42 protein-coding genes (1 of these 42 running past the window's edge) are annotated in these 49,420 nt (G+C 66.9%); 19 read left to right on the plus strand and 23 right to left on the minus strand.

Features of this window, described 5'->3' with window-relative positions; all coding sequences use genetic code 11:
- The 3 genes in view from NX782_RS19580 to mltG are tightly spaced (each overlapping or abutting the next) and all read right to left on the minus strand, a layout consistent with a single transcriptional unit that may run on beyond the window.
- Window positions 1-47 carry the beginning of a DNA polymerase III subunit delta' gene (locus NX782_RS19580; RefSeq protein WP_258847163.1) on the minus strand. It extends 997 nt beyond the left edge of the window, so the window shows 47 of its 1,044 coding nt (coding positions 1-47); the start codon lies at window positions 45-47; the stop codon falls past the left edge of the window.
- Window positions 44-670, minus strand: a complete 627-nt coding sequence (gene tmk, locus NX782_RS19585) for a dTMP kinase (protein ID WP_258847164.1) — start codon at window positions 668-670, stop codon at window positions 44-46. Before tmk ends, NX782_RS19580 begins: the two co-directional genes overlap by 4 nt.
- On the minus strand, window positions 667-1,680 hold the full coding sequence (gene mltG / locus NX782_RS19590; RefSeq protein ID WP_258847165.1) for an endolytic transglycosylase MltG: 1,014 nt from the start codon (window positions 1,678-1,680) through the stop codon (window positions 667-669). Before mltG ends, tmk begins: the two co-directional genes overlap by 4 nt.
- A gap of 97 nt (window positions 1,681-1,777) precedes the next feature.
- On the opposite strand from mltG, the gene ygfZ reads away from it, so the two are divergent.
- Genes ygfZ through NX782_RS19605 form a run of 3 tightly spaced genes read left to right on the plus strand, consistent with a single transcriptional unit; the run spans window position 1,778 to window position 3,915 of the window.
- Complete coding sequence (gene ygfZ / locus NX782_RS19595) at window positions 1,778-2,836, plus strand: CAF17-like 4Fe-4S cluster assembly/insertion protein YgfZ (protein ID WP_258847166.1); 1,059 nt, start codon at window positions 1,778-1,780, stop codon at window positions 2,834-2,836.
- Between the two features lie 12 nt (window positions 2,837-2,848).
- On the plus strand, window positions 2,849-3,163 hold the full coding sequence (locus NX782_RS19600) for a DUF4936 family protein (protein ID WP_258847167.1): 315 nt from the start codon (window positions 2,849-2,851) through the stop codon (window positions 3,161-3,163).
- Window positions 3,154-3,915 (plus strand): NRDE family protein, encoded by a 762-nt coding sequence (locus tag NX782_RS19605; RefSeq protein WP_258847168.1) that lies wholly within the window; start codon window positions 3,154-3,156, stop codon window positions 3,913-3,915. Before NX782_RS19600 ends, NX782_RS19605 begins: the two co-directional genes overlap by 10 nt.
- A gap of 1 nt (window position 3,916) precedes the next feature.
- Here the strand turns inward: NX782_RS19605 and NX782_RS19610 are convergent, their stop codons facing one another.
- The 7 genes from NX782_RS19610 to NX782_RS19640 all read right to left on the minus strand — a co-directional run bounded on the left by NX782_RS19610 (window position 3,917) and on the right by NX782_RS19640 (window position 8,325).
- A complete protein-coding gene (locus NX782_RS19610; RefSeq protein ID WP_258847169.1) occupies window positions 3,917-4,114 on the minus strand; it encodes a hypothetical protein in 198 nt (65 codons plus the stop codon).
- A gap of 34 nt (window positions 4,115-4,148) precedes the next feature.
- Window positions 4,149-4,862, minus strand: coding sequence for an SDR family oxidoreductase (locus NX782_RS19615; RefSeq protein WP_258847170.1), 714 nt, complete (start codon window positions 4,860-4,862; stop codon window positions 4,149-4,151).
- Window positions 4,863-4,940: 78 nt separating this feature from the next.
- Window positions 4,941-5,537, minus strand: coding sequence for a TetR/AcrR family transcriptional regulator (locus NX782_RS19620; RefSeq protein ID WP_258847171.1), 597 nt, complete (start codon window positions 5,535-5,537; stop codon window positions 4,941-4,943).
- A gap of 110 nt (window positions 5,538-5,647) precedes the next feature.
- Complete coding sequence (locus tag NX782_RS19625) at window positions 5,648-6,181, minus strand: hypothetical protein (protein ID WP_258847172.1); 534 nt, start codon at window positions 6,179-6,181, stop codon at window positions 5,648-5,650.
- A 101-nt stretch (window positions 6,182-6,282) separates the two neighbouring features.
- On the minus strand, window positions 6,283-7,185 hold the full coding sequence (locus NX782_RS19630; protein ID WP_258847173.1) for an SDR family oxidoreductase: 903 nt from the start codon (window positions 7,183-7,185) through the stop codon (window positions 6,283-6,285).
- A gap of 43 nt (window positions 7,186-7,228) precedes the next feature.
- The gene (locus tag NX782_RS19635; protein ID WP_258847174.1) at window positions 7,229-8,011 is read right to left on the minus strand and encodes an SDR family oxidoreductase; all 783 of its coding nucleotides are present in this window, start codon (window positions 8,009-8,011) and stop codon (window positions 7,229-7,231) included.
- On the minus strand, window positions 8,008-8,325 hold the full coding sequence (locus tag NX782_RS19640; protein ID WP_258847175.1) for a Dabb family protein: 318 nt from the start codon (window positions 8,323-8,325) through the stop codon (window positions 8,008-8,010). The genes NX782_RS19635 and NX782_RS19640 overlap by 4 nt, the downstream gene beginning before the upstream one ends.
- Window positions 8,326-8,548: 223 nt before the next feature.
- On the opposite strand from NX782_RS19640, the gene NX782_RS19645 reads away from it, so the two are divergent.
- Both NX782_RS19645 and NX782_RS19650 read left to right on the plus strand, forming a co-directional pair.
- Window positions 8,549-9,562: a tyrosine-type recombinase/integrase gene (locus NX782_RS19645; RefSeq protein ID WP_258847176.1), complete on the plus strand. Its 1,014-nt coding sequence runs from the start codon at window positions 8,549-8,551 to the stop codon at window positions 9,560-9,562.
- A gap of 160 nt (window positions 9,563-9,722) precedes the next feature.
- A complete protein-coding gene (locus NX782_RS19650) occupies window positions 9,723-11,426 on the plus strand; it encodes an MFS transporter (RefSeq protein ID WP_258847177.1) in 1,704 nt (567 codons plus the stop codon).
- A 69-nt stretch (window positions 11,427-11,495) separates the two neighbouring features.
- On the opposite strand, the gene NX782_RS19655 is transcribed toward NX782_RS19650, so the two are convergent.
- From NX782_RS19655 to NX782_RS19675, 5 genes are all read right to left on the minus strand, one after another.
- Window positions 11,496-12,707: an MFS transporter gene (locus NX782_RS19655; RefSeq protein ID WP_258847178.1), complete on the minus strand. Its 1,212-nt coding sequence runs from the start codon at window positions 12,705-12,707 to the stop codon at window positions 11,496-11,498.
- A 100-nt stretch (window positions 12,708-12,807) separates the two neighbouring features.
- Window positions 12,808-14,892 (minus strand): 3-hydroxyacyl-CoA dehydrogenase NAD-binding domain-containing protein, encoded by a 2,085-nt coding sequence (locus NX782_RS19660; RefSeq protein WP_258847179.1) that lies wholly within the window; start codon window positions 14,890-14,892, stop codon window positions 12,808-12,810.
- Window positions 14,893-14,966: 74 nt separating this feature from the next.
- A complete protein-coding gene (locus NX782_RS19665; protein WP_258847180.1) occupies window positions 14,967-16,325 on the minus strand; it encodes a GNAT family N-acetyltransferase in 1,359 nt (452 codons plus the stop codon).
- A 24-nt stretch (window positions 16,326-16,349) separates the two neighbouring features.
- Window positions 16,350-17,192 (minus strand): DUF817 domain-containing protein, encoded by an 843-nt coding sequence (locus tag NX782_RS19670; protein WP_258847181.1) that lies wholly within the window; start codon window positions 17,190-17,192, stop codon window positions 16,350-16,352.
- A gap of 25 nt (window positions 17,193-17,217) precedes the next feature.
- On the minus strand, window positions 17,218-18,030 hold the full coding sequence (locus NX782_RS19675; protein WP_258847182.1) for a helix-turn-helix domain-containing protein: 813 nt from the start codon (window positions 18,028-18,030) through the stop codon (window positions 17,218-17,220).
- Between the two features lie 106 nt (window positions 18,031-18,136).
- Between NX782_RS19675 and NX782_RS19680 the strand changes: the two genes are divergently transcribed.
- Entirely contained in the window at window positions 18,137-18,763 is a 627-nt protein-coding gene (locus NX782_RS19680; RefSeq protein WP_258847183.1) for a glutathione S-transferase family protein, read from the plus strand.
- Between the two features lie 52 nt (window positions 18,764-18,815).
- On the opposite strand, the gene NX782_RS19685 is transcribed toward NX782_RS19680, so the two are convergent.
- The 3 genes from NX782_RS19685 to NX782_RS19695 are packed head-to-tail and all read right to left on the minus strand — an operon-like array spanning window position 18,816 to window position 22,012.
- The gene (locus NX782_RS19685) at window positions 18,816-20,666 is read right to left on the minus strand and encodes a hypothetical protein (protein WP_258847184.1); all 1,851 of its coding nucleotides are present in this window, start codon (window positions 20,664-20,666) and stop codon (window positions 18,816-18,818) included.
- Between the two features lie 9 nt (window positions 20,667-20,675).
- On the minus strand, window positions 20,676-21,605 hold the full coding sequence (locus NX782_RS19690; RefSeq protein WP_258847185.1) for an ABC transporter ATP-binding protein: 930 nt from the start codon (window positions 21,603-21,605) through the stop codon (window positions 20,676-20,678).
- The gene (locus tag NX782_RS19695) at window positions 21,602-22,012 is read right to left on the minus strand and encodes a GntR family transcriptional regulator (RefSeq protein ID WP_258847186.1); all 411 of its coding nucleotides are present in this window, start codon (window positions 22,010-22,012) and stop codon (window positions 21,602-21,604) included. Before NX782_RS19695 ends, NX782_RS19690 begins: the two co-directional genes overlap by 4 nt.
- A 139-nt stretch (window positions 22,013-22,151) precedes the next feature.
- Here NX782_RS19695 and NX782_RS19700 point away from each other — a divergent pair, with 139 nt between their 5' ends.
- Genes NX782_RS19700 through NX782_RS19710 form a run of 3 tightly spaced genes read left to right on the plus strand, consistent with a single transcriptional unit; the run spans window position 22,152 to window position 25,183 of the window.
- Window positions 22,152-22,970 (plus strand): quinoprotein dehydrogenase-associated SoxYZ-like carrier, encoded by an 819-nt coding sequence (locus NX782_RS19700; protein ID WP_258847187.1) that lies wholly within the window; start codon window positions 22,152-22,154, stop codon window positions 22,968-22,970.
- Window positions 22,971-23,924: a quinoprotein relay system zinc metallohydrolase 2 gene (locus NX782_RS19705; protein ID WP_258847188.1), complete on the plus strand. Its 954-nt coding sequence runs from the start codon at window positions 22,971-22,973 to the stop codon at window positions 23,922-23,924.
- 2 nt (window positions 23,925-23,926) lie between these two features.
- Window positions 23,927-25,183, plus strand: a complete 1,257-nt coding sequence (locus NX782_RS19710) for an FCSD flavin-binding domain-containing protein (RefSeq protein ID WP_258847204.1) — start codon at window positions 23,927-23,929, stop codon at window positions 25,181-25,183.
- Here NX782_RS19710 and NX782_RS19715 read toward each other — a convergent pair whose 3' ends face one another.
- Window positions 25,184-26,845, minus strand: a complete 1,662-nt coding sequence (locus NX782_RS19715; RefSeq protein ID WP_258847189.1) for a 3-(methylthio)propionyl-CoA ligase — start codon at window positions 26,843-26,845, stop codon at window positions 25,184-25,186.
- A gap of 193 nt (window positions 26,846-27,038) precedes the next feature.
- Here NX782_RS19715 and NX782_RS19720 point away from each other — a divergent pair, with 193 nt between their 5' ends.
- The 7 genes from NX782_RS19720 to NX782_RS19750 all read left to right on the plus strand — a co-directional run bounded on the left by NX782_RS19720 (window position 27,039) and on the right by NX782_RS19750 (window position 33,961).
- Window positions 27,039-28,532, plus strand: a complete 1,494-nt coding sequence (locus tag NX782_RS19720) for a protein adenylyltransferase SelO (RefSeq protein WP_441295308.1) — start codon at window positions 27,039-27,041, stop codon at window positions 28,530-28,532.
- A gap of 22 nt (window positions 28,533-28,554) precedes the next feature.
- Window positions 28,555-28,950 (plus strand): peptide-methionine (R)-S-oxide reductase MsrB, encoded by a 396-nt coding sequence (gene msrB / locus NX782_RS19725; protein ID WP_258847190.1) that lies wholly within the window; start codon window positions 28,555-28,557, stop codon window positions 28,948-28,950.
- 40 nt (window positions 28,951-28,990) lie between these two features.
- Entirely contained in the window at window positions 28,991-29,632 is a 642-nt protein-coding gene (locus NX782_RS19730; RefSeq protein WP_258847191.1) for a septation protein A, read from the plus strand.
- Entirely contained in the window at window positions 29,629-29,904 is a 276-nt protein-coding gene (locus NX782_RS19735; RefSeq protein WP_258847192.1) for a BolA family protein, read from the plus strand. Before NX782_RS19730 ends, NX782_RS19735 begins: the two co-directional genes overlap by 4 nt.
- 103 nt (window positions 29,905-30,007) lie before the next feature.
- Window positions 30,008-30,799: a peptidylprolyl isomerase gene (locus tag NX782_RS19740; RefSeq protein ID WP_258847193.1), complete on the plus strand. Its 792-nt coding sequence runs from the start codon at window positions 30,008-30,010 to the stop codon at window positions 30,797-30,799.
- 78 nt (window positions 30,800-30,877) lie between these two features.
- Complete coding sequence (locus tag NX782_RS19745; protein ID WP_258847194.1) at window positions 30,878-31,657, plus strand: peptidylprolyl isomerase; 780 nt, start codon at window positions 30,878-30,880, stop codon at window positions 31,655-31,657.
- Between the two features lie 84 nt (window positions 31,658-31,741).
- Complete coding sequence (locus tag NX782_RS19750) at window positions 31,742-33,961, plus strand: hybrid sensor histidine kinase/response regulator (RefSeq protein ID WP_258847195.1); 2,220 nt, start codon at window positions 31,742-31,744, stop codon at window positions 33,959-33,961.
- On the opposite strand, the gene lpxD is transcribed toward NX782_RS19750, so the two are convergent.
- The gene (gene lpxD, locus NX782_RS19755) at window positions 33,915-34,979 is read right to left on the minus strand and encodes a UDP-3-O-(3-hydroxymyristoyl)glucosamine N-acyltransferase (protein ID WP_258847196.1); all 1,065 of its coding nucleotides are present in this window, start codon (window positions 34,977-34,979) and stop codon (window positions 33,915-33,917) included. The two genes, NX782_RS19750 and lpxD, sit on opposite strands and share 47 nt — an antisense overlap.
- Window positions 34,980-35,149: 170 nt before the next feature.
- Complete coding sequence (locus NX782_RS19760) at window positions 35,150-36,928, minus strand: glycoside hydrolase family 16 protein (RefSeq protein WP_258847197.1); 1,779 nt, start codon at window positions 36,926-36,928, stop codon at window positions 35,150-35,152.
- Between the two features lie 271 nt (window positions 36,929-37,199).
- Between NX782_RS19760 and NX782_RS19765 the strand changes: the two genes are divergently transcribed.
- The gene (locus NX782_RS19765; protein WP_258847198.1) at window positions 37,200-38,216 is read left to right on the plus strand and encodes a DUF2515 family protein; all 1,017 of its coding nucleotides are present in this window, start codon (window positions 37,200-37,202) and stop codon (window positions 38,214-38,216) included.
- Between the two features lie 63 nt (window positions 38,217-38,279).
- Here NX782_RS19765 and purL read toward each other — a convergent pair whose 3' ends face one another.
- Complete coding sequence (purL, locus tag NX782_RS19770; protein WP_258847199.1) at window positions 38,280-42,293, minus strand: phosphoribosylformylglycinamidine synthase; 4,014 nt, start codon at window positions 42,291-42,293, stop codon at window positions 38,280-38,282.
- A gap of 163 nt (window positions 42,294-42,456) precedes the next feature.
- On the opposite strand from purL, the gene NX782_RS19775 reads away from it, so the two are divergent.
- On the plus strand, window positions 42,457-44,100 hold the full coding sequence (locus NX782_RS19775; protein WP_258847200.1) for a tetratricopeptide repeat-containing response regulator: 1,644 nt from the start codon (window positions 42,457-42,459) through the stop codon (window positions 44,098-44,100).
- 70 nt (window positions 44,101-44,170) lie between these two features.
- Here NX782_RS19775 and NX782_RS19780 read toward each other — a convergent pair whose 3' ends face one another.
- Window positions 44,171-47,782, minus strand: coding sequence for a hydantoinase B/oxoprolinase family protein (locus NX782_RS19780; protein WP_258847201.1), 3,612 nt, complete (start codon window positions 47,780-47,782; stop codon window positions 44,171-44,173).
- 128 nt (window positions 47,783-47,910) lie between these two features.
- On the opposite strand from NX782_RS19780, the gene NX782_RS19785 reads away from it, so the two are divergent.
- On the plus strand, window positions 47,911-49,420 hold a 1,510-nt coding region (locus tag NX782_RS19785), incomplete at its 3' end, for an NAD(P)H-hydrate dehydratase (protein WP_258847202.1).

Consider the following 49,420-nt stretch of genomic DNA (forward strand, 5'->3'; position numbering starts at 1 on the left):
GTCCAGGCCTGCTCCTGCCATGGGTAGATGGCGGTACTGCTTGTCACAAGAATTTCTCCAGTGCTGCTTTCAATTGCGCGCGCACTTCCTCGATCGAGCGGGTCGAATCGACCACCACGATGCGCCCGCCGCTCTCCTGCGCGCGGCGCAGGTACTCGTTACGGCAGCGCTCGAAGAAGGCCGCCTCTTCGGATTCGAACTTGTCCAGGGTGCGGGTGGCGTCCAGGCGTTCGCGCGCCACTTCGAGCGGCACGTCGAACAGCAGGGTCAGGTCCGGCTGCAGGCCCGGGTGCACCCATTGCTCGAGCGCTTCGAGCTTGGGCAGCGGCAGGCCGCGGCCGCCGCCCTGGTAGGCGAAGCTGGCGTCGGTGAAGCGGTCCGACAGCACCCAGTCGCCGCGTCCCAGCGCCGGGCCGATGACCTGGGCCAGGTGTTCGCGGCGGCTGGCGAAGGCCAGCAAAGCCTCGGTGCCGACGTCCATCTTCTCGTGCAGCAGCAGCGTGCGCAGCTTTTCGCCCAGCGGCGTGCCGCCCGGCTCGCGGGTCGAGACCACGTTCTTGCCGGCGTCCTGCAGCAGGCCGGTCACGAAACCGATATGGGTCGACTTGCCGGCGCCGTCGATGCCTTCGAAGGTGATGAAACGGCCGCGGGTCGGCATCGGCGCGCTCATTTCGAGCCTCCGCGCTGGTACTGGTTGACCGCCTTATTATGCTCGTTCAGGTTGACCGAGAAGTGGCTGGTGCCGTCGCCGCGCGAGACGAAATACAGGGCGTCGGTCTGGGCCGGGCTCAGGGCCGCGGCCAGCGATTGCACGCCCGGCAGCGCGATCGGGGTCGGCGGCAGGCCGGCGCGCGTGTAGGTGTTGTACGGGGTGTCGGTCTCGAGATCCTTTTTGCGGATCTTGCCGTCGTACTTGTCGCCCATGCCGTAGATGACGGTGGGGTCGGTCTGCAGCAGCATGCCGGTCTTCAGTCGGTTGACGAACACGCCGGCGATCATCGCGCGTTCGCTCTTCTGGCCGGTCTCTTTCTCGACCAGCGAAGCCATGATCAGCGCCTGGTAAGGCTCGGTGTAAGGCAGGTTGGGCTCGCGCTTTTCCCAGGCCGCCTTCAGGCGCTTCATCATCATCTCGTGCGCCTGCTTGTAGATCTGCAGGTCGCTGGAGTTTTTCGCGAACAGGTAAGTATCGGGGAAGAACAGCCCTTCCGGCGTCGCGTATTTGGCGGCGCCCTCCGGCACGACCTTGGCCAGCAGTTCCTTGTCCGACAGCTTGGCCGTCTCGTGCTTCAGGTTCGGCGCGGCGTCGACCGCCTGGCGCATCTGGCGGAAGGTCCAGCCTTCGATGATGGTCAGCGATTCCTGCGCGAACTCGCCGCGCACCAGTTGGGTGAGCAGGCGGCGCGGGGTGGTCTCGGGTTTGAGTTCATAGCTGCCGGCCTTGATCTGGCCGGCCTTGCCGGTCACACGGGCCAGGACGCCGAACAGGAAGCCGTTGACGGGAATGCCGGCGGTGGCCATCTGCTGGGCCGCGCCGGCCACGCCGCTGCCCTGGGCAATGGCGAAGGGAATGACGGGGCTGTCCTTGCCGGTGATCGGTTGACCCGACCACCACTGGAAGCCTCCAACGGCCGCGACTGACACGATCACGCCGGTAACGATGAGTTTTTTTATAAGTGCCATGTGTGCTGGTTTTTACGCCGGTCCCGGCGCGATTTTGACGACAACTCTATAATGAGGCCGTAATGATAAAGCCTAAACGGGAAATAATTCGTATTTTATGAATAACTGGATCGAACACCTCGCCACGCTGGGCGCCCGCTTCCATCAAGACGAAGCCACGCAGATCGAAGACTTCGGCAAGACCTTGTCCGCCGCCGACCTCGCCGAGGGCATGGTGGCCCCGCTCACCGACCTTGGCCTGATCGCCGTGGCCGGCGATGACGCCGCCAGTTTCCTGCACAATCAGCTGACCAACGACGTCGAACACCTCGGCACCAGTGAGGCGCGCCTGGCCGGCTACTGCACGCCGAAAGGCCGCCTGCAGGCCACCTTCCTGATGTGGCGCACCGGCCAGGACATCTTCCTGCAGCTGCCGCGCGCCATCCAGCCGCCGCTGCAGAAGCGCCTGACCATGTTCGTGCTGCGCGCCAAAGCCAAGCTGCGCGACGCCACCGACGAAGCGCCAACGGCAGCCGTGCTCGGCCTGGCCGGTGCGAAAGCCGGCGAGGCGCTGGCGCGCCAGGTTGGCACCCTGCCCGCCGCCCCCTACGCCAAGCTCGACGGCGCGTTCGGCACCGTGATCCGCCTGGCCGATGCGCTGGGCGCTCCGCGCTATCTGTGGATCACGTCGGCGGAAACCGCCACCACGGCCCTGGCGCAGCTGCGCGAGACCCTCGCCCTGGGCGGCAACGCGGCCTGGCACCTGGCCGAGATCCACGCCGGCGTGCCCCAGGTGACCCAGCCGACCCAGGAACAGTTCGTGCCGCAGATGGTCAACTTCGAGCTGATCGGCGGCGTGAATTTCAAGAAGGGCTGCTATCCGGGCCAGGAGATCGTCGCCCGCAGCCAGTACCTGGGCAAGCTGAAACGGCGCATGACACTGGCGACGCTGCCCAATGCGGCCGCCCGCGCCGGCGACGAAGTCTTCTCCAGCGACGATCCCGACCAGCCGTCCGGCATGATCGTCAACGCCGCGCCGAATGGCCAGGGCGGTGCCGATGCGCTGGTCGAAATCAAGCTGGCCGCACTCGAGCACGAGGTGCGCCACGGCTCGGCCGGCGGCACGCAGCTGGCCTTCCTGCCGCTGCCGTACGCCATCGACACGCCCGCGGCGTGATTTGAAACGCACATGATCGACCTGTACGTCTATTACAAGGTGCGCACGCTGGACGCCGCCGCGCTGGCGCCGCGCGTGCGCGCCATGCAGGCGGCACTGGCGGCGAGCCAGCGCGTGTCCGTGCAGCTGAAGTGCCGTCCGGAGACCAGGGACGGCCTGCAGACCTGGATGGAAGTCTACCCGGGCGTGCCCAAGGCCTTTGCCGGCTTGTTGGAGGGGGCTGTCGCGGCGGCCGGCCTCGATGCGCTGGTCCAGGGCCCGCGCCGCGCCGAAGTATTCGTCGACCTGATGCCAGACCCGAGCCCGGAGCAGACCCCATGTGCCTGATCGTCTTTGCCTGGCGCGTCATTCCCGGCGTGCCCGTGATTGCCTGTGCCAACCGCGACGAATTCTACGACCGCCCCGCCACACCGGCCGGGCCCTGGCCGGAAAACCCGGACATCATCGCCGGCCGCGATCTGCAGGGCGGCGGCAGCTGGATGGGCGTGACCCGAACCGGTCCGAACGGTCCGAAGTTCGCGGCGCTGACGAACATCCGTGCGCCCAACGAACGCCGCGGCGATGCGCCGACCCGCGGCGCGCTGGTCGCCGACTTCCTCAAGGGCGAGCTGGATGCGCCGGCTTACCTGGACCGCATCGTCGGGCGCGCCGCCGACTACAACGGCTTCAACCTGATCCTGGGCGACCGTGAAGGCCTGTACTGGTTCTCGAACCGGGCCGGCGGCGACCCGCGCAACGGCAAGCCGCTCGAGCCCGGCATCTACGGCGTGTCGAATGGTTTGCTGGATGCGCCGTGGCCGAAGGTGGTGCGCACCAAGGCCAGCTTTGCCAGCCTGCTGCTGCAGGGCGCACCGGAAGACGCCTATTTCGAGATGCTGGCCGATACCACGCGCGCGCCTGACCTGCGCCTGCCGGATACCGGCATGCCGATCGAAGTCGAGCGCGAACTGTCGCCGGTCTGCATCGAGCTGTCCGGTTACGGCACCCGCACCTCCACCGTGCTCAGGCTGTACCAGGACGCCGAGCCGGAGCTGTGCGAGCGCATCCTGCGCCCCGAAGGGGTGGCCGCCGGGCGCTGATTCAGGCTTCCCGCTTCATGAAGGGCGAGTCGAACTGCTGACGCCGCTCCACCGGGCGGGTCAGCACCCGTATCGCCACCGCCAGCGGCACGCCGATCTCGGCGAGACGGCGTGCCGCGCCGGCGCGGCCGATGGTATCGAGTTCGTGGATCACGGCCTCGATCAGGAGGGCTTGCTTGTAGTCGGTGCGTCTTTCCATCGGACGATGCTAGCACACGCTGCGCACGAATCGTTCAAGCCGGGCGCTGCACCAGGTCCAGGTAGACACCCGGGTCCTGCGACAGGCTGCGCTTGACGTTCTGCGACAGCTCGTCGATCAGCACTTCGCTCTTGCCTGCTTCGAGCGCAGCGTAGGCCCGCGCCACCACCTCGGCCGGGGCCAGCTTCGGCAAATCGATCCCACGCGTCAGGTCGGTATCGACGAAGCCCACGTGCAGGCCCAGCACCTGCGTGCCCTGTTCCTTCAGTGCGATGCGCAGGCCGTTGTTCACGCTCCAGGCCGCCGACTTGGTCGCGGCATACGCGGCCAGGCCAGGCGTGCTGATCCAGCTTGCCACCGACAACACGTTCAGGAAAGCGCCGCCGCCATTCGCCGCCAGCCTGGGCGCGAAGGCCTGGCTGACGCGCAGCATGCCGTACACATTGGTCTCCATCATGCGCTGCATGGCGGCGATGCTGTCCTGGTCGAGCAGGCTGCCATCGCTGGCGATACCGGCATTGTTGATCACCAGCGTGACGTCGGCACAGGCTGCGGCTGCCTCGGCCGCCTGGGCCTGGTCGTTGACATCCAGCCGCACCGGCACGACGCCGGGCAGCGCGATCTTGCCCGGGTCGCGCGCGGCGGCGTAGACCTTGCGCGCACCATGGGCCAGGGCCTGGCGCGCGAATTCCTGGCCGAGACCGCGGTTGGCCCCGGTAACGAGGACGATGGCGTTGTCGAGTTTCATGGCAATCCCTTTATATATGATGACCGTCATATTGCGGTCCAAAAAAATGCCGTGCCCGTGGGCGCGGCATCCTGCGCCTCAGGTTTGCAGCCCTGGGCGTTCGTACTGCGCAAGCAAGGCCTCGCGGCATGCCTGCAAGACTTCCCTGCCGCCGCTATCCGCGCCGAGCACCCGGGCCATCTGGATGGCACCGACCAGGCTCGCGGCGATGGCCCAGGCGCTGCCGGACGCTGCGTCAGGCGGGAGCGTGTCCTCGACCAGCCTGGCCAGCCCGCGCACGCGGCTCTTCGCGACCTCGCGCAAGCCTTCGCCGGTGCGCTGCATGTCGGAACTGACCGCCGCGACCGGACAGCCCAGTTCGAGCGCGTCCATATGCGTCTCCGACAAATACTCGCTGACCAGCGCACGCAGCGGGCTTTCGCCGGCATCCAGACGCGTACGCATGCGTTCGCGCACCCGGGCGTTGCTCTGGTCGGCGGCGTGTTCCAGCGCATCGGCCAGCAGCGCATCGCGTGACGCGAAATGGGCATAAAAGCCGCCGTGCGTCAGGCCGGCTTCCTTCATGACATCGGCAACCCCGACCCCGGCGATGCCGGACCGGCGCACGGCGCGGGCGGCGGCATCCAGGATGCGTTCGTGCGACTGCTGGTGGCGGGCGGTACGGGGAGCGGACATGGCGCTTGCCTTAAATATGATAACGATCATATTAAGCCACAAACGAAAGCAGGTCAAGCCTGGCAAACCGGGCGCGCAAACGCCCGGCACCAGCCCTGCCTGCGGGTGGCTTAGCGGTCCGGATCGTTGCCGGTCGTGCCCGCCGCGGAAGCGCCGTTCGAACCGCCCAGCCTGCCCTCGTCCGGGGTGCCGGCTGCGGAGTGGCCGCCGGTGCTGCGGTCGCTGTTGTCGCCCTGGCGCGAACCGGCCGGGAACACATTCGCTTCGGGCGAGCTGTGCACGAAGCCGCTCTGGCGGCTTTCGCTGGCGCCGGCCCCGCCCGTGTATTGGCCGGAACCCGATTGCGAGCCCTGGCCGCCGCTCTGGCTGTTCTGCTTGTTCTGGCCGCCGCCCTGTGCGCTGCCGCCGTCCTCGGCCGTGAAGCCGACGCCGCTCTGGTCCGGCACGTCTTCGCGCCAGGCCTTGCCGTTCGATGCGCCGGCGCTCTGGCCGGGATCCGCACTCTGTCGGTTGGCTTCGCCTGCCGATTGCCCCTGCAGCGAGGTGCCGGCTGCGTCATCGTTGGTGAAACCGACGCCGCCCTGGTCGAGCACGTCCTGTTTGCCGTGCCGGGTCTTGTCCTTTTTGTCCATGTTATCGGCCATGATGATCTCCCTTGCGATTTCGATAGCTCGATGCTAACGATTTCGGGAAATTCACAAATAGGAAGGCAAGCTGAATGCGTGTAGGAGTTGCGGCAGTCTGGCTAGCCTTTCGCCCCTGCCTTCAGCGCCTGCGTCAGCTGAGGCATCGCCGCGTACGCATCGGCCGGTGCCTTGCCGTGCACGATCGCCTCCATCCGCTCGGCCACGCTGCCCAGCAATTGCGGATGCGAATAGATGTAAAAGCGGCCCTCGCGCACGGCGTCGAAGGTGATGCGCGCGACGTCCGCGGCGCTGAGCTTGCCCGCTTCAACGGCTTTGCTCACAAGCATCTGCGCTGCCTGCTGGCTGGGCGTCGGCGGCGCGTCGTTCTCCAGCTCCTGCGGACGGTGCGCGTCGGAGCCGACAATGCCGGTCGGTACGAAATACGGGCACAGGACCGAGGCGTCGATCGGCGCCTCGACCAGACGCAGGTCGTGGTACAGGGTTTCGCTCAGCGACACCACCGCGTGCTTGCTGACGTTGTAGACGCCCATTGCCGGAGGATTCAGCAGCCCCGCCATCGAAGCCGTGTTGACGATGTGGCCTTCGTAATGGGGATCGCGACGCGCGCATTCCAGCATGATGGGCGTGAACACGCGCACGCCATGGACCACGCCCCACAGGTTCACCCCCAGCACCCATTCCCAGTCGGCCTCGCTGTTTTCCCAGATCAGGCCGCCCGCGGCGACGCCGGCGTTATTGAACACCAGATGCACGCCGTGGAAGCGGATCATCGCCGCATCCGCCAGTTCCTCGATGTGCTCGCGCTTGCTGACATCGACCACCATCGCCAGCACTTCCGCGCCTTGCGCTTGCAACGCCTCGGTCGCGTGTTCCAGCGCCTTGGCATCGACGTCGGCCAGCACCAGCTTCATGCCCAGGCCGGCCGCCGTGTCGGCGAAGGCGCGGCCCAGCCCGCTGGCGGCGCCGGTGATGACGGCGACCCGTCCTTCGAACTGCTTCATGTTTCCTCCCCCATGCCGTACGTCGGGACGCCAGGATGCCGCTTTATACCGCGGAAACGCCGCCGTCCACCGCCAGCACCTGTCCCGTGATGTGTTTGCCCGCGTCGGACGCGAACAGCAGGACCGCGCCCTTCAGGTCGTCTTCGTCGCCGAGACGCCCTAGCGGCGCCTGCTGCGCCAGCGTGTCGGCACCGACAGCCGCCAGTATGCCCTTCGTCATCTTCGAGGGGAAGAAACCCGGCGCGATCGCATTCACCGTGATGCCGTAGCGGCCCCATTCGCCGGCCAGGGTGCGCGTGAAATTGATCAGCGCCGCCTTCGAGGTGTTGTAGGCGATGGTCTGCATCGTGCCTGGCGGGTTGCCGGCGAGGCCGGCGATCGAGGCGATATTGACGATGCGGCCGCGGCCGCGCGGAATCATCGAACGCTTGCCCAGCACCTGGCTCAGCAGGAAGATGCTGCGCACGTTCAGGTTCATCACCTTGTCCCAGGCTTCGAGCGGGAAGTCTTCGGCCGGCGCGCCCCAGGTGGCGCCGGCATTGTTCACCAGGATGTCGACCTGGCCCAGCTGCGCGAGCGCGGCATCGGCGAAGGCCTGCACACCGCTCTCCGTCGACAGGTCGGCCGCGATGCCGGTCGCGTCGATGCCGCGTGCCGCCAGATGGGCGCAGGCTTCGTCGAGCTCGCCTTGCTTGCGCGAGGCCAGCACCACGCGCGCGCCCTGCTCGCCCAGCGCTTCGGCCATCTGCAGGCCCAGTCCGCGCGAACCGCCGGTGACGACGGCGGTCTGGCCGGCCAGCGAAAACAGCTCCGCGACCGTCCTCATTGCTGCCCCGCCGGCACTTCGTAATCCATGCACTGGCGCGCTTCGCGGATCGCGCCGATGAAAGGCACCAGCGCCTGGTGGGTCGGATGCTTGGCGTAGGCTTCGAGCGCGGCCTTGTTCTCGAATTCCGAGTACAGCACCACGTCATAGGTGGCTTCGAGCCCCGGCTGGGCCAGCGTGACCTCGAACTTGAGAATGCCCGGCACGATGTGCGCGCACTCGTCGAGGCGGCGTTTCATCTCGCGGGCATTGGCGGCGCGGTCCGCGCCTTCCGCGTGTTCCTTCAGTTTCCACATGACGATGTGCTTGAGCATGGTTCTCTTTTCCTTCACCGATAAACGAACAGATAACAATGAGCATAACGTTTTGGTGGCGGGATGGCGAGTGTGTTGGTTTGGCCGGGTCCATGGGGCTGGTGGCTGGGTTTTGTCGGGTTTCGGGCATCTGTCGGTTAGTTGCATATCATTCGTGCCGTGACCGACGTGCCAGCGCACCGCAGCCATTTGCATTGGCGCTCGGTTAGTTGCAGAATGTGGCATGAGCAAACTCGCCGCCTGGGACAGCAATCCCCTCAAATGCTTCGCCGACTTCATCGCCGGCCCCGACTTCGCCCTGACCTCGAGCCGGCAGCGCGACCTGGCCCCCAAGCCGCTGTCGCCGGAATCCGCCGCCATCTACCGCTTCATGTTCGGCAAATTCGCTGCCTGGATGCTGGAAGAGCGACTGAAGATGTCGACGGTCACGGGGCGCGACCTGCAGCGCTTCGTCGCGCTGGCGCACGATGGTCAACGCGACCTGAACAGCAAGATCGCCTACCGCTACCTGCGTCTGCTGGAACGCTGCTACGACTACCTCGAGCGGGCGCCGAATCCGGCACGCGATGCCATCGTCGGCATCGACCGCGCCCAGATCGCCCGCGATGCGCCGATGACCGCGCTGAACGCCGACGAACTGCAGCGCTTCATGGCCGCCCTGCCCGGCCAACGCGCGGACGACGACAACAAGGCGTCCGGCTGGAAGCGCCGCCGCGACCGCGCGATGCAGGTAACGATGGCGCTGGCCGGCCTGCGCGTCGCCGAAGCGATCGGGCTGCTGGTCGACGAGGTCGGGCGCCAACCCGACATCGAGGGCGCCCTGGTCCTGAACATCACCCCGGAGCAGAAACACCGCACAAGTTACGAGCACACGACCACGCTGCCGAAGGAAGGCGTGGCCGAGCTGACGGCATGGCTGAGCGAACGCGCAGAACTCAATATTCCCGGCGCGCTGGTGTTCCCGGCCAACCTGGAGGGCGAACCCCTGCACAAGGCCACCGTCTACCGCCAGGTCAAGGCGACCTTCGGACGCGCCGGCCTGGCCGTGTCGCGTGCCGGCGGGCGCACCCTGCGCAATACCTTCGCCTCGCAGCAACTGCGCCAGGGAACGCCGCAAAGCGAGCTGACGACGGTGCTGGGCCTGGCGCTGGAGCGTTCCGCCGAGGCCTATAAGTACGCCAAAGTAAATGAGGAAACCTCCGCGCCGGAAGCCGGTCCAACAGCCAAGGACGCCTGAGCTCACCCCCTGCGCATGAGTCCGTGCCAGGACGGCTTTTCCGTAAGTTTCGTGTAAGTTTGGAGCAAGCATCGCGTAAGCTTGGCGGCGCAGAGTCGCTGCCGTACCTGGCGTAAATATCGGCTATCCATTGACATTACAACTCACAACGGAGACTACAATGGCTATCACACCCGGCATGGCAGCCGGCGGCAAGGCAACACCTTCCGCGGGCGCAATGACGAAGGAAGAACGTAAGGTCATCTTCGCTTCTTCCCTCGGCACCGTCTTTGAATGGTACGACTTCTACCTCTACGGTTCTCTCGCTTCGGTCATCGCGACCCAGTTCTTCGCCGGCGTCGGCGACCCCACCACCGCATTCATCTTCGCCCTGCTGGCCTTCGCCGCCGGCTTCATCGTGCGTCCCTTCGGCGCGCTGGTATTCGGTCGCCTGGGCGACATGATCGGCAGGAAGTACACCTTCCTGGTCACCATCCTGATCATGGGTGGCTCGACCTTCGTGGTCGGCCTGCTGCCCGGCTATGCTTCGATCGGTATCGCCGCGCCGATCATCCTGGTCACGCTGCGCATCCTGCAAGGCCTGGCCCTGGGCGGCGAATACGGCGGTGCCGCCACCTATGTGGCCGAGCATGCGCCGGAAGGCCGCCGCGGCGCCTACACCGCCTGGATCCAGACCACCGCCACGCTGGGCCTGTTCCTGTCGCTGCTGGTGATCCTGGGCGCGCGTACCGCGATGGACCCCGAGGCCTTCGCCGCCTGGGGCTGGCGCATTCCCTTCCTGGTGTCCGTCCTGCTGCTGGGCATCTCGGTGTGGATCCGCCTGTCGATGAACGAATCGCCGGCCTTCGCCAAGATGAAGGCGGAAGGCAAGACCTCGAAAGCACCGCTGTCCGAAGCCTTCCTGAAATGGAACAACGCCAAGTACGCGCTGCTGGCGCTGGGCATCGTGATCGGCCAGGCCGTGGTCTGGTACACCGGCCAGTTCTATGCGCTGTTCTTCCTCACCCAGACCCTGAAGATCGACCTTGCCGTCGCCAACATCATGCTGGCGATCGCGCTGGCCCTGGCGACGCCCTTCTTCATCGTGTTCGGTACGCTGTCGGACCGCATCGGCCGCAAGCCGATCATCCTGGCCGGCTGCCTGATCGCCGCGCTGACCTACTTCCCGATATTCAAGGGCCTGACCACCTACGGCAACCCGGCGCTGGCCAACGCACTGGCGAACTCGCCGGTGGTGGTGGTGGCCGATCCGGCTTCCTGCCACTTCCAGGTCAAGCTGACCGGCACCGAGAAATTCCCCTCGTCCTGCGACATCGCCACCGCCCAGCTGACGGCGGCCTCGGTCAACTACACGATCCAGCCGGCGCCGGCAGGCACCATCGCCAGCGTCCACATCGGCGACAAGGTCTACCCCTCGTTTAACGCCACCATGACGGCCGACGGCCGCGACTTCGACAAGGCCAGCAAGGCCCGCGAAGCGGCGCTGAAGAAAGACCTCGGCGCCGGCGTCAAGGATGCCGGCTACCCGGCCAAGGCCGACACGGCGGCAATCAACAAGCCGATGGTGGTGGCGCTGCTGTTCGTGCTGGTGCTGTACGTGACCATGGTCTACGGCCCGATCGCGGCCATGCTGGTCGAGATGTTCCCGACCCGCATCCGCTACACCTCGATGTCCCTGCCCTACCACATCGGTAACGGCTGGTTCGGCGGCCTGCTGCCGACCATCTCGTTCGCGCTGGTGGCGGCGAATGGCGACATCTATTATGGGTTGTGGTATCCGATCGTGTTCGCGGTGTTCACGCTGGTGATCGGTGTCCTGTTCCTGCGCGAGACCAAGAATAACAACATCTACGCAGCCGACTAGCTTGGCTGCGCCGTGGGCCCGGAGAGCCCACCCTACGATCGGTAGGGTGGGCACCCCGTGCCCACGTTGTCATTGCCCCGCCAATTGCGGCGCCCGGCTCCAGCTGCGCATCCTGAACGCCGCCCAGGCCGTCAGCAGCGCCCCCACCACCAGCACCAGCCGCGTATCGAACAGCGTCAGCACCGCGCCGGCCGCTGCCATCAGGATGTTCGCCAGACAGAAAGTCGTCGACAGCAGGCCCATCACCGCGCCCTGGCCATGGCCGCCGAAGCGGTCGGCCGCCCACACCTGGATCACCGCGTTGTAGCAGGCATGCGGCAGGCCGAACAGCATGATCCCGACCAGCCCGATCCACAGCTGGCCCGTGCCCAGCGAGGCGATGGTCAGCGCCACCGCCAGCGCCAGGAAAGCGGCGCGGCGCAGCGGATCGTCACGATTTTGCCGCCCGGCAAAAAGAGCCGTAAAGCTCATCAGCCCGCACATGCCGACATTCACCAGCGAGATCGCGCGCGTGTCGTAGCGGCCGACCTCGACCAGCCACAGCGGATAGAACTCGTAGAAGGCGGTCACGCCGCAGGTATAGGCAAGCTGCACCACGAACAGGGTGCGCAAGCCCTCATGGCGCAGCAGGTTGAAGGCATGCCGCTCGCGCGCCACCGTCCACCATCCCGGGCCGTGGGTCGGCGCCTCGCGCCGCAGCGTGATCGCCACCAGCACCGTCCCCAGCAGCAGTGCGGCGGCGGCAATATAGAAGGGTACGGTGATGCCGAAACCGATGGTCAGTCCGGCCAGCAGCGGCCCGAACAGCCAGCCCAACGTGAAGCAGCCGTTCAGCCAGGACATCGCATGGTTGCGCATCGGCCCTTCCAGGCGGTCGGCCAGCATCGCGCGCACGATGGCGCCCTGGCCTTCCAGCAGGCCGGTGACGAAGCGCGCTGCCAGGAACAGCAGATAGGAGCCGCGCGCCATCGCCCACGCCGTCAACACATGACCGATGGCGGCGCCGGCCGCGGTCCACAGCAGCAGCGGACGGCGGCCGAAGCGGTCCGACAGCGAACCCAGGACCGAGGTACCGATGAGGAGTCCGACCGGATTGACCATCAGCGCCACGGCGAACAGGAGCTTGGGCGGCAGCCCGAGGAAGTGGGTCAGGCCGGCCGCCGCGCCCGCGCTGTCCGCGTTCGCGAACAGCGGCGGCAGGATCGGATAAGGCAGCGAAGCGCCGGTCGTCGACAGCAGGCCGAGCAGGCAGGCGGTCGCGATCAGGAGAGCGTTTTTCACGTCGGGCTCGGAGTCGATGGAGACATCGAGCCTAACACGAGCCGGTCCATACGCGCATCAGGGATATTCCGCCTGCGCGGGACCGACGTGGAACGACGTCTTAACTATTGAAGCCCTTCCCCTCCGCCGCCAGACGCTGCAGCAGCGCCGCCGGCGCCCAGGCTTCGCCGTGATAGCCGCGCGCATACTTCGCCATCGCTTCCAGCACCTTCGGCAGGCCCACGGTATCGGCATAGAACATCGGGCCGCCGCGGTAGAGCGGGAAGCCGTAGCCGGTCAGGTAGACCATGTCGATGTCGGAGGCGCGCAGCGCGATGCCCTCTTCCAGAATCTTCGCGCCCTCGTTGACCAGGGCGTAGACCAGGCGTTCGACGATTTCTTCGTCCGGGATCGTACGGCGCTCGATGCCCAGATCCTTCGAATGCTGGACGATCATGTCGTGGACCAGCTGCGACGGATGCGGGGTGCGGTCGCCCGCCTGGTAGTCGTACCAGCCGGCGCCGGTCTTCTGGCCGAAGCGGCCCTGCTCGCACAGCAGGTCGGCGGTCTTCGAATAGGCCACCTCCGGCATCTCGACGTAGCGGCGCTTGCGGATGTACCAGCCGATATCGTTGCCGGCCAGGTCGCCCATGCGGAACGGACCCATGGCGAAGCCGAATTTCTCGATGGCCTGGTCGACCTGCTGCGGCAGCGCGCCTTCGTCCAGCAGGAAGCCGGCCTGGCGGATGTACTGTTCGACCATGCGGTTGCCGATGAAGCCGTCGCACACGCCCGACACCACGCCCGTCTTCTTGAGCTTCTTCGACAGCGCCAGCGCGGTGGCCAGCACGTGGATGCCGGTCTCGTGGCCGCGCACGATCTCCAGCAGCTTCATCACGTTGGCCGGGCTGAAGAAATGCAGGCCGATCACGTCGTGCGGACGGCTGGTGAAGGCCGCGATTTTATTCAGGTCGAGCGTCGAGGTGTTCGAGGCCAGGATCGCGCCCGGGCGCATGACTTCGTCGAGCTTGCGGAACACGGTCTCCTTGACACCCATGTCCTCGAACACGGCCTCGATTACGATGTCGGCCTGGGCGATGTCCTGGTAGTCCAAGGTGCCTTTCACCAGGGCGATGCGCTGTTCGGCCTTTTCCGGCGTCAGCTTGCCCTTCTTGACCGTGTTCTCGTAGTTCTTGCGGATCGTCGCCAGGCCCTTGTCCAGTGCTTCCTGCTTGGTCTCCAGGATGGTGACCGGGATGCCGGCGTTCGCGAAGTTCATCGCGATGCCGCCGCCCATGGTGCCGGCGCCGACTACCGCGGCGGTCTTGATCTCGCGGGTGGCGGTATCGGCCGGAACGTCGGGGATCTTGCTCGCGGCGCGCTCGGCAAAGAAAGCGTGGCGCAGCGCCTTCGATTCCACGGTCTGGGTCAGGTGGATGAAGCGCTCGCGCTCGAACTTGCAGCCTTCGTCGAACGGCAGGTTGACGGCGGCGGCGATGGTCTCGATGCACTCGAGCGGCGCCGGGAAGCCGGCGGAAACCGCCCTCACCTTCGCACGGGCCGCATCCAGCACAGCCGCCGCATTCGCGTGTTCGACCTTGCGCTCGCGGACCTTGGGCAGCGGACACACATCGGCAATCCTGTTGGCGAAATCGACGCTTGCCGCCACCAGGTCGGTCCCGGCCGGGAACACTTCGTCGAACAGCGTACCCGCAAATTTTTCCGACGGCACCGGACTGCCCGAGACGATCATCTCGAGCGCGGCTTCCAGGCCGATCACGCGCGGCAGACGCTGGGTGCCGCCGGCGCCCGGCAGCAGGCCGAGCTTCACTTCCGGCAGTGCAATCTGCGCGCCCGGCACCGCAACGCGGTAGGCGCAGCCCAGCGCCAGCTCCAGGCCGCCGCCCATGCACACGCTGTGGATCGCGGCGACCACCGGCTTGGACAGGCCTTCGGCGGTGCGGATCAGGGTGTGCAGGGTCGGTTCGGTCAGCGCTTTCGGCGAATTGAATTCGCGGATGTCGGCGCCGCCCGAAAAGGCCTTGCCGGCGCCGGTGATGACGACCGCCTTCACCGCGGGATCAGCTTCGGCGCGCTGCAGCGCCTCGACGGCCGCGGTGCGCGTGGCCAGGCCGAGGCCGTTGACCGGCGGGTTGTTCAGCGTAATGACGGCGACATGGTTCTGGACCTGGTAATCGGCGCTCATGGGTCTCCTTTAGGAATGAATATAGGTATGTTGAAACGTCGACATACACTATAAGCCATAAAAGTACGGTCGTGTTATTTCACGCCTGGCGTCGCGTACAACAGGAAGCACACGCCGTCTTCATCCGGCGCCAGCAGGCGCTCGAAGCGCAGGCCGATCTTTTCCAGGACGCGGCCGGATGCCGGATTGTCCGGGTGGACGGTACCGACGACGCGCCGGATGCCGTGTGCACGCCGCCCATCGCGCATCAGCGCTGTTGCGCTCTCGGTGGCGTAAGCCTTGCCCCAGCAGTCCGGCAGGAAGCGGTAACCGATGTCGACTTCGCCCAACTCGACGACATGCTTGAAGCCGCAGAAGCCGACCAGGCGCCCGCTCGCCTTTTCGATGACGGCCAGGCGTCCGAAACCGTAGTGCTCGTAGTCCTGGAGCGGACGGGTGCGCAGCAGTTCGCGCGCCTCTTCAATCGAGCCGGCCGGGGTGTCGCCGGTGTAGCGGATGATCTCCGGCAGCGAAATCAACGGCAGCCAGGCCTCGGCATCGTCGATCGTGAAGGGGCGCAGGACCAGCCGCTCGGTCTCGATCGATTTCGGCAACGGCAGCTTCGCCTCCCATTCAGGATGCGCGGCCCGATCCTGCTCGATCTGGCGCTCGCTGCTGGCGCGAAGAATCACGCCGGGCCACCTCAAATCCCGGCGCACCCAGTCGCGCAGCTCCTCGTTCGCCAGGCCGGCCAGCGCGGCGTCGACCAACGCATCGGCCTCCGCGCCCCGCCCCAGGCCACGCAGGATAGCGGCGCGCAGGCGCACGTCCTTCGCGAAGTTCGCCAGCTCGGCAGCCAGGCGGACGGCGCTACGCGGCGGCGGGAACAGCGGCGAGCTTTGCGCCAACTCGTTCAGATGCGCAAGCATGCCCATCGGATCCGGCAGGTAGCGCTCGCCCAGCGTGAAATCGCCCGCCTCCACCACGGCCGGCAAGGCCAGGAAGGCATCGCGCCGCGCCTGCTCGGGGAACAGGGCATCGAGCCGGGCGAACACCGCGCTGGTCGAATGCGGGTCTTTCAGCGTCTCGTTCATGTCGGCGATCAGCGAAAAGCGCGACGGCGGGCCGAACCAGCTCGAACGCGGCTGCCCGTAGGTCAGCTCGCCGGCCAGCAGGCGGTGCACCTGCACATCCCGCGCCTCAAGCAGCGCCGCCCGCGCCGGCGCATATTCCTCGGCCAGGAAGCGCCATTCCAGCATCGGCAGAAAAACGCCGATATGCCGCGCCGGGTCGCTGGACACCACGCGCGCGAAGGCGGCCAGCAGATGGCGCAGCGCATCGTCGTAACGCCCTTCCTCCCTGGCGCGGATCGCCTGCTCGACGACCGCCTCCCCGAGGCTCCAGGTCTCCTGCGCCGTGCTGGCGTCGCCGGCGCCGGCCCGAATGCCGCTCACGTTTTCGTTATCCGTCACAATAAATCAATCCTGTGCAATGTGGATCTTCGCCTTTACATGCTTCAGGCTGGCCACGATGGTGAAGGTCATGATCACCAGCAGCGACCACGAACTCCATTTACTGATGTGTACGACCGACCACGCACCCAATTGGTTCGGGTAGCGCCACACACCCCAGAAGGTGCCGATGTTCTCGGCCATCCAGATGAAGAAGCCGGTCAGCACGAAGCCCAGCATCAGCGGCATGCGGCGGTCGCGGTCCAGCGGCCGGAACACCACCGTGGTGCGCGAGTACAGGCCGAGCGCGCAGGCGGCCAGGTACCAGCGGTAGTCGCCAATGTAGTGGTGGGTAAAGAAGTTCACGTAGATCAGCACCGCGATCGTGGTCGCCATCCAGTACGGCGGATGGTGGCGCACGCGCAGGTCGAGCAGGCGCCAGGCCTGCACGATGTAGCTGCCGATGGCCGCGTACATGAAGCCGGAGAACAGCGGCACGCCGAATACCTTGGTGTAGCCGAAGTCCGGGTAGCTCCAGGACTGGATGTTCCCCGACACCTTGAAGGCTTCGAGCGCGAAGCCGACCGCGTGGAACAGGCAGACCGCCTTCAGCTCGTCCCAGGTTTCGAGCTTCACGCGCACCATCCACAGCTGGATCGCCACCGCCACCACCAGCAGCAGGTCGTAGCGCGGGATGCCGGCGATACCGGCGCGCGGCATCAGGAAGATCGCGGCGAAGAACAGGCCGACGAACAGGCAGGCCCGTGCCTCCTTGATGCCGAACCAGAGGAATTCGACCACGCCGCGGCGCAGGCCGGCCAGCGCGCGCGGGCGGTCGTTCATCAGGAAGCTGTCGATTGCGGAGAGCATGGGACTCGGCCTCGATCGTGGAAGCTCAGGCGCGTGCGCGCTTGCGGTAGCGGGACGGCGTTTCGCCCACCAGTTTGCGGAAGTCGGCGCTGAAATGGGCCTGGTCGAAGTAGCCCAGCGCCTGGGCCAGCGCGGCCAGGTCCGATTCCTCGCCGTTCGCCAGGCGGTCGGCCGCTTCGTGCAGGCGGAAGCGCCGGATCGTCCACTTCGGGCTGACGCCGACGTACTCGCCGAACAGCTGCTGCAGGCTGCGCACGCCCATCCCCGCGTCCTGAGCCAACTGCTCGACCTGGGTCAGGCCCGGCGTCGTCTCGGCCATGCGCAGGATCGCGGCGATGCGCTCGACCTGCGGATCGGGCGCCGGCAGCAGAGGCTCGAGCAGGCGGCCGGCAGCCAGCATCATCGCCGTATCGTCGGGCGTATCCAGCACCGCGCGCTGGGCTGCTCCCTCATCCCATGGGAAGACTTCGGACAGCGCCAGCACCTGGTCGGAAATCGACTGCAGCGGCCGGCCGAGGATGGCGCGGAAGGCGCCGGGCCGGAAGCGCAGCCCGCACACCTTGCCGCGCCCTTTGAGTTCATAGTCGAAGGCGCCGGTCGGCACGCCCCAGATGCCGCTGCGCGCGCTGTCGAACACCAGGTGCACGCAGGGATACGGGAGCGTGCGCTGGACGTAAGGCGGCTGGCTGCCGAGGTCCCATTCCACGATCCAGAAGTGGTCGAGAAAGGCCGCCAGCCTGCCTGCCGGCAGGTAGCGCTCCATGCGGAACATCTTGCGCGCGTGCGCGGGCGCGACCACGCCCTTGGGGCGGTCCTGGACGGTGGCGGGTGTGCTCATCGGCTGGCTTTCGAATTGTTCTGCACGATTCTAGCATTCGCTTTTTTACAAGACGACAATATTCGGCGTCCGTATGCTGGGCGTCCCAACTGCCAACGAGGACGCCATGCACTCCGCCATCACCCTGTTCCACGCTCCCCAGTCCCGCTCGGGCGCGACCCGCATCCTGCTCGAGGAGCTGGGTGTGCCCTACACGCTGGAAGCCGTCAACCTGAAGGCCGGCGAGACGCGCACGCCGCGCTACCTGGCCACCAACCCGATGGGCAAGGTGCCTGCCATCTTGCACGGCGACGCCATGGTCACCGAGCAGGCCGCGATCATGATCTACCTGGCCGACCTGTTCCCGCAAGCCGGCCTGGCGCCCGCCCTCGACGACCCGCTGCGCGGCCCCTACCTGCGATGGATGGCCTTCTACGGCGCCTGCTTCGAACCGGCGCTGATCGACCAGGCGCTCAAGCGCGAGCCGGCGCCGCCCTCGATGTCCCCGTACGGCGACTACGACACCATGCTGTCCACCCTCGCCGCCCAGTTGCGCGCCGGCCCCTGGATGCTGGGCGAACGCTTCACGGCGCTCGACGTCCTGTGGGGCTATGCGCTGGGCTGGACCACCGCCTTCAAGCTGGTGCCCGAGCTGCCCGAGATCGCCGGTCTGATTGCGCGCCTGAACGCGCGCCCGGCCGCGCAGCGGGTCGCGGCCATGGATGCGGCGCTTGCGGCGGCGCAGGCGTCTTGAGACTCAGCTTGAGACTCAGCTTGAGACTCAGCTTGAGACTCAGGCATGCGGCTCACAGCGGCGCGCCGGTCGGCTGCCCGGCCTCGCCCGCGGCCAGGGGTTCGCGCTCGGCGCGCGGCTGCAGCACCATCAGCGACAGCAGCGCCGGGAGGCCCAGCAGCAGGCTGGCCAGGCACCAGGCCAGGCGCGCGCGCGGGGCAAGCCGGGCGCGGTGCGTCCACCATGACGCCAGCAGGCAGGAGACCAGCGCCAGCACGATCGTCGCCGTCCACACCGACGCTGGGCGCGGCAGCAGCAGCGGCGCGAAGCGGCTGGCGCCGTGGTCGGGCACCAGGCCCTTCTCGATCAGCATCTCGGGCAGGCTGACCACCGCGTACAGCAGCGGCGACACCCACCAGTCGCGGTGTTCGAACAGCGCCGGGAAATCGTGGGCCAGTTCGCGCCGCCCGACTTCGGTCACCCGCCCCGCCGCATCGACCAGATAACTGACCTGGGGCGCCGCGGCGACGCCCTCGTTGCGGCGGTAGCCGGCAATGAAACTGAGCAGGGTGCCGTCCGCCACCTCGGCCGCTTCGACCCGTTCGAGGTCGCCGAAAGGCACCGGCAGGTTCACGGTGGCGAGCGGCGCCGGCTGGCCGCCGCTGTCCTGCAGCAGCACCACGCGGCGGTTGGTCAGCAGCGCGGTGCGCCCACCCAGCATGGCGATGCCGCCGCCCAGCTGCTCCGCACCGTCGACGTGCAACAGGTGGCGCAGGTGCAGGTCACGTTGACCGATCTGGTAGATGTCGTGCGCGTTGACCAGGTAGCCGTTGCGGCGGTTATCGCCCACCGGCGTCGGCTGCGAATCGAAGGGCGTGGCGTCGCCGGGGCCGCCGGCGCCCATCCAGCCGGTGGCCGTGGCCAGGCGCAGGTGCCGGCCGCGGTACAGCATGCGGTCGTGGCTGAAGCTCCAGGCGCGCTGCTGGTCGTCGTAGAACATGCTGCCGGCGCGCGAGGACACGGGATTGCGGACCGCGTACTGGCGCACGCGCGGGCCGAGCGAGGCGACGCTGCGCGGTTCGAGGCCGGCGCGCCAGTCGGCAGCACGCGGGTCGGCGCTGCCGGCCAGGCCGGCCAGCACGGCTTCGCGCCCATCGAAGCGGCGGGCTTCCACCAGCCCGCCCGGCACCGCATGGCTGGCCGACAGCAGATGCACGCCCAGCATCATCTGCCCGATCTGGAACACCATCGACCCAGCCCACAGCAGCGCAATATAAAAGCTCAGCTGCAGCGGCACGGCCGAGGCGACGGTGGCCACCGCGTCGTCGGCGGTATAGCGGTTCGGCCGGAACACCGTATACACCAGGAACAGCAGCACTGCATTGCAGGCCAGCGCCAGCGCCAGCACGGCGCCCCAGCTGGCCAGGTGCATGGTCGTCAGGATCGGCAGCACCAGGATCACGAAGGCCCAGCGGCTGCGGTGCAGCATGATGTAGGCGCCGGCCAGCCAGCTCGACGCCACCGACAGCGCCAGGTAGGCGACGCCGGCATAATGGCGCGCGTCGACCACGCGCTGCGTGAAATGGCCCTGCAGACCGAGGACGATCAGCGGCGGCAGCGCCATCGCCAGTGCGATCAGCACGATCGATGCGAGGGCGATGCCGGCCAGGATCTGCGCGCGGTGCAGCGGCCGGTGCTGCAGCCAGATCCAGCGGCTCGGCTGGCGGTAGCTGCCGAACTGGTACAGCCCGAAGCCCAGCCCGGACAGCGAATACAGCAGCAGCAGCGCGATATGCAGCTCCATGCGCTCGTTGGCGATATCGACCATCTGGTTCGCCACCGTGACCAGCACCAGGCTGGCGGCGAAATAGATGGCGGCGGCGTTGCGGAAGCGGCGCAGCTCGGAAAGGAATAATTCGATCATCGTCGGTCCTCAGGCCGCGCGCCGGGCGCCGGCATGTCCATGGGAGAGAAAAGCGTTGACGGCGCGGTCCAGGCCCAGCGGCATGGATTGCACGCGGCGCGCACCCAGCAGCTTGAGGCGCGCCTCGAAGCCGGCGCCGTCCTGCTGGTCGAAGGTCACGACATGGGTCAGGCCATCGAGCTGCTGCACCTGCAGCACGCCGGGCAGGTCGCGCAGCTCGGGCGCCTTGAACGGGAACTCCACCACCCACAGCTGCACCCGGCCGCAGAAGTCGTCCGGCCCGCTCATATAGCGCAGCTGGCCGCGCTCCAGGATCACCAGGTTGTCGGCGACCCGCTCGATCTCGTCCATCTGGTGCGAGCAGTAGACGATGGTCGAGCCGTCGTCGATACTGGCCTGCAGCATCGCCTCCAGGAAGGCGCGCTTGGCGACCACGTCCAGGCCCAGGGTCGGTTCGTCCAGGATCAGCAGTTCCGGCCCCTGGGCCAGCGCCAGCGCCAGGTTCAGGCCGGCCCGTTCGCCGCGCGAGAGCTGGACTACGCGCTGGTCCGGCAGCACGTTGAAGTGCGACAGCACCTCCTCGTAGCGCGCATCGTTCCAGAGCCCGCCGCCGGCCTGCGTGTAATGGCGCTGCTGCATGCGCATCAGCTCGCGCACCCGCATCCAGCCGGGCAGCGTGTGCTCTTCGTTGACGAAGCCGATGCGTCCGCGCAGCGCCGGCGTGAGCCGGCGGCAGTCGTGGCCCAGCACCCGCGCCGATCCTGCGCTGGGCGGCTCGAAGCCGAGCAGCACCCGGAACAGCGAGGATTTGCCGGCCCCGTTGGCGCCGACGAAGGCGTGGATGCCGCCGCGCGGCAGGCGCAGGCTCAGGCGGTCGAGCGCCAGCTTGCCCTTGTAACGCAGGCACAGGCCGTCGGTGTCGATGACGTAGTCGCTCATGCGGTTTTCTTGCTTGAATAGTGGGACAACTCGCCCGCGACGCGGTCGAGAATGGTGTCGCTGGGGTAGTCGAGGCCGATGACGTCGCCGACGAAGCGGTCGACGGCATCCGTGAGGCGCCGCTCGCGCTCGGCATCCGACAGGCGCTGGCGCTGCTCGGCCACGAACAGGCCCAGCCCGGCGCGCGACAGCAGCCAGCCCTCCGCCGTCAGTTCGGCATACGCCTTGGCCACCGTGTTCGGATTGACCGACAGCTGTTGCGCCAGGCCGCGCACGCTGGGCAGCGCATCGCCGGGCTGGAGTTCGCCGCCGGCCACCAGGCGCTTGATGCCGTCGCCGATCTGGCGGATGATGGGCCGCGGATCGCCGGTGACGATCTGCAGCATCAGGGGAGCACGTCGATGCATGAGAACCTCGCTGTACTAGAACAGATAGTACAGTAGCATCCCAAAACCGAGTGGTCAATCAGTTAATTGCTTGCTATAGTAATCAGGACGGCGACTCCCTCAATCAGATCGTGCATCCCGCCACGGAAGGCTTGATTCGATGAATACGCGTCCCACTCCTTCAGCGCGCCTGCGCCTGTTGTTCGGCCTGGCGGCATTGGCAATGCTGGCCGGCCCGGAGCCGGCATCGGCCCAGGCACCGGAGGCGTCCTGGCCGGCACTGCAGCAAGCCTGGTTCTCCGGCAAGACAATGGAACCGGCACCCTTCATTCACCTGTCCGCACCCACCCGCGCCCCCAGCGGCGACCAGGTGCCGTTCGCCTTCAGCATCGACCACCCGATGACGGCGGCGCGCTACATCAAGACGGTCAGCGTGTTCGTCGACGGCAATCCGGTGCCGCTGACCGCGGCCTTCCACTTCACACCGCAGAGCGGCAAGGCCGAAATCGCCACCCGCATTCGGCTCGAATCGGACTCACCGGTGCATGTGGTCGCGGAATCGAATGACGGCAGGCTGTACGTGAACAGCGTGATCGTGAAGGCCTCGGGCGGCTGCAGCGGCCCGGCGGTCGGCGAGGATGCGGCGGCGCGCGCGGCCGCGGGCCGCATGAAGCTGGCGCTCGACGGCCCCTTCAAGCGGGGCGAGCTGAATCGCGCGACGCTGCTGGTCAGGCACCCGATGAATACCGGCATGCAGCGCGACCCGGCCACCCACGGCTTCCGGCCGGCCTATTTCATCGACAAGGTCAGCGTCACCTACAACGGCAAGCCGGTGCTGAGCGCGGACACCGCGATCGGCGTCAGCGAGAACCCGTCGATCCGCTTCGGCTTCGTCGCCGACCAGCCCGGCGCCCTGCAGGTGCTGGTGCACGACAACGAGGGCGGCAGCTTCCGGCAGGCCATGGACGTCGGAGGCTAGGTGCGGCGCCTGCTCGGCAGTCTCCTCCTGCTGGCCGCCGCCCATCTTGGCGCGGCGCCGCGCCAGGAGCCGCCTCAGGTGCGTCTACAGTTGCGCCAGGTGGCGCCGGGTGTCTATGTACACCTTGGCCAGCACAAGGATTTCGAGGACGGCTACGACGGCGATATCGCCAATATCGGCTTCGTGGTCGGAAGGGATGCGGTCGCGGTTGTCGACACCGGCGGCGCGTACGCGGTCGGCGCGGCCCTGAAGGCGGCGCTGCGCGCCGTTACCTCCCTCCCGGTGCGCTACGTGATCGACACCCATGGCCATCCCGACCACGTGTTCGGCAATGCCGCCTTCGCCGATGCGAATGACGCCGGGGCCGGCCCGCCGCCGCAGTTCATCGGCCACGCCGGCCTGCCCGCGATGCTTGCGGCACGTGGCGACAGCTACCTGCGCCAGCTGAAGCAGCAGCTGGGCGCCGCCGCCGAGCGCAGCGCCCTGATCGCGCCGACCCGCACCGTGCAGGACCGCCTGACGCTCGACCTGGGCGGACGCAAGCTGGAACTGCGGGCCTGGCCGAAAGCCCATACGAACAGCGACCTGACGGTGTTCGACCCCGAAACGCGTACGCTGTGGAGCGGCGACCTGCTCTTCATCGAGCGCACGCCTTCGCTCGACGGCGATGCCGAAGGCTGGCTCGCCGCCATGGATGCACTCGACCGGCTGCCCGCCGCCCTCACCATCCCCGGCCACGGCCCGGTCACGCGCGACAAAGGGGCGGCGCTGGCCAGGCAGCGCGCCTACCTGACGGCCCTGCTGCGCGACGTCAGAGCCGGCATCCGCCAGGGCGCCGACATGACATCGACGATGGCCACCGCGGCTGCGGGCGAACGTACGCGCTGGCAGCTGTTCGACGCCGTCAACCGGCGCAACGTCAACTTCCTTTACCCGGTGCTGGAATGGGAGTGAGCATGCGCAGGCGGCGTTTTCTCGAACTGGCCCTGGCCGCTTCCACGCTGCCGGGCTGGCCGGCCATGGCAGCGCCAGGGACCAGAACCAGCCTGGGGCGCGTCGTGGTGCTCGGCGCCGGCTATGGCGGCGCGACCGCCGCCAAGTATGTGCGCATGCTGAGCGGCGGGCACATCGAGGTCATTCTCGTCGAGAGGAACCCGCAATTCATCTCCTGCCCGGTCAGCAACCGCGTGCTGGCCGGCCAGCGCACGCTGGCGCAGCTCAGCTTCGGCTACGGCGCGCTGCAGCGGCACCATGGCGTCAAATTCGTGCGGGGCAGCGTGACGGCCATCGACGCCGAGCGCTCCCGGCTGGTGCTGGCGGACCGCAAACTGGCCTACGACCGCCTGATCGTCGCGCCCGGCATCGACTTCATCTACGATGCTTTTCCGGCGCTGGCCACGGCGCAGGAGCGGATTCCGCACGCCTGGAAAGCCGGGCCGCAGACCCGCAACCTGCAGCGCCAGCTGCTGGCGATGCCGGGTGGCGGCGTGTTCACGATCGTCGTGCCGCCCCAGCCCTACCGTTGTCCGCCCGCGCCCTACGAGCGCGCCTGCCAGGTGGCCTGGTACCTGAAAACCCACAAGCCGCGCTCGAAAGTCATCGTGCTCGACGCGAACCCGGTGATCACCTCGAAGCGCGTGCTGTTCGAACGGGCCTGGCGCGAACTCTATCCGGGCATGATCGAGTACGTGCCGGGCAGCGAGCTGCGCGAGGTCGACGTCGCCACCCGGACCGTCAGGACCGGCTTCGATACGGTGAGCTCAAACGTGCTGAACATCATCCCGCCACAGCGCGCCGGGCGGATCGCGCTGGACAGCGGCCTGGCGAATGTGGAGCGGCGCTGGTGCGAAGTCGATTTCCTGACTTACGCGTCGAGCGTGCTGCCGCGCGTGCACGTGATCGGCGATCCGATCGAATCCGGCCTACCGAAATCCGCGCACATGGCCAATGCCCAGGCCAAGATCTGCGCGGCGGCGGTCGTGGCCCTGATGCGCGGCGAGGCACCGGCGCCGGCGCCGGCCTTCGCCAATACCTGCTACAGCTTCATCGATGACCACCAGGCGATGCACATCTCGACGCTGTACCGCTACGATCCGGCCAGGCTGGCCATGCAGGCCGAGGGCAGCGGCATCCTGTCCGATCATGCTTCGATCGAGGAAGGCGCGGATGCCGATGCCTGGGCGCGCCAGATCTGGCGCGATACGCTCGATTGATCAGACGCCCGGCAAGCGGTGCGCCCGGTACTGCTCGCGCAGCTTGTTTTTCTGGATCTTGCCGGTGCCGCCGATCGGCAGGCTGTCCACGAACACGACGTCGTCCGGCATCCAGAACTTCGCGATCTTCCCTTCGAAGAAGCCGAGCAGCTCTTCGCGGGTCACTTCCGCACCCGGCCGGCGCACCACCAGCAGCAGCGGCCGCTCGTCCCATTTCGGATGCGCCACGCCGATGCAGGCCGCCTGCAACACCGCCGGGTGCGATACCGCGATGTTCTCCAGGTCGATCGAACCGATCCACTCGCCGCCGGACTTGATCACGTCCTTGCTGCGGTCGGTGATCTGCATGAAGCCGTCCGGGTCGATGGTGGCGACGTCGCCGGTCGGGAACCAGCCGTCCTGCAGCACATCCCCACCCTCGTCCCTGAAATAGCTGGCGACGATCCAGGGTCCCTTCACCAGCAGGTGGCCGAAACTGTGACCGTCCCAGGGCAGCTCGACACCATCGTCGTCGACGATTTTCATGTCGACGCCGTAGATCGCGTGCCCCTGCTTCTGCAGGATCTTGCGCTGCTCTTCCCTGGGCAGATTGCGGTGCTTGGCCAGCAGGCCGCCGGTGGTACCGAGCGGCGACATCTCGGTCATGCCCCAACCGTGGATCACCTGCACGTCGAACTTGTCGATCAGGGTGTCCATCATCGCCGGCGGGCAGGCCGAGCCGCCGATCACGGTACGGCGGAAGGTCGAGAATTGCAGCCCGTTCTGCAGTGCGTAATTGATCAGACCCAGCCACACGGTCGGCACCCCGGCCGAGAAGGTCACGCCCTCCTCCTCGAACAATTCATACAGCGACTTGCCGTCCAGTGCCGCGCCGGGGAAGACGATCTTCGCGCCCGACAGCAGACCCGAATACGGCAGACCCCAGGCGTTCACATGGAACATCGGCACCACTGGCAGCACAGTGTCGATGGCGCTGACGTTGAGCACGTTCGGCATCGCCGAGGCGTACGCATGCAGCACGGTCGAGCGGTGCGAGTACAGCGCGCCCTTCGGATTGCCGGTCGTGCCCGAGGTGTAGCACAGCGAAGCGGCGGCGTTCTCGTCGAAGTCGGGCCAGGTGTAGGCGCCGTCGGCGGCCTCGATCAGCTCTTCGTAGCACAGCAGGTTGGCGATCCTGGTGGTGGCCGGCATATGCGCGCGGTCGCTCATCAGCACGAAGCCCTTGACGGTCGGGCAATGCGCGGCGATGCCTTCCACCAGCGGCAGGAAAGTCAGGTCGAAGAACAGATACTGGTCTTCGGCATGGTTGACGATGTAGGCGATCTGCTCCGGATGCAGGCGCGGATTGATGGTATGCAGCACCGCGCCCGAGCCCGACACGCCGTAATACAGTTCGAGATGGCGGTAGCCGTTCCAGGCCAGCGTGCCGACGCGCTCGCCCATGGCGACGCCGCGGTCCTGCAGTGCCTGGGCGAGGCGGCGGGCACGCGCTTCGCAGTCGCGGTAGGTGTAGCGGTGCAGCGCGGGCAGGTCGGGCTCGATGCGCCGCGACACGATCTCGCTGCTGCCGTAATGGCGCGCGGCAAAGCGGATGATGCTCGACACGGAGAGCGGCTGGCTCATCATCTGCCCCATGACGGGGCTCTGCGGATAGGTCTGCATCGGGTCTCCTCGGTTGATGTTGTCGAGTTTGAAACGAGCGTGCGGAAAGCGTCAAGGGATTTAGATGCTGCAACGCATCAAGCGCCGGGACCACTTCGTTACCGAATGTAACGCGCGTGGGCGCCTGGCAAGCGTGCCCATAGAATCGCGCGGCCTGGGTTAGAATCGCGACAAGCGATGCTCGCCCCACACGATAAGAGGAACCGCCATTAGCGCTGACGACCTGCCTTTCGACAATTCCTTCGCTGAATTGCCGCCCGCGTTTTACACGCGCCTGATGCCGACGCCCCTGCCCGCGCCCTACTTTGTCGCGGCCAGCAGCAAGGCCGCGTCCCTGGTCGGGCTCGATCCCGCGCTGCTGAGCCAGCCGGACTTCGTCGAGGTTTTCAGCGGCAACCACGTGCCGCCGCGCTCCCAGCCGCTGTCCGCCGTGTACTCCGGCCACCAGTTCGGCCACTGGGCGGGCCAGCTCGGCGACGGCCGCGCCATCCTGCTGGGCCAGCTGAACGGCCCCCACGGTCCGATGGAGCTGCAACTGAAAGGCGCCGGCATGACGCCCTATTCGCGCATGGGCGACGGCCGCGCTGTGCTGCGCTCGTCTATCCGCGAATTCCTGTGCTCGGAAGCCATGGCCGCGCTCGGCGTCCCGACGACCCGCGCCCTGATGCTGACCGGCTCGAACCAGCAGGTGATCCGCGAAACCATCGAGAGCGCCGCCGTGGTCACCCGCATGGCGCCTTCTTTCGTGCGCTTCGGTTCCTTCGAGCACTGGCATTACCGCGGCAAGCAGGAAGAGCTGCGCATCCTCGCCGATTACGTGATCCGCGACTTCTACCCGGAATTGCAGTCGGCCGAGAATCCTTACCTGGAGCTGCTGACCGAAGTCACGCGCCGCACCGCGCGCATGATCGCGCACTGGCAGGCGGTCGGCTTCATGCATGGCGTGATGAACACCGACAATATGTCCATCCTCGGCATCACGCTCGACTATGGCCCCTTCGGCTTCATGGAAGCCTTCGACGTCGACCACATCTGCAACCACACCGACCAGGGCGGCCGTTACTCGTACGCGAACCAGGTGCCGGTCGGCCACTGGAACTGCTATGCCCTCGCCAACGCCCTGCTGCCGCTGATCCAGGACAAGGAAGCGGCCGAGGCTGCGCTGGACGGCTATATCGAGGCCTACGGCGACAAGTTCGACGAACTGGTGCACGCCAAGCTGGGCTTGAGCACCAGCCAGGAGGGCGACCGCGCCCTGTTCGACGCCATGTTCAAGCTGATGCACGAGAACCATGTCGACTTCACGCTGTTCTTCCGCCGCCTGGGCGAACTGCGCCTGGACGTGATGGACCACGACCGCAACGAAGCCGACGCCCCGCTGCGCGACCTCTTCCTCGACCGCCCCGGCTTCGACGCCTGGGCCGTGGAGTACCGCGCCCGCCTGCGCCAGGAAGGCAGTAGCGATGCCAGCCGGCGCGAGGCCATGCACCGCGTCAATCCGAAGTACGTGCTGCGCAACTATCTGGCCCAGACGGCGATCGAAAAGGCGCAGAACGGCGATTACACCGAGGTGAGCAAGCTGCTCGCCATCCTGGAACGCCCCTACGACGAGCAGCCCGAGAACGAAGCCTACGCGGCCCTGCCGCCGGACTGGGCTTCGCACCTCGAAGTGAGCTGCTCTTCCTGATTCAACCTGAACATTGATCATCATGACTGAAAAAGTGACCAAGACCGACGCCGAATGGCGCGCCCAGCTCGACCCCATCGAATACCAGGTGACCCGCCACGCGGCCACCGAACGCGCCTTCACCGGCAAGTTCTGGGACCACCACGAGCATGGCATCTATCACTGCGTATGCTGCGACACCCCGCTGTTCGAATCCGACGCCAAGTTCGAATCCGGCTGCGGCTGGCCCAGCTATTTCCGCGCGCTGGACCCGGACAACGTGATCGAAAAGGTCGACCGCAGCCACGGCATGGTGCGCACCGAGATCATTTGCGCAGTCTGCGATGCGCACCTGGGTCACGTGTTCCCGGACGGCCCGCCGCCGACCGGCCTGCGTTATTGCATCAATTCGGCCGCAATGCGCTTCGAACCGGCATAATCACGTTTTATCCACCGTCCGCACACGCACACGCACACGCATGAAATTCCTGTTCGACCTGTTCCCGGTCATCCTCTTCTTCGCCGTCTTCAAGCTGGCCGACGGCAACCAGGAGGCCGCGCACGCCTTTGCCGTCCAATACATGGGCGGTCTGATCGCCGGCGGCAACGTCACCCCGGCCCAATCGCCGATCATGCTGGCCACCGCGGTCGGCATCGTTGCCACGGTGCTGCAGATCCTCTACCTGCTGGCCCGCGGCCGCAAGGTCGACGGCATGCTGTGGCTGTCGCTGGGCGTGATCACCGTGACCGGCGGCGCCACCATCTATTTCCACGACGAGAACTTCATCAAATGGAAGCCGACCATCCTGTACTGGGCCTTCGCGCTGGCCTTGTTCGTGGCCCAGGTGCTGTTCCGCAATAACCTGGTACGCAAAGTCATGGAAGCCCAGATCAAGCTGCCGGAGGCGGTCTGGGCCAAGGTCGGCTATGCCTGGATGAGCTTCTTCGCCCTGGTCGGCGTGCTGAACCTGGTCATGGCCTTCATCGTGTTCAAGGGCAATACCGGCGCCTGGGTCAGCTTCAAGCTGTTCGGCGTCACCGGCATCTTCTTCGCCTTCATCGTGATCCAGACCCTGATGCTGTCCAAGCACATTCAGGAAACCGAGCAGGGGGACGCATGAGCGCCGCACGCGTCGAACAAATCCGCACCCTGCTGCAGGGTGCATTGCGCCCGGTCCAGCTCGAGGTCAACGACGATTCCCACCTGCACGTCGGCCATGCCGGCGCGGCCTCCGGCGGGGGGCATTACTCGCTGAAAATCGTTTCGGACCGCTTCGAAGGGCTGAGGCTCGTCATGCGTCATCGGCTGGTGTATGATGCCGTGCAAGGTATGATGCATACCGACATTCACGCTCTGGCGATCACCGCGATTGCACCATCGGAACTGTCGTAAGCCCGCAGCCTTCAGGAAGTCTTAAGTAATCTGTTCGAAAATCTGCTACGTATTACAAGAACTAATCCAATCTCGTCCAAGCAACCCCCTCACAGGAACCACCATGACTTTTAAGCCAGCACGGCTGCTGTTAGCCCTGATCGCTATCGCCGCGTCTTTCGCAACTTCGTCCTCGTTCGCCCAGAACCTCGCCGTCGTCAACGGCAAGGCCATCCCGTCTTCGCGCGCCGACCAGATGGTCAAGGCCGTCGTCGCCCAGGGCCAGGCCACCGATTCGCCGCAGCTGCGCGAAGCGATCAAGAAAGACCTGATCGCGCGTGAAGTGATGATGCAGGAAGCGATCAAGCAGGGCTACGACAAGAATCCGGAAGTCAAGCAGGCGCTGGAGAACGCCCGCCAGACCATCGTGATCAACGCCCTGGCCAAGGACTACGTGACCAAGCACCCGGTCAGCGACGCCGAGATCAAGGCCGAGTACGACCGCTTCACCAAGCAGACCGGCGACAAGGAATACCACGTGCGCCACATCCTGGTGGAAAACGAAGCCGACGCCAACGCCATCATCGCCAAGATCAAGGGCGGCGCCAAGTTCGAAGACCTGGCCAAGCAGTCGAAGGACACCGGCACCGCCAACAACGGCGGCGACCTGGATTGGGCTAGCCCGTCGTCCTTCCCGCCCGAGTTCGCAGCCGGCTTCACCGGCCTGCAAAAAGGCCAGGTGACCGAGAAGCCGGTCAAGACCCAGGTCGGCTACCACGTCATCAAGCTGGATGACGTCCGCCAGGCGAAACTGCCGTCGCTGGATGAGGTCAAACCGCAGATCGCCGACGCCCTGACCCAGCAGAAGCTGGCCTCCTACCAAGAGGAAATGGTCAAAAAGGCAAAGGTGCAGTAAGATGTTGCATCACCGGCGGCCGCAGGTCCGCCGGTTTTCGTCGCCCAGCGACTTTTGTGTTTAGATAGGATCGAATAAATGATTGTGAAGCCAGCCCGCCTGTTGTTAGCCATGACCGCGATGGTAGCCCTGCCGTCGTTCGCACAAAACGTCGCGACCGTGAATGGCAAGCCCATCCCTGCGGCGAAGGTCGACCAGGTCGTCAAGCAAGTCGTTGCCCAGGGCAAGGCCACCGATTCGCCGCAGCTGCGCGAGGCGATCAAGCGCGACCTCATCGGCCGCGAAGTCCTGATCCAGGAAGCCGACAAGCAAGGCATCGGCGGCCGCCCGGAAGTCAAGAACGCGATCGACAATGCCCGCCAGAGCATCATCATCAATGCGATGCTGGCTGACTACATCAAGAAGAACCCGGTCAAGGACGCGGACATCACCGCCGAGTACAACAAGTTCAAGACCCAGTTCGGCGACAAGGAATACCACGCTCGCCACATCCTGGTCGGTACCGAAGACGAAGCCAAGGCCATCATCGCCAAGCTGAAGGGCGGCGCCAAGTTCGAAGACCTGGCCAAGCAGTCGAAAGACCCGGGTTCGGCCGGCAACGGCGGCGATCTGGACTGGGCAAGCCCGGCTTCCTTCGTCCCCGAGTTCTCGAAAGCCATGACCTCGCTGGGCAAGGGCCAGATCACCGAAACCCCGGTGAAGACCCAGTACGGCTACCACGTCATCAAGCTGGAAGATACCCGTGCCGCCAAGATCCCGCCGCTGGAAGAAGTCAAGCAGCAGGTCGGCGAGCAACTGCAACAGCGTAAGCTGGCAGCCTTCCGCGAAGAGCTGATGAAGAAGGCCAAGATCCAGTAATCGGATCTGGCTGTTGAAGAAAGCGCTCCAGTCGGAGCGCTTTTTTTATCAAGCTGTACATCCACTTTCCGGCCAGCTTTCTCCATGCCATCCCGCCGCGGCCGCACGCTGCCGCTCCGCCACCTGCTGGTCATGCTGACCGCGATCGGCCTGCTTCCGCTCGCCCTGCTGGGAATCTGGAGCATCCACGTCGCCAGCGAATACCGCCAGCGCGAGCAGGAGCGCGCCTTGCTGGACCAGGCGCGCGCGCTCTCCAGCGCGGTCGACGCCGAGCTCGACGCCTCGGTGGCGACGCTGTCGGGCATCGCGCGCAGCCCGGCACTGATGGCCGGCGACATCCGCGCTTTCTACGAGTTTGCCCGCCTCCAGGCTCGGGGCCAGCCCGAGTGGCTGGCGGTGTTCCTGGCCGACCAGGACGGCACCACCCTGTTCCGCACCAATGCCCCCTTCGGTGCCGAGCCGCCGCCTTCCGCCGATCCCGACAGCCTGCGCCAGGCGCTCAGCCTGCACCGCGCCGTGGTCGGCCGCATCGCCCGCGGCAAGGGCGGCCGCGCGGCGGTACCGGTCCGCATTCCCGTCACCGACAGCCACGGCCGCAATTACGTGCTGAGCGCCGTGCTCAAGCCCGACCGCATCCTGCGTGTGATCGAGCGCCAGCAGGCGCCTTCGGACTCGCTGATCGCCGTGATCGATGCCACCGGCCACATCGTCGCGCGCTCGAAGAACCAGGACCGCTTCGTCACCCAGCCCATCACGACGACCCTGCGCGGCCTGCTGGCGGCCGGCGGCCGCGAGGGCGCCGGGCCGACCCTGACCAAGGAAGGCGACGCCGTCACCACCGCCTACAGCAGCATGTCGCGCTACGGCTGGACGGTGGTGGCGAACACCCCGACCGCCGCGCTGCGGGCCGGCTTCTTCGAAGGCATCGCCGTGTACGGCACCGGCATCGTGCTGTCGCTGGCGATCTGCATCGCGCTGGCCTACTGGCTGTCGAACCGCATCGTGCGCGCCTTCAACGAACTGCGCCGCGCCGCCGCCGCGGTGGGCGCCGGCCGTCCCTTTGCCGTACCGCACTCGCGCATCCGCGAGCTCGGCCGCATGGGCCGCGCGCTCGAAGCCGCCGGACGCCAGCGCACGCGCCGCGAGCAGGAACGCGCCAAGCTGCTCGCCTCGCTGGAGGAAGCACTGGCGCGGGCCCATGAGGCCGGCCAGGCCAAGGACGAGTTCCTGGCGGTGCTGGGCCACGAACTGCGCAACCCGCTCAGCCCCATCGTCGCCTCCCTCGACCTGATGGACATGCGCGACGAACCGGGCGCGCGTCGCGAGCGCACCATCATGCGGCGCCAGGTCACCCACCTCAAGCGCCTGGTCGACGATTTGCTCGACGTCTCGCGCATCGCCTCCGGCAAGCTGCAGCTCGAATTGCGCCCGCTGAACCTGGCCGATACCGTACGCCATGCCCTCGCCGCCCTGCCCGGCGACGCCATCGCCCTGCAGGCCCCGGCCGCGGCCTGGATCGAAGGCGACGACAGCCGCCTGGTGCAGGTGCTGAACAATCTGCTGTCGAACGCGGCGCGCTTCGGCAGCACCGCCACCAGCGTGACCCTCAGCGTCGACGAAGCCGCCGGCCTGGCCCGCCTGAGCGTGCAGGACAATGGCATCGGCATGGATGCCGCCCTGCTGTCGCGCGTGTTCGAACCCTTTTACCAGGCGCCGCAGCAGCTGGCACGCCGCACCGGCGGTCTCGGCCTCGGCCTGGCCATCGTGCGCAAGATCGTCGAACTGCACGGCGGCAGCGTCAGCGCCCACAGCGACGGCCCCGGCCGGGGCAGCCGCTTCGAGGTCACGCTGCCGCTCGCCGCCGTACGGTCGGCCCCTCCGGATGCCGCCGCAGCGCCGGCCCAGACACCGCGCCGCGTCCTGCTGGTCGACGACAACGAAGACGCCGCCGCCGGCACCGCCAGCCTGCTCGGGCTGATGGGCCACACGGTAACGACGGCCCACAACGCGGCCCAGGCCCTCGCCGCCGCGCGCACCCAGGCGCCGGAAGTCGCGATCCTCGACATCGGCCTGCCGGACATGGACGGCTACGCCCTCGCCGTCCTGCTGCGCCGCCAGCACGGCGCCGCACTGCGCCTGGTGGCCCTGTCCGGCTATGGCCAGCAGGCTGACCTCGCGCGCGCCGCACAGGCCGGCTTCGACCTGCACCTGACCAAGCCGGCCAGCCTCGACGACCTGCAACGCGCGCTGGCCGCGCCTAGCCTGCCTGCGGCTGCGCAGCCGAGCCGCTCTCCAGCGCCTTGAGCGCCTTTTCCAGCGCCCGGATCTTCAGGCGCATGGCGCCAAGATTGCGCACCAGCGCCGCGCTGCGCTCCCACTCCGCGTTGGTCGCAATCGGATAAAAGCCGGTATAGCGCCCCGGTTCGGCAATCGAGTTCGCCACCAGGGTGCCGGCCGTGATGTGCACGTGGTCGGCGATCTCGATGTGCCCATTCACCATGGCCGCGCCGCCGAAGGTGCAGTGGCGGCCGATGATGGCGCTGCCGGCCACGCCCACGCAGCCGGCCATCGCCGTGTGGGCGCCGATATGGCAGTTGTGGCCGATCTGGATCTGGTTGTCGAGCTTGACCCCATCCTCGATGACGGTGTCGTCGAGGGCGCCGCGGTCGACCGTGGTGTTGGCGCCGATGTCGACGTCGTCGCCGATCACCACCCGCCCGATCTGCGGGATCTTGATGTAGACGCCCTTGTCCTCGGCAAAGCCGAAGCCGTCGCCGCCGATCACGGCGCCGGAATGGACGATGCCGCGCGCGCCGATCGTGCAGCGCGCGTGGAAGCTCACATTGGCAAAGAAATGGGTGTCCTTGCCGACCACCGCCTCGCGACCGACAAAGCAGCCGGCATCGATCACCGCACCGGCCTGGATCAGCGCGCCTTCCTCGATTGTCACCTGCGGACCGATGTGAACCGATGGGTCCACCCGCGCGCCGGGGTGCACGGCGGCGCTCGGGTGGATGCCGGGCGCAGGCTTCGACGCACCCAGCAAGAACTGCGCGGTGCGGGCGAAATAGGCGTAGGGATTGGCGGTGACGATGCGCGCGCCCGCGTAGCTGGCCGCGACTTCGGCATCGTCCTGCGGCGCCAGGATCAAGGCCGCGGCCCGGCTGCGCGCCGCCTTCGCACGCAGCCTGCTGTGGCCGAGGAAGCTGATGTCGGCCGGTCCGGCGCGTTCGAGCGGGGCGATCGCCGCGATCGCGATATCGGGATCGCCCTGCAATTGTCCGCCAAAGCGTTCGACCAGCTCGCCTAGCCGCGTTTCCATGCCGTCGTCCTCCGCGCTTGCTCATGTCCGGTTTGGACACGGCCGGCGCGCGTACGGTTCGGCAGCGTTGCTTGCGGACGCTCAGTGGCACGGGCCAGAAAAGGCCGGATGGACGAAATATCGGCTTTTACGGCAGGGCCCCGGCCCGCCCAGGGACCGGGGCGCCTGTCTTACTTCATCGTATAGCTCTGCTGGGCAGTGTCGACGGCGAAATTACGCGCCGTATCCCAGTAGGTGAAGCTGTAGCGCACCACGTCGCCGATCTTCAGGCCGCCGGCAATATAGGTGTTGGTCGTGCCGTCCAGGCGCATGCGCACGTTCTGCTGTGCGCCGTTGTTGACGGTGTAGTGCACGTCGGCCCAGCTGCCGGTGGTGGTATTGAACTGCAGGGTCGTGCTCGAGGTCTGGGTGACGGAGGTCGGACCGCTCTGCGACGGCGGCGGATTCGTGGTCGTGGTGCCGGAATCGTAGACGATGTCGTCGAGTGCGAACTGGAAGGTCGAGGCCGGCAGGCTGCCGTCGATGCTTGAGATCATGAAGACATCCAGCAGGGATTGCAGCGCCACCTTGCTGCCGATCAGCGTCGAGACCGGGATACTGCCCTGGGCCCAGTCGCCGTTGCGCACCAGGCCGTAGGCCGTGGTGTTGGCCGGGAAGTTGACCCAGTTCTGGTTGGTGTAGGTGTCGCCGACGCCGATCTTGAAGGCGACGTTGGCCGGGATCTTGATGCGGAATTTCAGTGATCCGTTACGATAATTCGTCAGGTCGCGTGCCTGGCGCGCCTGCACGCCGCCGCCGAACCACTGATTCGGCGCGGTGTAGGCCCAGGCGATCACGTTGCTGCCTTCATACGGCGGCGTGTTGCCGGCGCCGCTGGAAGCGCCATTCCACAGGAAGATATCGGAACTGGTACCGGCGACCAGCTTGGCATTGGTCGCCGTGTTGTCGGTGAAGACGCCGAACTTGCCGGCGACCTCGGGCACGGTCTGGTTGCCCACCTTCACGCTGCCCTTGCCGTCGAGCTGGTAGACGCGCACATAGTCGACGTACATGGTGGCCGGCAGCGGCGCCGTCACCTGCGAGGCGTTCGCCGCATCGGTGAAGTTTCCGCCCACGGCCAGGTTCAGCAACATGTAAAACGGCGCCTGCAGCGCGGTCGAATTGACCGGCAGCGGCGCGTTGTACATGTCGCGCTCGACGCCGTTGTCGATGATGGTGAAGCGCATCTCGCTTTCGGTCCAGTACAGGCGGTACTTGACGAAGCGGTTGGCCAGCGAAGTCGGCGTCACGACATAGCTCTTGGTCTGCCAGGCGGTCGAGGCGGCACAGCTCTCGTTGCCCGGCACGCAGGCGGCCTGCTGCCAGGTGATCACGTTCGAGCCGACGAAGTTGTTCGGCGACGAAGCACCGGCCGTCTGCCAGCTCGCCGCCTTGTGGCCCTGCTCCATGATGTCGATCTCGCCATTGCGCGGCCAGGTCTGCGGGCTGGTGCCCAGCAGCCAGGCCGCCGGCCACAGACCGGTCTGGACGTTCGGTGCGGCCATGCGGATCTCGATCATCCCGTACTGGACCTGCACCTTGTTCTTGCTGTCGATTTTGCCGGATGTAAAAACATTGCTGCCGATGGTCTGGCGCAGGGCCTTGATCGCCAGCGCACGCGTGCCGGCCTCGAAGGGCACATCCACGATCGAGAGATTGTTCGGGCTGTAGTACTCCAGCTCGGCATTGCCGTAGCCGCACAGATTGATCTGGCAGCCGTTGCCGTCGCTGGCGGTCCAGGTCGCGGTGTTCAGTGTTGAGTCATTGAATTCCTCGGACCAGATCATCTGACCGATCTGCGGACTGGTGACGCTGGCGCCGGCCTGGGCGCCGCACGCGAGCAGCAGGCCAGCCGTGATGGCATGGAAAGGTTTCCAGTTCGCGCTCCGTTTTTGTTTATCGTTATACACTTCGACTCCTCGTTTTCTCTGCTAAGAAAATGCGGACTGGCCGAGATGGCTGCCCGCGCCTCGCCAGCTTGGGGTGACTTGACCCTCGTGCTGGTCTCGAATGATTCGTGCGGAAGTTGGCGATGGAAACGTTTCCAGTGCAATGCAGAAAAATATATACCTGAGTTTGGTGGGCGTCAAATCTTATCGTGCGCAGGTGGATTGACGCAGATCAAGCTGCCGGAACACCTGCTTGCGATAGATTGTCTGGCGGCCTCAACAGGGAAACGACATGAACGCGCTGATTGCACCTGTCACCAGCACTCCATCCTTCGCGCCCAACCGTTATCACGGCATTCCCATCGGCGCCCTGGCCCCAAGCGGCGAAACCCTGACACCCGAACTGCTGTGGGCCAGCTTCCAGCTGGAAGCCGAAGACCTGCTGAAGATCGACGGCCGCTGGATCGGCGACGACCGCGAACGCAACCGCCGCATCAACACCGCTTACGCCCGGCTGTGGCTGGCCGACCAGCGCTTCCAGTGGGCCGGCCTGGCGGCCTTCGCCTCGAAACAGGTCGGCTGCGGCCTGCTGCACAGCGCCGAGATCGTCGACGCCCGCCGCCGCGAACGCGAAGCGATCGACGCTTCCATCGGCCATGGATCGGCGCCCGGCGTGCAGTATGGCGCGACCATGAAACAGCTCGCCACCGAAATGGCCGGCAGCAGCCTGGCGCGCCGTCTCGGCCACGGCAACACCCACGTCTTCCTCGACATCTATCCGCTGCACCGCTTCTACATGGAGCGCGGCTGGGAGGCATTCCGCGCCTGCCTGCCGCACCGCCAACTGGCGCGCTACGCGGTGCGCTGGGACGTCGACCGCGGCACCCTGCCCTTTGCGGCGTCTTTTCCCGAGGTGCTGCGCGGCTTCGAGCAGATCGAAAACGGGCGAATCGCCGACAGCGTCCGTACACAGGCCCAGCACGAGCAGGTGAACATCCTGCAGAAGATCATGTACGACGCGCCGGTGATGCAGCTGCTGCTGGACTGGAACCAGCTGGCGTGGGCGACCGATTTCCCTTCCGGTGATTACCAGGCGATTGAGCTCAGCTTGTCGGCGCAATGCCCGGCGCCGGCCGGTACGACCACCACGTTTTCGAAGGCGCGTTATGCGAAGTTGTGGGATGCGAGCGAGCGCATGCCTTTTGTGTTCGCGGCGGCGGAGCAGCTGGATGCGCTCTTGGCCGGACCCGAAGGTGCGCAGGTGGAGGCGTCGATCCGCATGATCTCGGGCGGCGCCCTCATTGCGTGAGGCCGAAAAAAAAGCGCCCGGAACTCCGAGCGCTTTTTCGTGACGGATCACGCAACCATCAAATCAACCCACCCACTTCCGCGCATTCTGGAACATCCGCGCCCAAGGCGAATTCTCGCCCCAGCCATCCGGATGCCAGGACATCGTCACCGTACGCGCCACGCGCTCGGCGTGCGGCATCATCACCGTGAAGCGGCCGTCCGGCGTGGTCACGGCAGTCAGGCCGCCTGGCGAGCCGTTCGGGTTGAACGGATACTGCTCGGTCGCCTGGCCGCGGTTGTCGACATAACGCAGCGCCTGAACGACCTTCGAAATATCGCCGGTCTGCGAGAAGTCCGCAAAGCCTTCGCCGTGCGCGATCGCCAGCGGCGCGTGCGTCCCGGCCAGGTCGGCAAAGAAGATCGACGGCGAATCCAGCACCTCGACCATGCCGAAGCGCGCTTCGAACTGCTCCGACTTGTTGCGGGTGAACTTCGGCCACGCCTCGGCACCCGGGATGATGGACTTCAGGTTGCTCATCATCTGGCAGCCGTTGCAGACGCCCATGCCGAAGGTGTCGCCACGGCCGAAGAAGGCTGCGAACTGCTCCTTCAGCGACGCGTTGAACAGGATGGTCTTGGCCCAGCCCTCGCCCGCGCCCAGCACGTCGCCGTAGGAGAAGCCGCCGACGGCGATCAGGCCCTTGAACGCTTCCAGCGACACGCGGCCGGCAATCAGGTCGCTCATGTGCACGTCGACCGCGGCGAAGCCTGCCTGGTGCATCGCCCAGGCGGTCTCGATGTGCGAGTTGACGCCCTGCTCGCGCAGGATCGCGACCTGCGGACGCGCGCCCGTCGCGATGAAGGGCGCGGCGATGTTGACGTTGGTGTCGTGCACCAGCTTCGGGCTAAAGCCCGGATCCTGCTCGTCCAGCAGACGATCGTATTCCTGGTCCACGCAGGCCGGGTTGTCGCGCAGGCGCGCGATGCGCCAGCTGGTTTCGCTCCACAGGCGATGCAGTTCGCTGCGACGCTTGTTGTAGATGACCTTGGTGTCGCGCGTGAACTCGATCACGCCGCGGTCGTTGACCTTGCCGATGATGTGACTGCAGGCGCCCAGCTCGAAGGAACGCAGCACGTTCATCACTTCGCTGCGCTGCTCGTGGCGCACCTGGATGACCGCGCCCAGTTCCTCGTTGAACAGCGCGCGCAGCGTCATCTCGTTGCGGCGCTCGCCGACTTGCGCGGTCCAGTTCTTGGCGTCGCCATGGTCGGAGGCGTGCTCGCCTTCCATGGTCAGGATGTCGAGGTTGACCGAGACGCCGGCGCGGCCGGCGAAGGCCATCTCGCACAGCGCCGCGAACAGGCCGCCGTCGGAACGGTCGTGGTAGGCCAGCAGTTTGCCGTCCGCGTTCAGCTGCTGGATCGCGGCGAAGAAGGCCTTCAGGTCCTGCGGGTTGTCGAGATCCGGGGTGTCGTTGCCGACCTGGTTCGTCACCTGCGCCAGGCTCGATGCGCCCAGGCGGTTCTTGCCGCGGCCCAGGTCGATCAGGATCAGCGAGGTGTCGCCGGCATCCAGGCGCAGCTGCGGCGTGAGCGTCTTGCGGACGTCGGTGACCGGTGCGAACGAAGACACGATCAGCGACACCGGCGATATCACCGCTTTCGCTTCGCCGCCCTCGTTCCAGGTGGTGCGCATCGACAGCGAATCCTTGCCGACCGGGATCGAGATGCCCAGCGCCGGGCACAGCTCCATGCCGACCGCCTTCACGGTGTCGAACAGCGCGGCGTCCTGGCCGGGCTGGCCGCAGGCCGCCATCCAGTTGGCCGACAGCTTGATGTCTTCGATACTGGCGATCGCGCTTGCCGCGATGTTGGTGATCGCTTCGCCGACCGCCATGCGGCCCGATGCGGCGGCGTCGATCACGGCCACCGGGGTGCGCTCGCCCATCGCCATCGCCTCGCCCTTGTAGCCTTCGAAGCTGAGGGTTGTGACGGCGCAGTCGGCCACCGGCACCTGCCACGGACCGACCATCTGGTCGCGCGCGGTCATCCCGCCGACGCTGCGGTCGCCGATGGTGATCAGGAAGGATTTGTCGGCCACGGTCGGCAGCAGCAGCACGCGGCGCGCGACTTCTTCGAGTTCCAGGCCGGTCACGTCGACCGGCTTGAAGTCATTCTGTACGTGGACCACGTCGCGCTGCATCTTCGGCGGTTTGCCGAGCAGGACGTCCATCGGCATGTCGACCGGGGTGGTGTTGGTGAGCGGGTCGATCAGGCGCAGCTGACGCTCTTCGGTGGCGACGCCGACGGCCGCGAACAGGCAGCGCTCGCGCTCGCAGATCGCGGCGAAGCGCGGCAGATCTTCTGGCGAGATCGCCAGCACGTAGCGCTCCTGCGATTCGTTCGACCAGATCTCGCGCGGCGACATGCCGCTCTCTTCCAGCGGTACCTTGCGCAGGTCGAAGGTCGCGCCGCGCTTGGCGTCGTTGGTGATCTCCGGGAAGGCGTTCGAGATGCCGCCGGCGCCGACGTCGTGGATCGAGATGATCGGGTTGGCTTCGCCCAGCTGCCAGCAGGTGTTGATGACTTCCTGCGCGCGGCGTTCCATCTCCGGGTTGCCGCGCTGGACCGAGTCGAAGTCCAGGTCGGCGGTGTTGGTGCCGGTCGCCATCGAGGATGCCGCCGCGCCGGCCATGCCGATGCGCATGCCGGGGCCACCGAGCTGGATCAGCAGGCTGCCGACCGGGATATCGTTCTTGTGGGTGTGCGCGGCCGAGATATTGCCGATGCCGCCGGCGATCATGATCGGCTTGTGGTAGCCGAACACGGCGCTTTCAGTTTTTCCTGCGCCGAGTGCCAGTGGGCCGACGTTCTGCTCGTAGGTGCGGAAATAGCCGCCCAGGACCGGACGCCCGAATTCGTTCGAGAAGGCGGCGCCGCCGAGCGGGCCGTCGACCATGATCTGCAGCGGCGACGCGATGCGCTCCGGCTTGCCGTAGGCCGGGCTTTCCCACGGCTGCTCGGCACCCGGGATCGCCAGGTTCGACACGGTGAAGCCGGTCAGGCCCGCCTTCGGCTTGGCGCCGCGGCCGGTCGCGCCTTCGTCGCGGATTTCGCCGCCGGCGCCGGTCGATGCGCCCGGGAAGGGCGAGATCGCGGTCGGGTGGTTGTGGGTCTCGACCTTCATCAGCGTGTGGGTCAGCTGGGTCGTGCCCTGGTATTCGTTGGCTTCACCCTGCGGGAAGAAGCGCATCGCTTCCGCGCCTTCCATGATCGCCGAGTTGTCGCTGTAGGCGACGATGGTCCCCTTCGGCTGCAGCTGGTGGGTGTTCCTGATCATCTGGAACAGCGACTTGTCCTGCTTGACGCCGTCGATGGTCCATTCGGCGTTGAAGATCTTGTGGCGGCAGTGTTCGCTGTTGGCCTGGGCGAACATCATCAGCTCGACGTCGGTCGGGTTGCGCTGCACCTTGGTGAACGCATCCAGCAGGTAGTCGATCTCGTCTTCCGCCAGCGCCAGGCCCATGTCGCGGTTGGCTTCTTCGAGGGCCAGGCGGCCCTTGCCGAGCACGTCGACGGCTTCGAGCGGACGGCCTTCGAGTTCGCGGAACAGGGCCGAGGCTTCGTCGGCGCTGCGCAGCACGGTTTCGGTCATGCGGTCGTGCAGCAGGGCCGCCACCGCCTGGGCTTCTTCCGCACCCAGCTTTTTCGGGGCACCGAAGCCGGTACCGAGGATGCCGCTCTTGAGCACCACGGTGTAGGCCACGCCGCGCTCGATGCGGTGGATGTGGGCCATGCCGCAGTTGTGCGCGATGTCGGTCGCCTTCGACGCCCAGGGCGAGATGGTGCCCAGGCGCGGGATCACGAAGTACTCCTCGGTCACGCCCTCGTACTGCACGGCAGGCACAGGCTCGCCGTAAGTGAGCATGGCCGATAGGCGCTCGGTGTCTTCAGCAGACAAAGGTGCGCTGGTATCGATGAAATGGTAGAAACGGGCCTGCACGGCAGCGATCGTCGGAGCGACGGCTTGCAGTTGGGTCAGGATCCGTTGGCTACGGAAGGCAGAGAGGGCGTTGGAACCCGGCAGAATCAACATGGCTTGAAAGTCGGTTGATGCAGCGTGGCTGCGGGTGGAAGATAGCCCGCTATTATACAGCGTCGACCATGTGCCCGGCTTTACATTCCTGGAATGGTTGCTGGAACTGCAAGGAGTCGGTATCTTAGCGGAGGAGACCCGTCGGGCATGGATGAGAAGAAGAATGCAAGAGCATAGTCAACTGAATAGCCAACTGAGCGTACTGGTGGTCGATCCGAACCCCGGCATCCGCGCCAATCTGCAGAACATGCTCAACCAGTCGGGCATCACGCGCGTCGAGTATGCTGTCAACGCCGGCACCGCGATCAAGCAGCTCGCGCGCAGGAACTACGACGTGGTCCTCTGCGAATACGACCTCGGCGGCGGCAGCGGCAGCGAAGGCCAGGACGGCCAGCAGTTGCTGGAAGACCTGCGCCACCACAAGATCATTCCGCCCTGGGCCATCTTCATCATGCTGACCTCGGAGGCCGCGCACGACAAGGTGATCGGCGCGGCCGAGCTGCAGCCCACCGAATACGTCCTCAAACCCTTCACCGCCGAGGCCCTGAACCAGCGCATCCAGCGCGCCCTCGCCCGCCGCACGGCGATGCTGCCGGCCTACCAGCAGGTCGCCCAGGGCAATCCGCAGGCGGCGATCCGCACCTGCATCGACGCCGCCAACACGCAGCCGCGCCACGCCGCCGACTTCGCGCACCTGCGCGCCGAGCTGCACGCCTCGCTGAAGGAACACGAACAGGCGGAAGCCGTCTACCGCCAGCTGATCGCCGCTCGGCCGCTGGGTTGGGCGCGTCTCGGCCTGGCGCGCAGCCTGGCTGCGCAAGGCCGCACGCTTGACGCAATCGACCTGCTGGAGCAGCTGGTGCGCGACAACCCGCGCCTGATGGCGGCCTACGACCTGCTGGCGCGCTGCTTTGAGGAGCGCGGCGAACATGCCCAGGCCCAGAAGACGCTGGAAGAGGCAGTCGGCATCTCGCCCAACATGGTGCGGCGCCTGCGCAAACTGGGCGAGGTCGCGCTCGAGACGGGCGACATCGCAGCGGCCGAGAAGTCCTTCAAACAGGTCGTCACGCGCTCGCGCTATTCCGAATTCCGCAACCCCGAAGACCACGTCAACCTGGTCAAGGCGCTGGTGCGCAAGGGCGATGCCCAATCGGCCGCCGGCGTGGTGCGCGACATGGAGCGCTCGCTACGCGGCACGCCGGAACTGGATGCCTGCGTGGCGATCTCGAACGCCCTGCTGCAGGAAGCCGGCGGCAACCAGGCCGGTGCGATCGCCGGCCTGCGCAGCGCGGTGACGGCGGTGCGGGCGGGAAGCGCGCTGTCGCCGGGCTTGAAGGTGGGCCTGACCCGTTCGCTGCTGGAGCACCGCATGGACGAGGAGGCGTCGGAGGTCATGCTCACTGCCATGAATGGGCAGGATGGTGGCGTCACTGCGCAACAGGCGATGAACGTGTTCGTGAAGGCCGGCCGGCCCGACCTGGCCGACGGCATGGGCAAGCAGCTGCGCGCCCAGGCCCAGATCCTGCTCGGCGTGGCCGACGAGAAGCGCAACATGGGCGACGTGCGCGGCGCCGTGCAGACCCTGCTCGAGGCGCTGCACATGGCGCCGGGGAATCTGCAGGTGATGATCGCGGTGGTCGGCGGGATTCTCCGGCAGATCATGGAGATGGGCTGGGACCATCCGTTGGCCGGGCTGTGCACCGAGCAGCTGGAGCGGATCCGGGCGCTGGATCCGGCGCATCCGCGTTTGCAGGCGCTGGATGAGGAGTTTTTGGCGGCGAAGCGGAAGTATGGTATTTCGACGTAGGGTGGGCTCCCCGAGCGCACGCCCAAGTTTGCATCATGCGAGCGTCGCACGTGGGCACAGGGTGCCCACCCTACAGTGAACCGAACCCGCCCCCACCCGGCGTCTCCACCACGAACATGTCGCCAGCCTGCATATCGACCTTTCCGATATGCCCCAGCTCCTCCACCCTTCCATCCGCGCGCAGCACCAGATTGCGTCCCTTCGCCGCAGGCTCGCCACCCGCCATCCCGAAAGGCGCATGAATCCGGTTATTCGACAGAATCGCCGCCGTCATCGGCTCCAGGAACCGCACCTTGCGCACCCCGCCGTTACCGCCATGCCGGCGCCCCGCCCCGCCCGAGCCGGTACGGATTTCGTAGCTCTCCAGCCGCACCGGAAAACGGAACTCCAGGATCTCCGGATCGGTCAGGCGCGAGTTGGTCATGTTGGTCTGCACCACGTCCGTCCCGTCGAAGCCTTCGCCCGCGCCGGAGCCGCCGGAGATGGTCTCGTAGTACTGGTAGCGTGCGTTCCCGAAGGTGAAGTTGTTCATCGTGCCCTGCGAGGCCGCCATCACGCCGAGCGCGCCGTACAGCGCATTGGTGATGCAGGTCGAGGTCTCGACGTTGCCCGATACGACCGAGGCCGGATAATGCGGGTTCAGCATCGAGCCGGGCGGAATGATGACCTTCAGCGGTTTCAGGCAGCCGGCGTTCAGCGGGATCTCATCGTCGACCAGGGTGCGGAACACGTAGAGCACCGCCGCCATGCACACCGCCGACGGCGCGTTGAAGTTGTTCGGCAGCTGGCTTGACGTACCGGTGAAGTCGATTTCGGCGCTACGGTTTTCCGCATCGACGCGGATCGCGACCTCGATGCGCGCGCCGTTGTCCAGCTCATACGTGAAGGCGCCGTCCTTCAGCACCGCGATCACGCGCCGCACCGCTTCCTCGGCATTGTCCTGCACGTGCCCCATGTAGGCGCGCACCACGTCCAGGCCGTAGTAGGCGACCATCTTGCGCAGTTCCTCGACGCCCTTCTGGTTGGCCGCGACCTGGGCGCGCAGGTCGGCCAGGTTCTGGTCCGGATTGCGCGCCGGCCAGCGCGCGGCCAGCAGCATCGCCCGCGTCTCTTCTTCACGCAGCACGCCATCCAGGCCATCGACCAGCTTGAAATTGTCGACCAAGACGCCCTCTTCCTCGATGTGGCAGGAGTCCGGCGGCATCGAGCCCGGCGTGGTGCCGCCGATGTCGGCGTGGTGGCCACGCGAGCCGACGTAGAACAGGATTTCCTGCCCGGCCTCGTCGAACACCGGCGAGATGACGGTCACGTCCGGCAAGTGGGTGCCGCCGTTGTAGGGATCGTTCAGCACATACACGTCGCCGGCCTTCATCGTGCCCGCGTTCTTGCGCATCACGGCCTTGATGCTCTCGCCCATCGAGCCCAGGTGCACCGGCATGTGCGGCGCATTCGCCACCAGGTTGCCCTCGTGGTCGAAGATGGCGCAGCTGAAGTCCAGGCGCTCCTTGATGTTGACGGAGTACGCCGTGTTCTGCAGCCGCAGGCCCATCTGCTCGGCGATCGACATGAACAGGTTGTTGAAAAGCTCCAGCATCACCGGGTCCGCGCTGGTGCCGATCGCGTGCCGCTCGGGCAGCGCTTCGACGCGGCGCAGCACCAGGTGGTCGTAAGCCGTCACCTCGGCCTGCCAGCCGGCTTCCACCACCGTGGTCGCATTCGCCTCGGCGATGATGGCCGGGCCCTTGACGATGGCGCCCGGCTTGACGCCCGCGCGCAGGTAGACGGCGGTGTCGCGCCATGTGCCGCCGGCGAACATGCGCACGGTCTCGTGCACCGCCGGGGCTTCAGCGCTAGCAAGCACCGCTTGCGGCATCTCCGGCGGCGCGTCCGAGCGCCCCAGTGCCTCCACCGACAGGGCTTCGACCACCAGCGCCTTGCCCGGCATGAGGAAGGAAAAGCGCCGGCGGTAGGCGTCCTCGAACGCCCGCTGCATGGCCGCATGCGCATCGAGGCCGACCACGATGGCCGAATCGGTGCCCTCGTAGCGCAGGTGCACGCGGCGCAGCAGCTCGATGCGCTCGGGCGCCACGCCCTGCGCCTGCAGATCCTCGCATGCGCTCGCGCCGAGTTCGTCCAGCTCGGCCGCCAGCTGGTCTGCGGCGATGTCGGCCAAGCGCTGCTCGACCGCGCGCTCGCGCATCGCGCTCTGGTCGGCCAGGCCCATGCCGTAGGCCGACAGCACGCCCGCCAGCGAATGGATGAAGACCGTCTTCATGCCCAGCGCGTCCGCCACCAGGCAGGCATGCTGGCCGCCGGCGCCGCCGAAGCTGGTCAGCGTGTAGCCGGTCACGTCGTGGCCGCGCTGTACCGAGATCTGCTTGATCGCGTTGGCCATGTTGCCGACCGCGATCTGGATGAAGCCCTCGGCCACCGCTTCCGGTGCCGGCGTGCTGCCCGTGGCGGCGCCAATCTCGCTGGCCAGTGCCGTGAAGCCGGCGCGCACGGCGTCGAGGTCGAGCGGCTGGTCGCCCGTCAAGCCGAACAGGCGCGGGAAATGCGCGGGCTGGATTTTGCCGAGCATGACATTACAGTCGGTGACCGTCAGCGGGCCGCCGCGCCGGTAGCTGGCCGGCCCCGGATTGGCGCCGGCGCTGTCCGGGCCGACGCGGTAGCGGCTGCCGTCGAAGTGCAGGATCGAGCCGCCGCCGGCCGCCACGGTGTGGATGCTCATCATCGGCGCACGCATGCGCACGCCCGCCACCTGGGTCTCGAACACGCGCTCGTAATCGGAGGCATGCGCGCCGGCGAAATGCGAGACGTCGGTCGAGGTGCCGCCCATGTCGAAGCCGATGACGCGTTCGAAGCCGGCCAGGCGGCTGGAGCGCACCATGCCGACGATGCCGCCGGCCGGTCCCGACAGGATGCTGTCCTTGCCCTGGAAGGCGCGCGCATCGGTGAGGCCGCCGCTGGACTGCATGAACTGCAGGTTCACGCCCGGCAGCTCGCCGGCAACCTGGTCGACGTAGCGGCGCAGGATCGGCGACAGGTAGGCATCGACGACGGTGGTGTCGCCGCGCGCCACCAGTTTCATCAGTGGGCTGACCTGGTGCGATACCGAGATCTGGGTAAAACCGATCTCGCGCGCGATGCGGGCGACGGCAGCCTCGTGGCGCGTGTGGCGGTAGCCATGCATGAAGACGATGGCCAGGCTGCGCAGGCCGGCGTCGTAGGCCGCCTGCAGTCCGCGGCGCGCGCTGTCCTCGTCCAGCGGCAGCACCACGTCGCCATGCGCGCCGATGCGCTCGTCGATTTCGATGACGCGGCGGTACAGCAGCTCGGGCAGGACGATGTGGCGATCGAACAGGCGCGGCCGGTTCTGGTAGGCGATGCGCAGGGCGTCGCGAAAGCCGCGCGTGATGGCGAGCACGGTCGGCTCGCCTTTGCGCTCCAGCAGCGCATTGGTCGCCACCGTCGTGCCCATCTTGACCGCCTCGACGGCGCCTTGCAGCACCGCTTCGCCTGGTTTCAGGCCCAGCAAGTGGCGGATGCCGGCCACCGCGGCATCGCGGTAGTGCTCCGGGTTCTCGGACAGCAGCTTGTGGGTGACGAGGACGCCATCGGGGCGCCGCGCCACGATGTCGGTAAAGGTGCCGCCGCGGTCGATCCAGAACTGCCAGTCCATGTTCTCTCCATTTGTATTCGGTTTGCCATGCGATAAGCGCCGCTTATTGTAGTCGCCCAGGGAAAATTCGCGCACGGCGCCGCGATTTTGGCGAAAATGCAGGCTGACGCCCTCTTTCCGGAACGACCATGGATACCCTGCTCTACACCTGCGACCAGATCCGCGCCATCGAACACGCCGCCCAGGCCCATCTGGCGCCGGGCACGCTGATGGAGCGCGCCGGCGAGGCCGCCGCCGCGTACGCCCGCGAACTGCTGGCCGGCGAGCCGGGCGGCGCGGTGCTGGTCCTGGCCGGCCCCGGCAACAACGGCGGCGACGGCCTCGAAGTCGCCGCGCATCTGGCGCGCGAGGGCTTCGACGTCGAAGTGCTGCACCTGGCGGGCAGCGCCACGCCTTCGTTCGAAACCGGCCGCGCCCTGCAGCGCGCAGGCGATGCGCAGGTCCGCTTCGTCGACGCGATCCCGCCGGGCCGGCCCTGGCGCCTGGTGGTCGACGCGCTGTTCGGCATCGGCCTGGCGCGCGCCTTGACCGGACAGGCGCGCGAACTCGCCGTGTGGACCGCATCGCTGGATTGCCCGGTGCTGGCGATCGACGTGCCCAGCGGCCTGGATGCCGATACCGGCACCATCGTCGGCCCGCACGGCGCGGCGGTGACGGCCACGCATACCATCACCTTCCTCGGCAACAAGCCGGGCCTGCACACCGGCGACGGTTGCGACCATGCGGGCGCGGTACGGGTCGACATGCTGGGCGCGGACGGCTTGCAACAGGAAGCCGCGCAGGCCGTGCTGAACGGTCCGGCGCTGTTCGCCGAACGGCTGGCGCCGCGCCGCCGCAACACGCACAAGGGCAGCTTCGGCGACCTGGTCGTACTCGGGGGGGCGCGCGGCATGCTCGGGGCCGCGGTGCTGGCCGCGCGCGCGGCCCTGCACGGCGGCGCGGGCCGGGTGTTTGCCGCCACCCTCGATCCGGGCATGCTGCTCGACCCGCTGCAGCCCGAGATCATGTTCCGCGACGCAGCGGGACTGGACTATGCCGGGCGCAGCGTGGTCGCCGGTCCGGGCATGGGCAATGCGGATGCCGCGATCCACCTGTTCGGCAAGGTGCTGGAAGCGCGCGGGCCGGTGCTGGTCGATGCGGACGCCTTGAACCTGGCGGCGGCGCGACCCGAACTGGCCGAGCGCCTCTGCGCGCACGGCGGCGAGGTCGTGCTGACGCCGCACCCGTTGGAAGCGGCGCGCCTGCTCGGGGTCACCGCCTCCATCGTGCAGGCCGACCGTCTCGAACATGCGCGCGAACTGGCGCTGCGCTTCAACAGCGTGGTGGTGCTGAAAGGCGCCGGCAGCGTGATCGCACGCCCGGACGGCTTTGTTGCCGTCAACACCAGCGGCAACCCAGGGCTGGCCACCGGCGGCAGCGGCGACGTGCTGGCGGGCTTTTGTGGGGCTTTATTGGCGCAGGGCTGGCCGGCCTGGGAGGCGGCCCTGGGTGCCGTGTGGATGCATGGGGCGGCGGCGGACTGGCTGGTCGAGGATGGGGCCGGGCCGATCGGCTTGACGGCCGGCGAGCTGCCTCGGGCGATCCGGGCCGTTTTGAATGCCTTGGTAGCGGATGTCGCTAGGTCGGGAACGTGGGCAC

This window comes from Massilia norwichensis (assembly GCF_024753245.1).
GTDB classification, from domain to species: Bacteria; Pseudomonadota; Gammaproteobacteria; order Burkholderiales; family Burkholderiaceae_D; genus Telluria; species Telluria norwichensis.

Coding starts and splice junctions, on each gene's coding strand:
- tmk (WP_258847164.1), bottom strand. CDS start 670: ATGAGCGCGCCGATGCCGACCCGCGGCCGTTTCATCACCTTCGAAGGC.
- mltG (WP_258847165.1), bottom strand. CDS start 1,680: ATGGCACTTATAAAAAAACTCATCGTTACCGGCGTGATCGTGTCAGTC.
- ygfZ (WP_258847166.1), top strand. CDS start 1,778: ATGAATAACTGGATCGAACACCTCGCCACGCTGGGCGCCCGCTTCCAT.
- NX782_RS19600 (WP_258847167.1), top strand. CDS start 2,849: ATGATCGACCTGTACGTCTATTACAAGGTGCGCACGCTGGACGCCGCC.
- NX782_RS19605 (WP_258847168.1), top strand. CDS start 3,154: ATGTGCCTGATCGTCTTTGCCTGGCGCGTCATTCCCGGCGTGCCCGTG.
- NX782_RS19610 (WP_258847169.1), bottom strand. CDS start 4,114: ATGGAAAGACGCACCGACTACAAGCAAGCCCTCCTGATCGAGGCCGTG.
- NX782_RS19615 (WP_258847170.1), bottom strand. CDS start 4,862: ATGAAACTCGACAACGCCATCGTCCTCGTTACCGGGGCCAACCGCGGT.
- NX782_RS19620 (WP_258847171.1), bottom strand. CDS start 5,537: ATGTCCGCTCCCCGTACCGCCCGCCACCAGCAGTCGCACGAACGCATC.
- NX782_RS19625 (WP_258847172.1), bottom strand. CDS start 6,181: ATGGCCGATAACATGGACAAAAAGGACAAGACCCGGCACGGCAAACAG.
- NX782_RS19630 (WP_258847173.1), bottom strand. CDS start 7,185: ATGAAGCAGTTCGAAGGACGGGTCGCCGTCATCACCGGCGCCGCCAGC.
- NX782_RS19635 (WP_258847174.1), bottom strand. CDS start 8,011: ATGAGGACGGTCGCGGAGCTGTTTTCGCTGGCCGGCCAGACCGCCGTC.
- NX782_RS19640 (WP_258847175.1), bottom strand. CDS start 8,325: ATGCTCAAGCACATCGTCATGTGGAAACTGAAGGAACACGCGGAAGGC.
- NX782_RS19645 (WP_258847176.1), top strand. CDS start 8,549: ATGAGCAAACTCGCCGCCTGGGACAGCAATCCCCTCAAATGCTTCGCC.
- NX782_RS19650 (WP_258847177.1), top strand. CDS start 9,723: ATGGCTATCACACCCGGCATGGCAGCCGGCGGCAAGGCAACACCTTCC.
- NX782_RS19660 (WP_258847179.1), bottom strand. CDS start 14,892: ATGAGCGCCGATTACCAGGTCCAGAACCATGTCGCCGTCATTACGCTG.
- NX782_RS19670 (WP_258847181.1), bottom strand. CDS start 17,192: ATGCTCTCCGCAATCGACAGCTTCCTGATGAACGACCGCCCGCGCGCG.
- NX782_RS19675 (WP_258847182.1), bottom strand. CDS start 18,030: ATGAGCACACCCGCCACCGTCCAGGACCGCCCCAAGGGCGTGGTCGCG.
- NX782_RS19680 (WP_258847183.1), top strand. CDS start 18,137: ATGCACTCCGCCATCACCCTGTTCCACGCTCCCCAGTCCCGCTCGGGC.
- NX782_RS19685 (WP_258847184.1), bottom strand. CDS start 20,666: ATGATCGAATTATTCCTTTCCGAGCTGCGCCGCTTCCGCAACGCCGCC.
- NX782_RS19690 (WP_258847185.1), bottom strand. CDS start 21,605: ATGAGCGACTACGTCATCGACACCGACGGCCTGTGCCTGCGTTACAAG.
- NX782_RS19695 (WP_258847186.1), bottom strand. CDS start 22,012: ATGCATCGACGTGCTCCCCTGATGCTGCAGATCGTCACCGGCGATCCG.
- NX782_RS19700 (WP_258847187.1), top strand. CDS start 22,152: ATGAATACGCGTCCCACTCCTTCAGCGCGCCTGCGCCTGTTGTTCGGC.
- NX782_RS19710 (WP_258847204.1), top strand. CDS start 23,927: ATGCGCAGGCGGCGTTTTCTCGAACTGGCCCTGGCCGCTTCCACGCTG.
- NX782_RS19715 (WP_258847189.1), bottom strand. CDS start 26,845: ATGCAGACCTATCCGCAGAGCCCCGTCATGGGGCAGATGATGAGCCAG.
- msrB (WP_258847190.1), top strand. CDS start 28,555: ATGACTGAAAAAGTGACCAAGACCGACGCCGAATGGCGCGCCCAGCTC.
- NX782_RS19730 (WP_258847191.1), top strand. CDS start 28,991: ATGAAATTCCTGTTCGACCTGTTCCCGGTCATCCTCTTCTTCGCCGTC.
- NX782_RS19735 (WP_258847192.1), top strand. CDS start 29,629: ATGAGCGCCGCACGCGTCGAACAAATCCGCACCCTGCTGCAGGGTGCA.
- NX782_RS19740 (WP_258847193.1), top strand. CDS start 30,008: ATGACTTTTAAGCCAGCACGGCTGCTGTTAGCCCTGATCGCTATCGCC.
- NX782_RS19745 (WP_258847194.1), top strand. CDS start 30,878: ATGATTGTGAAGCCAGCCCGCCTGTTGTTAGCCATGACCGCGATGGTA.
- NX782_RS19750 (WP_258847195.1), top strand. CDS start 31,742: ATGCCATCCCGCCGCGGCCGCACGCTGCCGCTCCGCCACCTGCTGGTC.
- lpxD (WP_258847196.1), bottom strand. CDS start 34,979: ATGGAAACGCGGCTAGGCGAGCTGGTCGAACGCTTTGGCGGACAATTG.
- NX782_RS19765 (WP_258847198.1), top strand. CDS start 37,200: ATGAACGCGCTGATTGCACCTGTCACCAGCACTCCATCCTTCGCGCCC.
- purL (WP_258847199.1), bottom strand. CDS start 42,293: ATGTTGATTCTGCCGGGTTCCAACGCCCTCTCTGCCTTCCGTAGCCAA.
- NX782_RS19775 (WP_258847200.1), top strand. CDS start 42,457: ATGCAAGAGCATAGTCAACTGAATAGCCAACTGAGCGTACTGGTGGTC.
- NX782_RS19780 (WP_258847201.1), bottom strand. CDS start 47,782: ATGGACTGGCAGTTCTGGATCGACCGCGGCGGCACCTTTACCGACATC.